The sequence below is a fragment of the Rhizobacter sp. genome (assembly GCF_031412075.1).
Lineage (GTDB): Bacteria > Pseudomonadota > Gammaproteobacteria > Burkholderiales > Burkholderiaceae_C > Rhizobacter.
The window spans coordinates 1-53,918 of sequence record NZ_JANOCG010000335.1; the positions used below are offsets into that span (position 1 = coordinate 1).

At 65.1% G+C, this 53,918-nt stretch carries 54 protein-coding genes and 3 pseudogenes; 27 read left to right on the top strand and 30 right to left on the bottom strand.

The window, feature by feature from the left end; translation table 11 throughout:
* The 5 genes from RMO40_RS12200 to RMO40_RS12220 all read right to left on the bottom strand — a co-directional run.
* Positions 1 to 1,758, bottom strand: a 1,758-nt coding sequence (locus tag RMO40_RS12200) for an efflux RND transporter permease subunit (protein WP_309721280.1), incomplete at its 3' end; no start/stop codon positions are given.
* Positions 1,759 to 1,768: 10 nt separating this feature from the next.
* Entirely contained in the window at positions 1,769 to 2,908 is a 1,140-nt protein-coding gene (locus RMO40_RS12205; protein WP_309721282.1) for a permuted SH3 domain-containing protein, read from the bottom strand.
* Entirely contained in the window at positions 2,905 to 3,450 is a 546-nt protein-coding gene (locus RMO40_RS12210; RefSeq protein WP_309721285.1) for a hypothetical protein, read from the bottom strand. Before RMO40_RS12210 ends, RMO40_RS12205 begins: the two co-directional genes overlap by 4 nt.
* A gap of 53 nt (positions 3,451 to 3,503) precedes the next feature.
* Positions 3,504 to 4,661, bottom strand: coding sequence for a TolC family protein (locus tag RMO40_RS12215; RefSeq protein WP_309721287.1), 1,158 nt, complete (start codon positions 4,659 to 4,661; stop codon positions 3,504 to 3,506).
* Between the two features lie 149 nt (positions 4,662 to 4,810).
* Entirely contained in the window at positions 4,811 to 5,176 is a 366-nt protein-coding gene (locus RMO40_RS12220) for a hypothetical protein (protein WP_309721290.1), read from the bottom strand.
* On the opposite strand from RMO40_RS12220, the gene RMO40_RS12225 reads away from it, so the two are divergent.
* Positions 5,175 to 5,645 (top strand): hypothetical protein, encoded by a 471-nt coding sequence (locus tag RMO40_RS12225; RefSeq protein WP_309721291.1) that lies wholly within the window; start codon positions 5,175 to 5,177, stop codon positions 5,643 to 5,645. The genes RMO40_RS12220 and RMO40_RS12225 overlap by 2 nt on opposite strands.
* 370 nt (positions 5,646 to 6,015) lie before the next feature.
* On the opposite strand, the gene RMO40_RS12230 is transcribed toward RMO40_RS12225, so the two are convergent.
* Both RMO40_RS12230 and nhaR read right to left on the bottom strand, forming a co-directional pair.
* Positions 6,016 to 6,378 (bottom strand): hypothetical protein, encoded by a 363-nt coding sequence (locus tag RMO40_RS12230; RefSeq protein ID WP_309721296.1) that lies wholly within the window; start codon positions 6,376 to 6,378, stop codon positions 6,016 to 6,018.
* Between the two features lie 334 nt (positions 6,379 to 6,712).
* On the bottom strand, positions 6,713 to 7,648 hold the full coding sequence (gene nhaR / locus RMO40_RS12235) for a transcriptional activator NhaR (RefSeq protein WP_309721300.1): 936 nt from the start codon (positions 7,646 to 7,648) through the stop codon (positions 6,713 to 6,715).
* A gap of 108 nt (positions 7,649 to 7,756) precedes the next feature.
* On the opposite strand from nhaR, the gene RMO40_RS12240 reads away from it, so the two are divergent.
* From RMO40_RS12240 to RMO40_RS12275, 8 genes are all read left to right on the top strand, one after another.
* The gene (locus RMO40_RS12240) at positions 7,757 to 8,215 is read left to right on the top strand and encodes an HPF/RaiA family ribosome-associated protein (protein ID WP_309721303.1); all 459 of its coding nucleotides are present in this window, start codon (positions 7,757 to 7,759) and stop codon (positions 8,213 to 8,215) included.
* A 182-nt stretch (positions 8,216 to 8,397) separates the two neighbouring features.
* Positions 8,398 to 8,676: a hypothetical protein gene (locus RMO40_RS12245; protein ID WP_309721307.1), complete on the top strand. Its 279-nt coding sequence runs from the start codon at positions 8,398 to 8,400 to the stop codon at positions 8,674 to 8,676.
* On the top strand, positions 8,669 to 8,821 hold the full coding sequence (locus RMO40_RS12250; RefSeq protein WP_309721310.1) for a hypothetical protein: 153 nt from the start codon (positions 8,669 to 8,671) through the stop codon (positions 8,819 to 8,821). Before RMO40_RS12245 ends, RMO40_RS12250 begins: the two co-directional genes overlap by 8 nt.
* A 117-nt stretch (positions 8,822 to 8,938) precedes the next feature.
* Entirely contained in the window at positions 8,939 to 9,430 is a 492-nt protein-coding gene (locus RMO40_RS12255; RefSeq protein ID WP_309721312.1) for a TerB family tellurite resistance protein, read from the top strand.
* Positions 9,431 to 9,516: 86 nt separating this feature from the next.
* On the top strand, positions 9,517 to 10,458 hold the full coding sequence (locus tag RMO40_RS12260; protein WP_309721430.1) for a TerC family protein: 942 nt from the start codon (positions 9,517 to 9,519) through the stop codon (positions 10,456 to 10,458).
* Positions 10,455 to 10,976, top strand: a complete 522-nt coding sequence (locus RMO40_RS12265) for a universal stress protein (protein ID WP_309721315.1) — start codon at positions 10,455 to 10,457, stop codon at positions 10,974 to 10,976. Before RMO40_RS12260 ends, RMO40_RS12265 begins: the two co-directional genes overlap by 4 nt.
* 25 nt (positions 10,977 to 11,001) lie before the next feature.
* On the top strand, positions 11,002 to 11,949 hold the full coding sequence (locus tag RMO40_RS12270) for a sodium-dependent bicarbonate transport family permease (RefSeq protein WP_309721319.1): 948 nt from the start codon (positions 11,002 to 11,004) through the stop codon (positions 11,947 to 11,949).
* Between the two features lie 4 nt (positions 11,950 to 11,953).
* Positions 11,954 to 12,256: a P-II family nitrogen regulator gene (locus RMO40_RS12275; protein ID WP_309721321.1), complete on the top strand. Its 303-nt coding sequence runs from the start codon at positions 11,954 to 11,956 to the stop codon at positions 12,254 to 12,256.
* Positions 12,257 to 12,416: 160 nt separating this feature from the next.
* Here RMO40_RS12275 and RMO40_RS12280 read toward each other — a convergent pair whose 3' ends face one another.
* Together RMO40_RS12280 and RMO40_RS25500 are read right to left on the bottom strand one after the other, a co-directional pair.
* Entirely contained in the window at positions 12,417 to 12,635 is a 219-nt protein-coding gene (locus RMO40_RS12280; protein ID WP_309721323.1) for a hypothetical protein, read from the bottom strand.
* Between the two features lie 14 nt (positions 12,636 to 12,649).
* Positions 12,650 to 12,700, bottom strand: a pseudogene (locus RMO40_RS25500) (hypothetical protein); the annotation flags it as partial.
* A 343-nt stretch (positions 12,701 to 13,043) separates the two neighbouring features.
* Here RMO40_RS25500 and arcD point away from each other — a divergent pair.
* The 4 genes from arcD (at position 13,044) to arcC (ending at position 17,729) form a co-directional block, all read left to right on the top strand.
* Positions 13,044 to 14,516: an arginine-ornithine antiporter gene (gene arcD, locus RMO40_RS12285; RefSeq protein ID WP_309721326.1), complete on the top strand. Its 1,473-nt coding sequence runs from the start codon at positions 13,044 to 13,046 to the stop codon at positions 14,514 to 14,516.
* A gap of 83 nt (positions 14,517 to 14,599) precedes the next feature.
* Positions 14,600 to 15,772, top strand: coding sequence for an arginine deiminase (locus RMO40_RS12290; RefSeq protein ID WP_489660153.1), 1,173 nt, complete (start codon positions 14,600 to 14,602; stop codon positions 15,770 to 15,772).
* A 24-nt stretch (positions 15,773 to 15,796) separates the two neighbouring features.
* A complete protein-coding gene (gene argF / locus RMO40_RS12295; RefSeq protein ID WP_309721331.1) occupies positions 15,797 to 16,795 on the top strand; it encodes an ornithine carbamoyltransferase in 999 nt (332 codons plus the stop codon).
* Positions 16,796 to 16,805: 10 nt separating this feature from the next.
* Positions 16,806 to 17,729, top strand: a complete 924-nt coding sequence (arcC, locus tag RMO40_RS12300) for a carbamate kinase (protein ID WP_309721333.1) — start codon at positions 16,806 to 16,808, stop codon at positions 17,727 to 17,729.
* Between the two features lie 77 nt (positions 17,730 to 17,806).
* Here arcC and RMO40_RS12305 read toward each other — a convergent pair whose 3' ends face one another.
* Entirely contained in the window at positions 17,807 to 18,142 is a 336-nt protein-coding gene (locus tag RMO40_RS12305; protein ID WP_309721336.1) for a hypothetical protein, read from the bottom strand.
* Here RMO40_RS12305 and RMO40_RS12310 point away from each other — a divergent pair.
* Both RMO40_RS12310 and RMO40_RS12315 read left to right on the top strand, forming a co-directional pair.
* Positions 18,026 to 18,350: pseudogene (locus RMO40_RS12310) on the top strand (hypothetical protein); the annotation flags it as partial. The gene RMO40_RS12305 and the pseudogene RMO40_RS12310 sit on opposite strands and share 117 nt — an antisense overlap.
* Before the next feature lie 63 nt (positions 18,351 to 18,413).
* Positions 18,414 to 19,850: pseudogene (locus RMO40_RS12315) on the top strand (aldehyde dehydrogenase family protein).
* A 13-nt stretch (positions 19,851 to 19,863) separates the two neighbouring features.
* On the opposite strand, the gene RMO40_RS12320 reads toward RMO40_RS12315, so the two are convergent.
* The 3 genes from RMO40_RS12320 to RMO40_RS12330 form a co-directional block, all read right to left on the bottom strand.
* Positions 19,864 to 20,928 (bottom strand): endonuclease/exonuclease/phosphatase family protein, encoded by a 1,065-nt coding sequence (locus tag RMO40_RS12320; RefSeq protein ID WP_309721339.1) that lies wholly within the window; start codon positions 20,926 to 20,928, stop codon positions 19,864 to 19,866.
* A complete protein-coding gene (locus RMO40_RS12325) occupies positions 20,921 to 21,112 on the bottom strand; it encodes a hypothetical protein (RefSeq protein WP_309721343.1) in 192 nt (63 codons plus the stop codon). Before RMO40_RS12325 ends, RMO40_RS12320 begins: the two co-directional genes overlap by 8 nt.
* A 155-nt stretch (positions 21,113 to 21,267) precedes the next feature.
* The gene (locus RMO40_RS12330) at positions 21,268 to 23,478 is read right to left on the bottom strand and encodes an ATP-binding protein (RefSeq protein ID WP_309721346.1); all 2,211 of its coding nucleotides are present in this window, start codon (positions 23,476 to 23,478) and stop codon (positions 21,268 to 21,270) included.
* A 309-nt stretch (positions 23,479 to 23,787) separates the two neighbouring features.
* On the opposite strand from RMO40_RS12330, the gene RMO40_RS12335 reads away from it, so the two are divergent.
* Genes RMO40_RS12335 through RMO40_RS12345 form a run of 3 tightly spaced genes read left to right on the top strand, consistent with a single transcriptional unit; the run spans position 23,788 to position 28,894 of the window.
* Complete coding sequence (locus RMO40_RS12335) at positions 23,788 to 24,777, top strand: ABC transporter substrate-binding protein (RefSeq protein WP_309721349.1); 990 nt, start codon at positions 23,788 to 23,790, stop codon at positions 24,775 to 24,777.
* A 5-nt stretch (positions 24,778 to 24,782) separates the two neighbouring features.
* Complete coding sequence (locus RMO40_RS12340; RefSeq protein ID WP_309721352.1) at positions 24,783 to 27,905, top strand: PAS domain-containing protein; 3,123 nt, start codon at positions 24,783 to 24,785, stop codon at positions 27,903 to 27,905.
* Positions 27,902 to 28,894: an ABC transporter substrate-binding protein gene (locus tag RMO40_RS12345; RefSeq protein ID WP_309721356.1), complete on the top strand. Its 993-nt coding sequence runs from the start codon at positions 27,902 to 27,904 to the stop codon at positions 28,892 to 28,894. The genes RMO40_RS12340 and RMO40_RS12345 overlap by 4 nt, the downstream gene beginning before the upstream one ends.
* On the opposite strand, the gene RMO40_RS12350 is transcribed toward RMO40_RS12345, so the two are convergent.
* Both RMO40_RS12350 and RMO40_RS12355 read right to left on the bottom strand, forming a co-directional pair.
* On the bottom strand, positions 28,895 to 29,059 hold the full coding sequence (locus tag RMO40_RS12350) for a hypothetical protein (RefSeq protein ID WP_309721359.1): 165 nt from the start codon (positions 29,057 to 29,059) through the stop codon (positions 28,895 to 28,897).
* A gap of 171 nt (positions 29,060 to 29,230) precedes the next feature.
* The gene (locus RMO40_RS12355) at positions 29,231 to 29,434 is read right to left on the bottom strand and encodes a hypothetical protein (protein WP_309721361.1); all 204 of its coding nucleotides are present in this window, start codon (positions 29,432 to 29,434) and stop codon (positions 29,231 to 29,233) included.
* 103 nt (positions 29,435 to 29,537) lie between these two features.
* On the opposite strand from RMO40_RS12355, the gene RMO40_RS12360 reads away from it, so the two are divergent.
* Positions 29,538 to 29,924 carry a hypothetical protein gene (locus tag RMO40_RS12360; RefSeq protein ID WP_309721364.1) on the top strand — a complete coding sequence of 129 codons (387 nt, stop codon included), beginning with the start codon at positions 29,538 to 29,540 and terminating at the stop codon, positions 29,922 to 29,924.
* An 81-nt stretch (positions 29,925 to 30,005) separates the two neighbouring features.
* On the opposite strand, the gene RMO40_RS12365 is transcribed toward RMO40_RS12360, so the two are convergent.
* From RMO40_RS12365 to RMO40_RS12385, 5 genes are all read right to left on the bottom strand, one after another.
* Positions 30,006 to 31,043, bottom strand: a complete 1,038-nt coding sequence (locus RMO40_RS12365; protein ID WP_309721366.1) for an endonuclease/exonuclease/phosphatase family protein — start codon at positions 31,041 to 31,043, stop codon at positions 30,006 to 30,008.
* 256 nt (positions 31,044 to 31,299) lie between these two features.
* Positions 31,300 to 31,632: a hypothetical protein gene (locus RMO40_RS12370; RefSeq protein ID WP_309721369.1), complete on the bottom strand. Its 333-nt coding sequence runs from the start codon at positions 31,630 to 31,632 to the stop codon at positions 31,300 to 31,302.
* Positions 31,633 to 31,841: 209 nt separating this feature from the next.
* A complete protein-coding gene (locus RMO40_RS12375) occupies positions 31,842 to 32,066 on the bottom strand; it encodes a helix-turn-helix domain-containing protein (protein WP_309721372.1) in 225 nt (74 codons plus the stop codon).
* A 134-nt stretch (positions 32,067 to 32,200) separates the two neighbouring features.
* Positions 32,201 to 33,244, bottom strand: coding sequence for a phosphate ABC transporter substrate-binding protein PstS (pstS, locus tag RMO40_RS12380; RefSeq protein ID WP_309721375.1), 1,044 nt, complete (start codon positions 33,242 to 33,244; stop codon positions 32,201 to 32,203).
* A gap of 132 nt (positions 33,245 to 33,376) precedes the next feature.
* Positions 33,377 to 33,796 (bottom strand): hypothetical protein, encoded by a 420-nt coding sequence (locus RMO40_RS12385; RefSeq protein ID WP_309721378.1) that lies wholly within the window; start codon positions 33,794 to 33,796, stop codon positions 33,377 to 33,379.
* A gap of 307 nt (positions 33,797 to 34,103) precedes the next feature.
* Between RMO40_RS12385 and RMO40_RS12390 the strand changes: the two genes are divergently transcribed.
* Together RMO40_RS12390 and pdeM are read left to right on the top strand one after the other, a co-directional pair.
* Positions 34,104 to 36,758 (top strand): ligase-associated DNA damage response DEXH box helicase, encoded by a 2,655-nt coding sequence (locus tag RMO40_RS12390; protein WP_489660152.1) that lies wholly within the window; start codon positions 34,104 to 34,106, stop codon positions 36,756 to 36,758.
* A gap of 11 nt (positions 36,759 to 36,769) precedes the next feature.
* Positions 36,770 to 37,450, top strand: a complete 681-nt coding sequence (pdeM, locus tag RMO40_RS12395; RefSeq protein WP_309721383.1) for a ligase-associated DNA damage response endonuclease PdeM — start codon at positions 36,770 to 36,772, stop codon at positions 37,448 to 37,450.
* Here pdeM and RMO40_RS12400 read toward each other — a convergent pair.
* Positions 37,434 to 37,640: a hypothetical protein gene (locus RMO40_RS12400; RefSeq protein ID WP_309721385.1), complete on the bottom strand. Its 207-nt coding sequence runs from the start codon at positions 37,638 to 37,640 to the stop codon at positions 37,434 to 37,436. The genes pdeM and RMO40_RS12400 overlap by 17 nt on opposite strands.
* Before the next feature lie 182 nt (positions 37,641 to 37,822).
* On the opposite strand from RMO40_RS12400, the gene RMO40_RS12405 reads away from it, so the two are divergent.
* The 5 genes from RMO40_RS12405 (at position 37,823) to RMO40_RS12425 (ending at position 42,841) form a co-directional block, all read left to right on the top strand.
* Positions 37,823 to 38,704 (top strand): ABC transporter permease subunit, encoded by an 882-nt coding sequence (locus RMO40_RS12405; protein WP_309721388.1) that lies wholly within the window; start codon positions 37,823 to 37,825, stop codon positions 38,702 to 38,704.
* A 4-nt stretch (positions 38,705 to 38,708) separates the two neighbouring features.
* Positions 38,709 to 39,722 (top strand): ABC transporter permease subunit, encoded by a 1,014-nt coding sequence (locus RMO40_RS12410; RefSeq protein ID WP_309721391.1) that lies wholly within the window; start codon positions 38,709 to 38,711, stop codon positions 39,720 to 39,722.
* Complete coding sequence (locus tag RMO40_RS12415) at positions 39,709 to 40,467, top strand: ATP-binding cassette domain-containing protein (RefSeq protein WP_309721393.1); 759 nt, start codon at positions 39,709 to 39,711, stop codon at positions 40,465 to 40,467. Before RMO40_RS12410 ends, RMO40_RS12415 begins: the two co-directional genes overlap by 14 nt.
* Positions 40,464 to 41,177 carry an ATP-binding cassette domain-containing protein gene (locus RMO40_RS12420; RefSeq protein WP_309721395.1) on the top strand — a complete coding sequence of 238 codons (714 nt, stop codon included), beginning with the start codon at positions 40,464 to 40,466 and terminating at the stop codon, positions 41,175 to 41,177. The genes RMO40_RS12415 and RMO40_RS12420 overlap by 4 nt, the downstream gene beginning before the upstream one ends.
* Before the next feature lie 83 nt (positions 41,178 to 41,260).
* Entirely contained in the window at positions 41,261 to 42,841 is a 1,581-nt protein-coding gene (locus RMO40_RS12425; protein WP_309721398.1) for a glycoside hydrolase domain-containing protein, read from the top strand.
* Here the strand turns inward: RMO40_RS12425 and RMO40_RS12430 are convergent.
* Both RMO40_RS12430 and RMO40_RS12435 read right to left on the bottom strand, forming a co-directional pair.
* A complete protein-coding gene (locus tag RMO40_RS12430; RefSeq protein WP_309721401.1) occupies positions 42,815 to 44,332 on the bottom strand; it encodes a carboxylesterase family protein in 1,518 nt (505 codons plus the stop codon). The two genes, RMO40_RS12425 and RMO40_RS12430, sit on opposite strands and share 27 nt — an antisense overlap.
* Positions 44,333 to 45,028: an SDR family NAD(P)-dependent oxidoreductase gene (locus tag RMO40_RS12435; protein WP_309721404.1), complete on the bottom strand. Its 696-nt coding sequence runs from the start codon at positions 45,026 to 45,028 to the stop codon at positions 44,333 to 44,335. It lies immediately after the preceding gene.
* Positions 45,029 to 45,107: 79 nt separating this feature from the next.
* Between RMO40_RS12435 and bktB the strand changes: the two genes are divergently transcribed.
* Positions 45,108 to 46,292 (top strand): beta-ketothiolase BktB, encoded by a 1,185-nt coding sequence (bktB, locus tag RMO40_RS12440; RefSeq protein ID WP_309721407.1) that lies wholly within the window; start codon positions 45,108 to 45,110, stop codon positions 46,290 to 46,292.
* Positions 46,293 to 46,405: 113 nt separating this feature from the next.
* Here bktB and RMO40_RS12445 read toward each other — a convergent pair whose 3' ends face one another.
* From RMO40_RS12445 to RMO40_RS12475, 7 genes are all read right to left on the bottom strand, one after another.
* On the bottom strand, positions 46,406 to 47,041 hold the full coding sequence (locus RMO40_RS12445; protein WP_309721410.1) for a CDP-alcohol phosphatidyltransferase family protein: 636 nt from the start codon (positions 47,039 to 47,041) through the stop codon (positions 46,406 to 46,408).
* Positions 47,042 to 47,128: 87 nt separating this feature from the next.
* Positions 47,129 to 47,416 carry a hypothetical protein gene (locus RMO40_RS12450; RefSeq protein WP_309721413.1) on the bottom strand — a complete coding sequence of 96 codons (288 nt, stop codon included), beginning with the start codon at positions 47,414 to 47,416 and terminating at the stop codon, positions 47,129 to 47,131.
* A 357-nt stretch (positions 47,417 to 47,773) separates the two neighbouring features.
* Positions 47,774 to 48,247 carry a hypothetical protein gene (locus RMO40_RS12455; protein ID WP_309721416.1) on the bottom strand — a complete coding sequence of 158 codons (474 nt, stop codon included), beginning with the start codon at positions 48,245 to 48,247 and terminating at the stop codon, positions 47,774 to 47,776.
* Positions 48,247 to 48,975 carry a putative type VI secretion system effector gene (locus tag RMO40_RS12460; protein ID WP_309721418.1) on the bottom strand — a complete coding sequence of 243 codons (729 nt, stop codon included), beginning with the start codon at positions 48,973 to 48,975 and terminating at the stop codon, positions 48,247 to 48,249. Before RMO40_RS12460 ends, RMO40_RS12455 begins: the two co-directional genes overlap by 1 nt.
* A complete protein-coding gene (locus RMO40_RS12465) occupies positions 48,972 to 51,797 on the bottom strand; it encodes a T6SS effector BTH_I2691 family protein (RefSeq protein ID WP_309721420.1) in 2,826 nt (941 codons plus the stop codon). The genes RMO40_RS12460 and RMO40_RS12465 overlap by 4 nt, the downstream gene beginning before the upstream one ends.
* A gap of 3 nt (positions 51,798 to 51,800) precedes the next feature.
* On the bottom strand, positions 51,801 to 52,793 hold the full coding sequence (locus RMO40_RS12470) for a DUF4123 domain-containing protein (RefSeq protein ID WP_309721424.1): 993 nt from the start codon (positions 52,791 to 52,793) through the stop codon (positions 51,801 to 51,803).
* An 8-nt stretch (positions 52,794 to 52,801) separates the two neighbouring features.
* On the bottom strand, positions 52,802 to 53,918 hold a 1,117-nt coding region (locus RMO40_RS12475; protein WP_309721427.1), incomplete at its 5' end, for a DUF2345 domain-containing protein.

Sequence of the window (53,918 nt, forward strand, 5' to 3'; positions counted from 1 at the left end):
GCCCATGCGGTTCGCTTCGGCGAGTGAGGTGCCCGGGTTGAACATCAGCGACAGCACCAGGGAGCCCTCGTTGAACGCGGGCAGGAAGGTGCGCGGGAAGAACGGAATGGTCGCAGCCGCGATCACCACGGCCACCCCACCGGTCGCGAGGATCACCTTCGCACGCGGGAGCGACCAACCCAGGAGCCGCGCGTCCTGGCGCTTGAGCCAGCCGACCAGCGGGCTGTCGCCGTGGTCCAGCCGCTTCATCTTGGGCAAAAGGTAAACGCACAACACCGGCGTCACCGTCACCGACACCACCATCGACGCAAGGATCGACACGATGTAGGCGATGCCGAGCGGTGTGAACAAGCGCCCTTCGATGCCGGGCAACGCGAACAGCGGCACAAACACCAGCACCACGATGGCAGTGGCGTAGAGGATGCCCGAGCGCACTTCGACGCTGGCTTTCCACACCACCTCGGAAACGCCCAGCGGTGCCTCGGCAGCCCGGTTCTGCCGCAGCCTTCGAACGATGTTCTCCACACCGACCACCGCGTCGTCGACCAGCTCGCCGATGGCGATGGCCAGGCCGCCCAGCGTCATCACATTGATCGATTGATCGAGCCAGCGAAACACCACGGCCGTCACCGCCAGCGACAGCGGGATCGCCACCAACGAGATGAAGGTGGTGCGGGCCGACAACAGAAACGCAAACAGCACGATCGCGACCATGATGGCGCCGTCTCGCAGCGCCCCGGTCACGTTGTCGAGAGAGGCCTTGATGAAATCGGCCTGCCGAAAGAGCACCTTGGGCGCGGCCATGCCCTTGGGCATGCCTTGCTTGAGCTCCTCGAGTGCGGCTTCGATGTCGCGCGAGAGCCGAACTGTGTCGGCGGCCGGTTGTTTTTGAACGCTGACCATCACCGCCGGTGCGCCGTTGTAGCCCGCATCACCGCGCTTCATGGCGGGTGCAAAGCGCGCGGTGGCGACTTGTTCCAGGCGCACGGGCCCGCCGTTCTTCCAGGCGACGGCCAGGCCCTGCAGGTCTTCGACGCGGTTGGTGCGCGCCAGGTGGCGGATCAGGTACTCCCGGCCGTGCTGATCGATGAAGCCGCCGCCGGCATTCGACGCAAAACCCCGCAGCGCCTGCTCGATCTGGCTCAACGTGATGCCGTGTTGCGCCATGCGCGCCGGATCGGGTTCGACGCGAAGTTGGCGCACGTCGCCGCCAATCGGAATCACCTGGGCCACGCCGGCGATGGACAAGAGACGGGGGCGCAACACGAAGTCGGCGTACTCGCGCGCTTGCATCGGTGACGCGGCCTGCTCACCGGTTTGCAGCGGCAGCGCAATGAGCATGATCTCGCCCATGATCGAAGACACCGGGCCCATGATCGGCGAGATGCCGTCCGGCAATTGCTCTCGGGTCAGGGCCAGTCGCTCCGAGACCAGCTGGCGATTGCGGTAGATGTCGGTGCCCCAGTCGAACTCGGCATAAGCAATCGACAAGCCCACTCCGGAGGTCGAGCGCACGCGCGTCACACCCGGCATGCCGTTGAGCGCGGTCTCGATGGGAAAGGTGATGAGCTGCTCCACCTCTTCCGGTGCCATGCCCCCTGCTTCCGTCAAGACCGTGATGACGGGCTTGTTGAGATCGGGGAACACATCGACCGGCGTGCGCCAGGCCGTGAATGCGCCATAGGCCAGCAGCAGCGCGGCGGCAGCCAGCACGAAGAGCCGGTTGTGCAGGCTGTAGCGAACGATCCAATTGAACATGGTCGCGCTTTCAGCGGATCTGGTTGAGCAAGGACGCGCCTTGAACCACAACCCGGTTGTCGGCCGCGAGGCCCTTGGTCACCAGCACCGTCTTGGCATCGAGCGGCTGCACGGTGACCGGCTGAGGCAGGTAGCGTTCGGCACTGAGTTTGATGTAGACCACGGTCTCATTGGCGCTGTTGCGCACCAGGGCCTCGGCGGGCAGCACCACGCCTTGCAACTGCTCCTGGGTCAGGGCGAGCACGGTGACCGATTGGCCGACCGCAAGGCCCAGGTTTTGGGCCCCTTTGGCCTGTGCACGAAAGGTGATCGGAATGCGCCCATCGCGCAGCGTGCGCGCGGCGCCCACCACACGCAGCGTCACGCCCTCCACGCCCGCCAGCGTGGCCGAAGCGATCTTCGCGGCCAGTGCCGCATCTGCCGTGGTGGCCTCGATCATCAGCCGTTGTGGATCGATGATGTCGAACAGCACGTCTTTGGCATCGACCACCTGGCCGTTGAGCGCATTCGCCTGGGCGATGACGCCCGAGACAGGTGAGACCAGGGTTTCGCGCGAGCGGATGCTCCCGCCGACCGTGGCCTCGCGCTGGCGCAAGCTCGCGAGCTCGGTGCGGGCGGCCTCGATGTCCTTGGTCGGCACGGTGCCTTCAAGCGATTCGAGGCGCTTCACGCGCTGCTCTGCGGTGATCCGGCTGGCACGCAGCTCGGAGGCCTCCGACTGCTGGTTGGCTTCTGCAAAAGGCTCTGATTGGTATCGCAGGTAGGCCAGAACCTGGCCTTTGCGCACCGCCTCGCCGGCCACCGGCAAGCCCTTCGGTCCGGGTTCGATTCGCCCCCCATACACCGCCTGCACCCGACCACCGGCGTTGGGGTCGATCATCACCTGCCCGGGCAGCTGCACGCTTGCCGAGGCGGCCGTCACGGGCGCCAGTTGGGTTCGTATGCCCATGCGGCGCTGCGCCAGCTTGGGTGCATTGACACTACCATCGGGCAAGCGCATCAACCCCGCTGCGCGGGACGTTCCGCTGGGCCCATCGAGGTGTTCGCCATTCGGGCCATGCGCGCCAGGCGCGGCTTGGGCAAAACTAGCGAGGAAACCGCTGACCCACAGCAGCGCCGCAGCAGTTCTCACGTGAGACAGGCGCGTCATGGCGACACCTCCAGCGTGGTCTGCCGCGCGCGGCGCCGTTGCCATAGAACGGCTCCGACGCCCAGCAGCGCCAAGCTGCCGGCAATCCACGCGGAGCGTGCCCAAACGCCGTTCCCCTGGGTGTGTCCGTGGTCGCCGTCGTCTGCTGTTGTGCTGACGTTGAGGGTGCCTTCCAGCAAATCGCTCTCCTTGCCGGCGATCAAGGTAATGAGCAGCGGGTGGGCCCCCGGCTGGCTCAAGGCTTTGAGCAGCGCCGGGTCGTCGACCGCATAGTCACCGTGGTCGGCGTGAAACTTTGCGATCGCCTTGAGCCCGCCGGACTCGAGTTCCAGCTTTGCGTCGAGCACGGGCTCGTTGGTCTGGTACCGATCGATCAGGATCGACAGCTCGCCCCCACTCAGCGTGGCCACCAGCTCGAAGTCTTCCGACTTGGCCTCCATCTTCGGCGCGGCATCGGTGCCGCCCGTCGCGGTGGCCGGCCCATCCAGGTGTTCGCCATTCGGGCCATGTGCACCCGGCGCAGAGAGGGCAGGCGTGGCCATGGCCATGAGGCAGAGCAACTTGATGATCGTGCGCGACGCACGTGCAATGAGATTCATGGTGTGACCCCGAGGGATTGTTGAAGCCGAGCGCGCGCGAGCCCGAGCGCGGCGCGTTGCCGGGCCAAGGCGCCGACGGCTTGTGAGCTGACGTCCAGCGCACGCAGCAAGTCGGGCAAGGCTGTCTCGCCGGCACGAAAAGATTTGTCCAGCAGCTGGGCTCGTTCTTGCAGAAGTTCGGACCGCGCCTGCGCACTGGCAAGCTGCTGCTCTGCCGACACGACAGCTTGCCGGGCCGTGCGCAACTCGAGCGCGTGACGCTGCGCCAGGCGCTCAGAGTGAATGCGCGCGGTTTCTACAGCGGCCAGCGCCACGGCCTCCTGGGGGCTGCGTTCGGCATCGGCACCGAAAGGAAGGCGCAGGGCAATGCCCACGCTGTCCTGGCGCGCCTGCTGGTCGCCAGGGCGTTCCTGCTTCCAGCTCACCGCCACCTCGGGTGAATCACGTCTTGATCGGCGCTGGCTTTCGAGCATGGCCTGTGCCCGCTCGGCTTCGCGCTCGGCCAGCGCCAGTTCGGGATGATCGGGGGCGGAGGTCATGCTCGCAGGCTCGTTCGGGTCACCCACCACAGCGAGGCCGGTCAACGACTCCCATTGCGCCCTTGCGCTGGCGATGCGTTGCTGCAGATCGTTCATGGCGGCCTCCACGTTGAGCGCCTCGGCGCGAGCGACGAGCGCATCGGCTCGCGCCAAGTCCCCCGCGCGCACGCGGCGGTCGACGTCCACGCTGAGCGATTGAAGGTGACGCAGTTGTTCTCGCGCAGCAGCAAGCTCGGCGTCGAGCGCCGTCAACGCCCAGGCCGCCTCGCGCACCTCACCGGAGACGCGCCAGCGAGCGGCGCGCTGCGCTGCGCGCGCCACCGCAAGGTCGGCGCTGGCAGCCGTTTGCAGTGCCGAGCGTTGGCCGGGCACCCACAGCGGCACGGAGATGCCAAGTTCGGTTTCGCTGGCACCGAACCGGCCGTTGCGCCGTGCCGCTTCTGCGCTAGGCGCCTTGGGCGTCCAGGCCGACGCGGCGGACTGCCTCGCCACCGCGATCTGCTCCTGGCCCCGCGCCTCTTGCGAAGCGACAGCGCGCTGCCACGCGGCCTCCACGGCCTGCGCCAAGGAAGGGCCCTGCGCAGCCACGGCAGGGGGCGAGTTACTTTGTGCCATGACGGAGGCACAGGCCGTTGCGCCGGCAAGAAGCCAAGGCGCAGCCCAACGATGAGTTTTCAAGTTCGAGTTCGCCGCACATGCAGCTGCGGGCAGCTGCGACCACACAGTTCCGGCGCGCTGCTGCGTGCGCCGGGCCGATCAGGGGATCAGCAAGACAACCTGGGAGGTCGTCGTGGTCCTTCGAGGAACGGGGGTGCGAGTGGTTGGCTCTGGTAGGTACCGGTATCGACGGCCTGAGCGGCCACGGCCACCCAATCGATGCTCAGCGGCAAGACCGCCACGGGGTTGAGGTGTGCATCAGTGTGGACAACGTGCTGGATGGATTCTTCCGAATCGTCCTGATGTATGTCGCCATCATGATCAGCATGGTGATGGTGAGCTTCGCCAGACCAGTGCGCCACCACGTGGCGTTCATCGGCGCCGCCGTCCCGGGTCAGAGAGGTCGAGCCCCAAGCCACGGCCTGCCAAGGGAGGAGGATCATCACGAGGAAAAGGGCAATCCAGCGGCGCATGGCGAGCATTCTAGTGATGCGCCTGCAGCGCCAAACGCAAAGGGCGATTCAGCAGCGAGCCTTAGCCCTTCAAGGAAAAATGGTGATGCAGGCGGTTTCGCTGGCTGACACGAGCTCGCCCGCTCGGTCGAACAATGGGTGGTGGCGGCGGCGGCGCCACGACCACGACCACGACATCGACATCGACTTCGCCGCCACCGCCACAACCGGCAACACCATCGACCACGGCAAGACAAAGGGCAGCGGCGAAGTGACGCCCACCGCGAAGCTGGCGCTGGTCGCCAGCTACAGGTCGCCAACACATTGCGCATGCCATCAACGCGGTGACGCTTCTGGCGGTTTCCGCGCACCGGGCTGCGCCGAAAGCCGCCGCACGAACCAAAGTGCCATGGGCGGGACGACCACCCACTGCAGCAAGGGTGAGAGGCCGATCTCGATTCCCGGGAGCACCGGCATCTCGGCCGAGTAAGCCCAGGTTTGGGCCCAGTGCCCTCGCGTGGCCAGCCACTCGATCACTGTTGTCATCGCAACGCCCACCGCGATGAACCCGGCCCATTCGCAGCGTGACGGCACGAGCAACCAGCGCCGCCGCCGCGTGACGGACGCGACGCTTGCATGAGCAAACAACATGATCGCAGCGTCCCCCAACGTGGCTTGCAAACAGGCGCCGACGACGGCGGAATGAGGCGCAGTGGCCATGCCTTCAAACAAGGGTGCCTGCAAGACCTCCCAAGGAAAGTTGAGAAGCAACGCGAACACCACCAGATCGATTTCCGGCGCTGCACTCAGCACCGACTCAAGACGTGTCGCTGGGTGCCGGGGGCGCTCATCACATCGACTCATCGGCGTGAACCCGCTGGCTGGTGGGGCTGTGGGGGGGGAGGCGGCCACACCGGTAGACCCTCCACCTTGGCATCGATCCCGCGGTCAGTAACGATCTCCACGGCCCGATCTGCCATCAGCAGGCAGATCAGCACCGCTTTCGCCTGCGTGCGCGCTGGGATCATCACATGACCGGCATGGCCGACATGTTCGGTTCGAACAAGCACCTTCGGCCCCTTGTCCCCCGGGTCACAGACATGCGCCGGAACCAGTTCGCCGCGGCAGTGGTAGCCACCACTCGCCACGCGTTGCCGAATTTTTTCCAGCGTGGTCTTCGCTTCGTGGTGGTGCACGGTCGCGCTGCCGGCAACGTAATTCACGTCGGCGTGTGCTCATCGTCGGGTGCGGCCCGGGCGGTTGCACCAACGGTGATGAGGGCGAGCGCGAGTGGGTGAATGAGTTTCATGGGTAACTCCTGGTCAAGGGGATATGAACGGATGTGCATCGGGGTAGTGCCCCGGCATGGCGCCGCTTCCTGCGGGATAGCGTCGGTGCGTCTGACTCCAGCACGACAGAGGCGAGCGCCGAATCGCGGAGCGCGATGCTCCGTATCAGCGCATCAGGCATGTTGAGTTCGGATGACCTGAATCTCATACTACGAGGGCATCACGGCGAACCCTTGATCCACATCAAATTGGCGCCCCGTGCGGCGCGTCACCGTGGCGCAGTACGACGGGCGCGTGTTGCTTTGGAGGGCATTGCGAACAACTCGTTTCGCGCCGTCTGGGTGATTGCGACAACGCAGGGATGCGTGATGCGTCGTTCGACCGAGATGGCGAAGAACTCGTCCATCACCTCGGTTGCGACGCCCAAGGCCTTCACGTTGAATTGCTTCGCGATCTCGCGCGACAGCACCGCGGGACCGACGAAGATGCCCGCGCCGTGACGACCGAATTCCTTGGCCAGCGCACTGTCGTCGAACTCTCCGACCACTCGCGGGTGCAGCGAGCGTGACTGAAACCACGCCCGCAGACGCTTCCCAACCGCCGAGTGCTCACTCGGCATCAGCATCGGGGCACCGTCGAGACAGCTTGGAAAAGTCCCTTTGTGGGCCTTGAGCAAGGCGGGCGTAGCGAAGAAGCTCACCGCCGACGCCCCGAGCTGATGGCTGAAGGCGCGCACACTGACTGTGGACGGAATCGGAGCGTCCGAGATCACCAGGTCGAGCCGGTGCAACGCAAGTTCGGCGAGCAGGCTGTCGAGCTTCCACTCCCGGCACACGATTCGAACCGGCTCCGGCAGTTCGGTTGCTGGCTCGATCAGCCGGTAGGCAATCGACTTCGGAACCGCGTCAGCCACCCCCACCCTGAACTCCAGCATGCGCCCCTTGTTCGGGTGTTCGCGCACCGCCTCCTCGAGCTCGGCACCCATCGAGAAGATCTCTTCGGCATAGCCCAGCGCCAAGCGTCCTGCTTCCGTGAGCACCAAGCCTCGCCCGCTTTTGGCAAACAGCGCACTGCCCAGCGCTTCTTCGAGCGTTTGAATCTGTCCACTGATGGTCTGAGGTGCCACGTGCAACTGCTCGCTCGCGAGCGTCACGCTGCCCGACGTCGCCACCTGCATGAAGTAGTGGAGGTGCTTGTAGTTCATCGATTGATCCTCAGTTTTTTTCGAATGGTATGCGTATATCTTTCGAATTTACACACATGGCGTGCGCCCCTAGATTAGGGATGTCGCCACACCAGGCGGCCCAAAAGGATGCAAATGAACGTCAGTATCCAGAGCCAGGATTTCCCGCTCACGCGTGCACTGTCCGACCACGCTAAACGCCGGTTGCAATTTGTGTTGACGCGCCGCAGCGACCGCATCCAGCGCGTCGTCGTGCGTCTGGGCGACAAGAATGGCCCACGCGGCGGCGTCGACAAGTTCTGCCGCATTCAGGTCTATCTGCTCGATGCGCCCATGGCCGTCATCGAAGACATCGGGCTCGATATGTACGGCGTGATTGCTCGCGCGGCGGATCGGGTCGGCCGGGTGGTTGTCAAGCATCTCGACCGATCACGCGTCGGCAGGCGGCATGGTCGTGGCGACGCCACCTCGTCGCTGCCCGATGAGTTCAGCGTTGCCGCCGGCCTCACGCCCTTCGAGTCTGCAGGTGTCGATCGACCACCTGTTCAGCTGCCTGCTGGCGCTGATCGGCTTCGGCCGGCCGCATGAATCAATGTTCTTAAGGAGAAAACCATGAAGTGCCCGACCTGCCCTGCAGCCTCACGAGCGCAGCCCGACTTCGTGGATTCGGACTACCGCGGCGGCCGCGTCCATCACGGCGGCCGCCGGAAATCGTGGCTGAGCGACATCTTCGACTGATCACCTCGACGCCTACAACAGAAGTACACCCCATGCGTACCTACCCGAACAACAGTCCGCAGGCAGCCGCCTGCATCGTCGCAATGGCCGCGTGCCACATCGACCCTCGACCGCTGGCCGAACTGATGGCCGAGATCGACGACTCCGAGCTGCGTCTCAAGGTGCTGGGTCTCTGCGCTGCCGTCATCGAAGCAGACGGTCATGTTGTCGAGGGCGAGGCAATCGTGCTCAGGGTGGCGGTCGAGCAGTGGGGTTTGCAGCCCTGGATGCTGCCACCGGAACTCTCGAAAGGCAGAGTCAAGCATGTCTGACTATGTACCGATGGCCGCGCTGGCGGCAGTGATTTTGCTGGGTGCCCTGCGAGAGTACGTCAGCCACAACCGGCGTGACGCCAAGCTGATGGCCGCGTTCGGCGTAGCCGGAATGATGGCCAGCACCGCAGTTTGGCTTGGCTGACATGGCAGGCGGTCGAACACCGCCCCGCACGCTCCCGAGGAGCCTTCGTCACCGGACATCGATCCTCCAGCCCATCAATCAACCGGGCCCTCATCCGGCCACTTTCAAGGATTCATCATGAACAAACATTCGTCTTCCACCCGTCGCTATGCCCGCAACAGCCCGCACGCTGCGGCCCGCATCGTCGCGTTGGCACTCATTTCGAGCGGCGAGGTCAAGCCCTCCGAGGTTGCAGTTCTCGAAGCGATGCGGGCTCACGAACAACTGGGCCTCACGCAGCAGGAATGGCATGACGTTGTCCACGGCTTGTGCGCCGACTTGCTGGCGTCGGCAACGCAGGGCGCGGACTGCCTCATCGACTCTCGAATGATCAAGCGGCTGCTCGGCGATGTAGACAACGTGACGCTGCAACGTCTGGTGCTACGCCTTTGTGCAGCTGCGGTCAACGCAGACGGACACATCGACGACGGCGAATCCTTCGTCATGCTCGCCGCCATTGACCATTGGGGCCTTGACCCCGATGAGCAGGCACTCCTTGAACCCCTGCTGTACGGCCTCGATTTCCAGGTGGCTCCCCGCGGCACACGGTGGATCCAGCCAGCTCGATGATCGCCGCGCTGCGCTGAACCGCTGACAACAACGCCCCAGTTGATGAGAGACTGTTTGTGAATATCGAATCCTTCGCCACCGGCCCGATGTGGGCCGGCTTCATCATCTTCGTGCTGGCCATGCTGGCCCTGGACTTGTTCGTGCTCGGCGGGCGCAAGGCCCACCGCGTGTCGGTCAAGGAAGCCGCGAGCTGGGTCCTGGCCTGGGTGGCCATGGCCCTCACGTTCGGTGCCTTGTTGTGGTGGTACCTGGACGGCACCGCGGGCCGCGAGATCGCCAACACCAAGGCGCTGGAGTTTCTCGCTGGCTACCTGATCGAACAGTCTTTGTCGGTGGACAACATGTTCGTGTTCGTGATGATCTTCACCTACTTCGCAGTGCCGCCGGAGTTGCAGCGCCGCGTGCTGTTGTACGGTGTGTTGGGCGCGATCATCATGCGCGCAGGGATGATCCTGGCCGGCGTGTGGCTGGTGTCGGAGTTCGCCTGGATTCTGTATGTGTTCGGCCTGTTCCTGGTGGTGACCGGCATCAAGATGCTGGTCTTCGCTGAACACCAGCCCGACCTGGAAAAGAACCCCTTGCTGCGCTGGCTGCGCGGCCACATGCGCATCACCCCGGGCTTTCACGGTGAGGCTTTCTTCGTGCGCATCAACGGGCTGCGTTACGCCACGCCGATGTTCCTGGTGTTGATCCTGATCGAGGCCAGCGACCTGGTGTTCGCGGTCGACAGCATTCCAGCGATCTTCGCGGTGACGACCGATCCGTTCATCGTCTTCACCTCCAACATCTTCGCCATCATGGGGCTGCGCGCGATGTACTTCCTGCTCGCCGACATGGCCGATCGATTCCACCTGCTGAAGTACGGCCTGGCTTTGGTGCTGGTGTTCATCGGCGGAAAGATGCTGGCCATGCCGTGGTTCCACATGCCGATCCAGTGGTCGCTGGGCATCGTGGGCTCGATCATCCTGATCTCGGTGGTCCTCAGCCTGAAGCTGTCGAGCCGCAAACCTTCAGTGAGTGCTGCATGACCCTGCCTGAAACGCAAAACGCCGCTCCACCGCCGACCCTCGAACGACGCGACGACATCGGGCGGCTTGTGGCTGTCACCTGGCGCAGCGCCGGGGCCGGTGCCTGGGACAACCCCGCCGGCGGGCGCTGGCTGGTGGCGATTGACGGCTCCGAGTGCTCGTTGCGTACCCTCGCGAAGGTGGCCGACCTGGTGGCGCTGGGGCGCGACAACGAAGTCGACCTCGTGCACGTGCAGCCCTGGCTCGTGAAAGAAGCCGCAGAGACCGAGTTGCCACGACGCGGCTGGGCAGCCACGGCCCGGGCGCGCGGCTTGCTCGACGCGGCATCGATCCGCTGGCGCCTGCACGCGATCCTGGGCGAGGCGGCGCCAGAGATTGCAGGCATGGCCGATGCGCTGGGCAGCCGCGGCATCGCCATCGGTTCGCACGGGTTGACCGCCGCCGAATCCCTGTTGCTGGGCTCGGTGGCCTCCAAGGTCTTGCACCTGGCTGCGCGGCCCGTGCTGATCGTGCGTTGATGGCTGAGCGCGCCCATCGTCGGCGATGAGCTTCTTCGAACCCGTCATCCTGTTCTTTCTGCTCGGCGCGATCGCCGGCTTCGTTCGCTCGGACCTCAAGATCCCCGGCGTCCTCTATGAGTCCTTGAGCATCTTTCTGCTGCTCGCCATCGGCATGAAGGGCGGCGTCGAGTTGGCGCGCTATCCGCTGCTCGATGTCGCCATGCCCGCGCTTGTGGTGGTGGTGGTGGGCGCCTTGATCCCGTTGGTCGCGTTCCCGATCCTGCGCCACATCGGCAAGCTGTCGCCCGCCGATTCAGGATCGATCGCTGCACACTACGGGTCGGTCAGTGTGGTCACCTTTGCGGTTGGCTCCGCCTACCTGGCGCGGCTCGGCGAGGCGGCAGAGGGCTTCATGACGGTGTTCCTGGTGCTGCTCGAGTTTCCCGCGCTGGTGATCGGCGTGATGCTGGCTCGGCGCGGTGAGCAAGGCACGCCCTGGACAAAGGTGCTGCACGAGGTCTTCGCGGGCAAGAGCATCGTGCTGTTGCTGGGCGGGCTGGCCATCGGATGGTTCGCCGGCCCCAACGGCATCGCGCCGCTCGACCGCCTGTTCTTCGACCTGTTCAAAGGGCTGCTCGCGATCTTCTTGCTGGAGATGGGGCTGGTGGCCGCTGGCCGCATCGGCGACCTGCGCCGCGCGGGCTGGTTCCTGGTCGTGTTTGCCACCCTGATGCCGCTGGCAGCCGCGGGGCTGGGGCTCATCACCGGCCTGCTGCTGGGGCTGTCGGTGGGGGGCATCACCTTGCTGGCCACGCTGTACGCAAGCGCCTCCTACATCGCGGCACCGGCGGCGATGCGCATCGCTGTGCCACAGGCCAACCCGGCGCTGTCGATCGGCGCGGCGCTCGGCATCACCTTTCCATTCAACCTCATCGTGGGCATTCCGCTGTACCACCGGTGCGCACAATACCTCCACCACGCCGGAGTCTGACCACATGGAACTGACCGCTCGCAAGCTGCTGACGATCGTGACCGAAGCGGCCCTGGAGGACACGCTGGTCAGCGACATCGAGACCCTTGGCGCCCGCGGCTACACGATCACCGACGCACGCGGCAAGGGCAGCCACGGCAGGCGCGACGCCGCCTGGGTGCCACACGCCAACATTCGCATCGAAGTGCTTTGTGACGCCGACACGGCCCTTGTCATCTGCAAGGCACTTCGCGAGCGCTACTACGACAACTACTCCATGGTGATGTACGTCGGCGACGTCGAGGTATTGCGCCCGGGGAAGTTCTGACCCTGGAAACCTGCGCGAACGTCAAAATTGCTGCGCATCAAGGCACCGAGGAGATCAGACACCATCACCACGTCGGCCTCCACACCGGGCTCGAGATTGAATCGCGACCGGGCCCGTCCGCACAACAAGCCAGCGTCATTGCGGGGGTGCCGGCGCGAGGTCAGATGCGCGCCACGCACAAGGCGGCGGCGCTCGAGAAGGCGGCGGTGCTCAGGGTGTGCCCGCTGGAGAAGCTGGAACCCCAGCACCACTGCGCCTCCCACAAGGCAGGTCGGGCCCGGCCAACGATGGCTTTCATGCCCCAGACGACGAGCGTCGCGGAGATCGACGATTCAGCCAGCAGCACGGCTTCGCGGCCACGGCCGCGCACAGCGGCCACCGCTCCAAGTTCAGCGGCACCGTGCCGAAGGCGAGGTTGAGAAAGCCCAGATGCACGACCGCCATCTGCCACACCACCGACGGCGCGATGGCGGCCCACAGCCAGGGGTTTCGAGCGCTTTCGCGACCTCGTTTCTGTTCACGACCGAAGGGTCGGCCAGCATCACTGTGCGACCGCCGCGCGGGTGGGGTAGGCGATCTGGAATAGCTTCGACCTCGTCAGCTCCAGGCCACCGTTTGCAACAGCGTATCCATCTGGTCCAGCGCGATCGTCCTGGCAAGCATCGGGCAAGTCAGGGCCGCAATGCTTGAGGGGTGTCAATCGGCGCTTTGATGAAGATCAACACCCGCCGAGAGTCGCGCTCCTAGCATGCACTGCGCCCCGCCTTCACTCACGGAGTTCACGCTCATGGCCCTCACCAGAACCTTTCCCACTGCAGTGGCGCCGCCAGCCGCACCGGTGCGGGGCAGAGTGGCGTCCAGCCGGCTGCCACTCAGCCTGCTGGTCGCCCTGGTCGTGGGCTCCATCCTCGGCAGCGGCATTTTCGGCTTGCCGCAGAACATGGCGGCGGGTGCGGGCACCGGGGCGATTCTGATCGGCTGGCTGATCACCGGGGTGGGCATGCTGGCGCTCGCCTTGGTGTATCAGTCCCTCGCCATGCGCAAGCCCGACCTGAACAACGGCGTCTACGCTTATGCGCAGGCTGCGGCCGGCGAGTACGTCGGCTTCAACGCCGCGTGGGGCTACTGGGTCAGCGCCTGGATTGGCAACGTCGGCTACCTGGTTGCGGCATTCGGCGCACTCGGCTATTTCTTCCCCGCCTTCGGCGACGGCAACACGGCAGTGGCCATCGCGGGCGCTTCGGTGGCGCTGTGGGCAGTTCACCTGTTGGTGCTGAGGGGCATCCGCGGTGCGGCGCTGCTCAATGCGGTCGCCACCTTGGCCAAGGTGTTGCCGCTGCTTCTGTTCATCGCGGTGGTCGCGCTGGCATTTCAGACCAAGACCTTCGCTTTCGATTTCTGGGGCGCGCCCAAGCTCGGGCCCATGCTGGATCAGGTGCGCAGCACCATGCTGGTCACGGTGTGGGTCTTCATCGGCATCGAAGGCGCGAGCGTCTACTCGGCGAGAGCACGCCGCCGCGAAGACGTGGGTCGCGCCACCATCGTTGGCTTTGTCATCACCTTGCTGCTGTTGATGGGTGTGTCGCTGCTCTCACTGGGCGTGCTGCAGCAACCGCAGCTTGCGCAACTGAAGAACCCGTCGATGGCAGGGGTGCTGGAAAGCATCGTCGGCACCTGGGGTGCGGTGCTGATCTATGTGGGGCTGATCGTCTCTGTCGGCGGTGGCTTCCTGGCCTGGATGCTGCTCGCTGCCGAGTCGCTCTTCACGCCGGCAGGGGGCGGCGTGATGCCCAAATGGCTTGCGCGCCAGAACCCACAAGGCGTGCCCGCCAACGCGCTGTGGCTCACCAACGGCATGGTTCAATTGTTCTTGCTGGTGACCTTGTTCTCCAAGGCTTCGTATCTGGCGCTCATCTCCTTGTCCACGGCGATGATCCTGCTGCCCTACCTCTTCAGCGCCGTCTACGGGCTCGTGATCTCATGGCGTGGCGAAGGCGCAGCAGGTACCCAGCGCCGAGCTGATCTGCCGATTGCGGGCTTGGCGACTGTCTACTGCATGTGGCTGCTGTATGCCGCGGGCCTCAAGTACCTGCTGCTCGCATCTGTGCTCTATGCACCGGGCGCGATGGTGTACCTGTGGGCGCGCAAGCAACGTGCACAGCGCGCGTTCAAGGGCTACGAGATGGCAATCCTCGCAGCGCTGCTGCTGATGGCACTGGCTGCCGCCTACCTGCTCGCCACCGGTGGTCTCACCCTGTGAACGCGGCACCCGTCAGCCGCAAGTCAATCAACATCGACACCGCATTCGGCGTTCATTCGGAAGTCGGCCGCCTGCGCAAGGTGATGGTGTGCCGGCCCGGTTTGGCGCAGATGCGGCTCACGCCTGCCAACTGCCGTGACCTTTTGTTCGACGACGTGATGTGGGTCACGCAGGCCAAGAACGACCACTATGCGTTCGTCAATGCGATGGTCGAGCGCGGTGTGGAGGTGCTCGACATGCACGAGCTGCTGGCCACCGTGGTGGCTGATGCCACCGCGCGCAGCTGGGTGCTGGATCGCAAGCTCGGCATCGGCTTCATCGACGCCGAAGACGCCGTCGCGCTGCGAAGCTGGCTCGAGTCATTGCCGCCAGCCAGGCTGGCTGAACACCTGATCGGTGGCGTTGTGCGGGGCGAGCTTCCGTTCGAGCCCGTAGGCCTGGTGGCGCGGTGCGCCGCACCCCCCGAATTCCTGATGCCGCCCCTGCCCAACACCCTCTTCACCCGCGACACCAGCTGCTGGATCGGTGACGGCGCGGTGTTGAGCCCGATGTTCTGGCCCGCCCGCCGCCAGGAGACTTTGCTCGCCACCGCCATCTACCGCTTTCATCCGGCCTTCGCGGGCCGCGTCACCGAGTGGTGGGGCGACCCGGATGGGGATCACGGCCAGGCTTCACTTGAAGGCGGTGACGTGATGCCGCTCGGCCGGGGGGTGGTGCTCATCGGCATGGGCGAGCGCACGTCGCCACAAGCGGTGAGCCAGCTGGCCCGTGCGTTGTTTGCGCGCGGTGCGGCCAGCCGCGTCATTGCCGCCCAGATGCCGAAGTCTCGTGGGGCCATGCACCTCGACACCGTGTTCACCTTTTGCGACAGCGACCTCGTCACCATCTTTCCAGACGTGGTCAACACGATACGCAGCTTCAGCCTGCGCCCCGGGCCCCGCGATGGCATGCTCGATGTGCACGAAGAAGCCCTGCCCTTCGTCGAGGTGGTGGCACAAGCGCTTGGCCTGCCCCGCCTGCGCACCGTGCTGACCGGCGGCGATGCCTACGCAGCCGAACGCGAGCAATGGGATGACGGCAACAACCTGTTGGCCCTGGCGCCAGGCCTGGTGATGGCCTACAACCGAAACACCTACACCAACACGCTGCTGCGCAAACAGGGCATCGAGGTGATCACCATCCCGAGCGGCGAGCTGGGTCGCGGGCGCGGCGGCAGCCACTGCATGTCGTGCCCGATCGCGCGAGACCCTCTCTGATCTGTCCCCCCGGGAACCTGCACCATGAGCTTCAATCTTCGCAACCGCAGCCTGCTCGACCTGAAAGACTTCGCGCCACGCGACATTCGCTTCCTCATCGACCTGGCCGCGGAACTGAAGCGCTCCAAGTACGCGGGCAACGAGCTGCCGCGCCTGCAAGGCAAGAACATCGCGCTGGTCTTCGAGAAAGCCTCCACGCGCACACGTTGCGCCTTCGAGGTGGCCGTGCATGACCAGGGCGGCCACGTGACCTACATCGACCCCGTGGGCTCGCAACTCGGCCACAAAGAATCGCTCAAGGACACGGCGCGCGTGCTAGGACGCTTGTACGACGGCATCGAGTACCGCGGTTTCCACCAGAGCGTGGTCGAAGAGCTGGCCCGTTTCTCGCACGTGCCGGTATGGAACGGGCTCACCGATGAAGCGCACCCCACGCAGATCCTGGCCGACCTTTTGACGATGGAAGAGTTCGGCGAAAAGCCGCTGCACGACATGTCGTTCTGCTACCTGGGCGACGCCCGCTTCAACATGGGCTGTTCGCTGCTGATCGGTGGCACCCAGATGGGCATGGATGTGCGCATCGCCGCACCGGTGAGCCTGCAACCTCCAGCGGAGCTGGTTGCCCAGATGCGCGAACTCGCCATCACCACCGGTGCGCGCATCACGCTCGAGGCCGACCCGCTCAAGGCCGTGGCCGGCGCCGACTTCCTGTACACCGACGTGTGGGTCTCCATGGGCGAGCCCGACAGTGTGTGGAAGCAGCGTATCGACCAGCTGCTCCCCTTCCAGGTGACAGCCGCCTTGATGCGCGCCACTGGCAAGCCGCGCACGCGCTTCATGCATTGCCTGCCTGCGCTTCACAACCTCGAAACCGAAGTCGGGCGGCAGGTGCATGAACGCTACGGTCTCACCGAGGTCGAGGTCACCGACGAAGTGTTCGAGTCGGAGGCCTCCATCGTCTTCAGCCAGGCCGAAAACCGCATGCACACCATCAAGGCCGTGCTGGTGGCCACGCTGGCATGAGGGCGCTGCCATGAGGCTGGTGGTGGCGTTGGGTGGCAATGCACTGCTGCGCAGGGGCGAGGCGCTGAGCGCCGACAACCAGCTTCACAACGTGCGCATCGCCGCCGCCCAGTTGGCGCGCGTGGCCCTCAAGCACGAGCTCGTGCTGACACATGGCAATGGCCCACAGGTCGGCTTGCTGTCGCTCCAATCAGCGGCCTACACCGCCGTGGAGGCCTATCCCTTGGACGTGTTGGGCGCGCAGACCGACGGCATGATCGGCTATCTGCTCGAACAAGAGCTGAGCAACCTGCTGCCGCATGGGAAAGCGGTCGTCACCCTGCTGACGCGTGTGGAGGTCAATCTTGATGACCCGGCCTTTGCCACACCCAGCAAACCCATCGGCCCGGTTTACTCACGTGAAGAAGCCGACCGCGCAGCGGCCGAGAAGCACTGGGCCATTGCCGCCGACGGGACCGGTTTCCGCCGTGTCGTTGCCTCGCCCATGCCGCAGCGGGTGCTCGGCATCGACCCGATCCGCTGGCTGCTTGCACACCAGGCGTTGGTGATCGCCGCCGGCGGCGGGGGCATCCCGGTCGCGGTTGCCGCCGATGGCCACCGCCACGGCGTCGAGGCGGTGATCGACAAGGACCTCTGCAGCGGCTTGCTCGCTCGCGAGCTCAACGCCGACTGCCTGGTCATCGCAACTGACGTCGACGCCGTCTATCTCGACTGGGGGCTGCCGGGCCAGCGTGCCATCCGGCATGTATCGCCGGCCGAACTGTCACGCCACCGGTTTGCGGCGGGATCGATGGGCCCGAAGGTCGAAGCGGCATGCCGGTTCGCGGAGGCGACCGGCCAGCGGGCGCTGATCGGTTCGCTCGAACACATCGAAGCGATGCTCGAAGGGCAGGCCGGCACGGAGATCCGGCGGGGCCGTCAAGAGTCGCCGTGAGCCGGATGCAGTGATCTTCAATTTTTCAATCCTCCTCTCCGCCAACCGATCGTCCCGAGACGTTCGACAAAGTCACATCAACTTCCCGGCGTCGACGACAGGCCGCCCAACGCCGTTGCCACGGCCTGCAACGCACGCCCGCAATCGTCACGCGTGAGACCGCCGCCCAGACACAGACGCAGGCCCTCGGGTGGAAGGCGGTCGGTGCAGAACGCGCTGGCGGCCACGGCCGCCACTCCCACCTCTCGGAGCTCACCGGCAATCTGTGTGGCCACCGAGGCAATGCCGCTGTCGGCGAGGAGCGCGAGTCGCTGTCGCTGCGTTGTGCGGGCATCACGAGCGTGGTGTGGTGCATTGGCTTCGCGCCAGATTTGCGCTGGCTGGACGCGCCGGTGTTCAACGGTCGCGGACATCCGGTTCACGAACGCGGCGTGACGCGTGTCCCCCGGGCTCTACTTCATCGGCCTTCCGTGGCTACACACCTGGGGGTCGGGGCGCTTCTGCGGCATCGCCCGCGATGCGGCCTTCGTCGTGCAGCGTCTGGTGGAGCGCCTGTTGCTCCTGTTTGGCGCACTCCACGGCACATACCCTGCCGGCTCCAGGGTTTGCGTGTATCAATGAATGGCGGGCTGTGCTCGAATACTACGAGCTGTCATTTGACGCCGTTTTCTGGAGCAACCCGCCATGCGCAACTACCTGCAGTTCTACATCGACGGCCGCTGGGTCGACCCCGCCGTGCCGAAGAGCATCGACGTCATCAACCCGGCCACCGAAGTGTCCGCCGGCCGCATCTCCATGGGCTCGGCCGCCGATGTCGACCGCGCCGTCAACGCGGCGCGCAAGGCCTTCGCGAGCTACTCGCAAACCAGCGTCGCCGAGCGCGTGGCGCTGCTCGAACGGATCATTGGCGAATACAAGAAGCGCTACGCCGACGTGGCCGCCGCCATCACCGAAGAGATGGGCGCACCGGTGAAGCTGTCGAATGATGCGCAAGCCGCGATGGGCATCGCCCACCTGCAAACCGCGCTCGGTGTGCTGAAGGAATACAGCTTCACCAAGGCCCGTGGCAGCACCCTGCTCGTGCAAGAGCCGATCGGCGTGTGCGCCTTCATCACGCCCTGGAACTGGCCGATGAACCAGATTGCCTGCAAGGTGGCGCCGGCCTTGGCGGTCGGTTGCACCATGGTGCTCAAGCCCTCGGAGATCGCGCCATTCTCCGCCCATGTGTGGGCCGAGATCCTGCACGCGGCCGGTGTGCCCGCGGGCGTTTTCAACCTGGTCAACGGCGACGGTCCGACCGTGGGCGCAGCGCTCTCCCGCCACCCGTAAGTCGACATGGTGTCGTTCACCGGCTCCACGCGCGCCGGCATCGAGGTGGCGCGCAACGCCGCACCCACGGTCAAGCGTGTGCACCAGGAACTGGGCGGCAAGTCACCCAACATCATTCTGGAAGACGCCGACCTGAAGACGGCGGTGACGGCGGGTGTGCGTGGCGTGATGGGCAACTCGGGCCAATCGTGCAACGCACCCACGCGCATGCTGGTGCCCAAGGCGCGCATGGCAGAGGCGCTGGCCATTGCCAAATCCGCCGCCGAAGCCACCACGGTGGGCGCTCCCGACAGCGGAGCGGCACTCGGCCCGGTGATCTCGGCCGCTCAGTGGGACAAGATCCAGACGCTGATCCACAAGGGCATCGAAGAAGGCGCCACGCTGGTGGCCGGCGGCCCCGGCAAGCCGCAGGGCCTGGAGACCGGCTACTACGTCAAGCCGACGATTCTCGGCAACGTGAACAACCAGATGACGGTGGCACGCGAAGAGATCTTCGGCCCGGTGCTGACCATCCTCGGTTACAACACGGTCGATGAAGCCGTGGCCATTGCCAACGACACACCTTATGGCCTGGCCGCCTATGTCTCTGGCGCCGACCCCGAGGCCACACGCAAGGTGGCTGCGCGCTTGCGTGCGGGCCAGGTCAACATCAACAGCGCGGCCATCGACCTGATGGCGCCTTTCGGTGGCTTCAAACAATCGGGCAACGGCCGCGAATGGGGCGACCATGCCTTCAGCGAGTTCCTGGAAGTGAAAGCCATGCTGGGCTACGCACCGGACAAGGCAGGCTGAAGGAGCTGCGCGGTCACACCTCGGCAATCTTCTCTTCGGCTTCCTCGCGCTCTTTTGCATCGGCTTTGAGATGCGGTTGTTCAGCGGCCGCTTCCGGCTCGTAGCTCAGGCAAACGAAGACGGGGAAATGATCCGACCCACAGGCCGGCAAGCGACGAAAGTCGACCAGCCGGAAGTGCGGCGAGTGAAAACAATGATCGAGTGGAAATCGGATCAGAGGCCACTTCGCGTTGAAGGTGTGGAAGAAGCCCCGCCCCACCCGCGGGTCGAGGAGCCCGCTGATTTTCTTGAAGAGGTCGTTGGTATGCGACCAGGCCACGTCATTCAAGTCGCCCAGCACCACCACCGGCGCCTGGCGCGCCTTGATCTCCTTCCCCACGATCAATAGCTCGGCATCACGCTCGGTGGAGCGATCGTTCTCTGCGGGTGCGGGAGGTCTCGGGTGCAGACAGCGCAGGTCGATGGATTGGCCGTTGCGCAGCTGCACGCAGGCATGGATCGACGGAATGTCATCCTGCACCAGGAACTTCACCTCGGTGTGGCGCAGCGGCAACTTGGAGTACAGCAGCATCCCATAGGTGTTCTCCTGCGCTTGCTGCACGGTGTGGGGGTGGGTTTGCTCCAGATCGCGCAGTTCGTTTTGCCACCATGCATCTGTTTCAACCGTGAGCACGATGTCAGGGTTGGCGTCTTCGACGAGCCTGCGCAGGCGCGCGGCTTCGCGATTGTCCATCTGCACGTTGGAGCACAGCAGACTCACGCGCCTGTCCGCCGAGCCCTCGAGGCTCGGCAGCACCTGCACTCGTGCGAGCCGCGTGTACGGCCACATGCGATAGCACTGGTAGGCCAGTGCGATTCCCAGCAGGCTGAGAAAGCCAGCGTCGACGAAACTTGGCCCGCTCCCCTCGTGGGCCAAGAGCAGGCCAGCCAACACCACACCGATCAGCGCCGCTATCTGAAGTCGAGGAAAGTCGAATACACGAATCCACCAGGCTTCATTTCGCACAAGGGGGAGTGCGGTTGCCACGAGCAACAGGCAACCCAGACCGTAGAGTGGCCATGCGAGCCACTCACTCATTCCACGCGCGGGTGGGGTTGGCTGCGGGTGTGGCGGGCGACGCACCAGCGCGTTGCGCCTGCGGCGACCCAGGTGGCCGCGTTGTAATCGGCCTTGAAGACGCCCTGGTCGAGCGGTAGTGGTCGTAGGCCTTCTTGGCCAGCCCGGATGTGATGGCGAAGACGATGAGTTTGCGCAGCAGCATGAGAGTCTCCAGTGAATGAGGTGTCTTGAAATTACAAGACCTCACACCCCGGTTCAATCAGGATTCGGCGTATCGGTCGGTAGGTGCAGGCCTACGACAGTCCGTCGCACGCAGGCGCGTGATCGTTTGGGTTTTCCATCCCGCGCACTGCACGGTCACGATCCAACGTGGCCTCTCGTGCGTTCGTCGATGATTCGCATGAGGGTGTCTTGATCGACCGGCTTGGTGACGTGATCGTCAAAGCCCGCCGCCAGCGCGCGGGCTCGATCCGATTGCTGCCCGAACCCCGTCAAGGCCACCATGGGAACAGACTTCATTTGTTGCATTTGCCGCAGCTCACTCGCGATCTGGCAGCCGTCTTTTCCGGGCAACCCAATGTCCATCACCACGATATCGACAGACTCCGACGCAAGCGCCAGACGAACCTCGGCATGGTTGCGGGCGGGTATCACGCTATGGCCCATCAGTCGCAGCAACTCGCTTGTGGTTTCCATCGCATCAAGATCGTCTTCCACCAGGAGCACACGGCGTGGGGCCGCAGCGTCTTGATTTGGCCCGGCGGGCATCGAGGCGCTCTGGGAGACTTTCGGGAGCGTGACACGGAAGGTGGTGCCGGTGCCACGGCCCCGACTTTCGGCGCTCACCTCGCCGCCATGAAGTTCAACCAGCTGCTTCACCAGCGCAAGACCGATGCCCAAGCCGCTTGCCATGAAGCCCTCTCTGGCCGGCCCCTGCACAAAAGGTTCGAAGATGTGCGGCATCAGCGCCGCATCGATGCCCATGCCGGTGTCCACCACCTCAAGGAGGGCCTGCTCCCCCACGGCGCGGACGTTGACCCGGATCTCGGTATCCGGAGCCGAGTATTTGAGCGAGTTGGACACGAGGTTGTTGACGATCTGTTCCAGGCGCACCGCGTCGCCATTCACCCAGACGTCTTCCGACTCAATCGAGATGACGCGGCCAGAAGCCCGATCCGAGGCTCGCAAGGCCTCGACACAACGTCGAACGCAGTCGGCCAGATTGATCCGCGTGGGTTCCAGCACGATCTTCCCGGACACCAGGCGACTCACATCCAGCAAGTCATCCACGATGTGAGCCAAATGCCGGTTCTGGCGCTGGATGATGGCGAGAAACTTGGCCTTCGCCTCCGGCGTGGTGCGGGGGTGCCCCAGAACAGCGGTGGCACCGGTGATCGCGGCCAGCGGGTTGCGCAGTTCGTGCCCTAACAGGGCCAGAAAATGATCCTTGGCCGTGTTCTGCATCTGGGCTGCTTCGCGAAGGGCGGTTTCGCGGGCCAGGAGCAGGTTGCGCTCCTTTTCAGCGGCCTCCCTGGATCGCCTTTCGGATGCAATCGACTCGCCGGCCTCCGCGATAGAACCGTAGAGGTCGTTCACTTCGTGGAGCGGGCTTTTCGTGATGACGGGGGTGACGCCTTTGCCGACGAATTCGGCAGCCCGCGAAGCGACCTCGATCACATGAATGAAGGTACGACCCAGGAACGTCGCCGCGATGATCGCCGCAGTCAACGCGATCACTCCAGCAACCCCCAGCCAGATCACGGAGCGGGTGGCGGATGAATCGATCTGCGCCACCGGCGCAGCCACTGCCACGGTCCAGCCGGTCAACTCCGAGTGTGTGAAGGCATCGTAAGAGTCGACTCCCTCCAGCGTCTGATGCCGGATGAGCCCCTCGCTGGATGCCGCGGCGGCGGCCACGAGTTCGGGGCGCGCCTGCTTTCCAAGAAGTTCATCGGAATTCTTGTTTCGCGAGATGAACTTGCCGTTTCTGTCGATGACCGCGATCGTGATGTCAGAGCTGCTCTTGAGGGTCAGTGCGGTGGCTTTCCAGTGCTCGACCGAGAACGCCTGCGCAATGACGTACCGCTTTCCGTTCCACGCCTTGGTGGGCAGATACAGGGTGGTAACAAGCTTGCCCGTCGCTGGCCCGATGATCAGGTCGGTGACAAGAATGCGGTTGCTGGCCAGGACTTTTGCAACTCGATCTTGCGCCCCGGCAGGTGGAGGCGGTGTTCCAAAGGGAACCGCCGTATTCACAACCTGCACCCCGGATTCATCGAGCAACAGCGTCCAGATGTGAGGCTGGTTGATGGCCAGTGCCTGCTCGTAGAAGGCTTTGAAGTTGCCAGTTCTCAAATGATCCGACTGGGCCATCCCCGTCATGGCGCCAATCGATCGCTGCACTTCGCGGTCGACCAGGAGCGCCGAGGCCCGCACCGTTTCACGCAGGCCGCGCAGCGCGGCTTCTCGCTCCCCATCTCGCACCTGTTCGACCGCGACGATGGCGGCAAGAAAGCCTGGAACGAACACAACCGCAGCAACGATGAGAAGCAAGGTTCGTATGCGCATGTCGGGTTCTGGGTAGGGGCAGGTTCGGTGTGGTGCTGGCGCACTCGGTCAGCTGCGGGAAGTGCCATCGAATGCGATCGTGATGATCCGCGAAAAATCGCCATTTAGTTGAAGGAATGCTGCTGGAATCTTTGTAGGAATCTGAAGACGCCGTGCAGCCAAGCCTGAATGAAAGCCTCTTTTGGCACCGCTTATCGGGCGGTCACCCGTTTGCGCTGCGAGCACCATCCTGATGACTCTGTGCTCGCTGCGACCAGCGGTTGAAGGTCTTCTTGCGCCCGTTCTTTCAGCCAACCTGCAGGTGCCCACATGCTCCACCGCCCTCTCCTGCGCCGCTTGATTCTGGTGCTCCCGCTGGTGCTTCTGTCGCTCGGCGCCCCCTCGGTGGCCGTCGCTCAGCCGCTGCGCATTGCCGTGTCCCGCTCGCCCTTGTCTCTGCCGCTCTATGTGGCTCAGCAAAAGGGCTACTTGGCCGACCAGGGCCTGCAGGTGACCCTGCTGCCCTGCATGGGCGGATACCGCTGCATGCGCGAGCTGCTCGATGGCAAGGCAGACATTGCCACCGTCGGCGAGCTGCCCATCGTCTTCAACAGCTTCGAGCGCAGCGACTACGCCATCATCGGCACCATCGTCTCGACCACGGAAGACGTCAAGCTGCTGGCGCATGCCCGCTCCGGCATCGCCAAGCCACTGCACCTGGCCGGCAAGCGCATCGGTGCGGTCATGGGCTCGGCCAGCCAATACTTTCTCGAGCTCTACCTGCTGACGGTGGGTGTCGACCCTCAAGGCGTCACCATCGTGCCCCTGGCACCCGAACAGATGCTGGATGCACTTCAGTCCGGGAAGATCGACGCGGCAGCCCTTTGGGAGCCCCACGCCTACCTGGCCATCAAGGCCCTGGGAAGCAGCGCCCTGCTGATGCCCAACAGCAGCGCCTACCTGCTGACCTTCAATCTGGTCGTCCAGCGCCGCCACGTGGGCGTGCGCGATGCCGAGCTGACGCAGCTGCTGCGAGCGGTCGAGCGTGCCGAACGTTTCATCCAGGAGCGGCCCAACGAAGCACAGGCGATTCTCATGAGTACCCTGAACCTCGACCAGGCCTTCGTCGACTGGGTCTGGCCCGGCATGGGCTACCGCCTGGGCCTGGACCAGGTTCTGATCAGCACGATGGAGGGCCAGGCCCGCTGGGCGCGCCGTGAGGGGCATGTGAAGAGCGGTGCCAGCCCCAACTTTCTCGGGCTGCTGCACACATCCCCGCTGAAGGCGGTCAAGCCTTCGGCGGTGGGCGTCGGGCGCTGAACACCGTGCGCATTCGCAGCCAGCTCATTGCCGCGGTGGCAGCCTGTGTCGGGCTGAGCATCGCCGCGGCCCTGCTGATCAGCCGAGCTGCTCATGTGGAGGCCGAAGCCAGCGAGGTCCAGTACCGCGCCCACTCGGCATCGCACGACGTGTCGGGCCTGCTGGTGCTGACGCAAGAGTACGCCCGCCACTTCGAGGACCGGGCGGCACAGCAGTGGTACCAGCGGCACTCGTCCATCGCGGCCACCCTGCAGTCAGACGAAGCCCGCCAAGGCGGCACCGCCCTCAAGGAGCTCCGCTCGGTGACACAGGCGCTTCCGCCACTCTTCCAGCGGCTGGAAGAGCTGTCGCAAGGGCGCGATGCCTTCACCCAGCGGCGACGCGAGGTGCTGATCGACCAGATGCTCACCAACACTCAGGCGATGAGCGACTTCGCCTACCAGTGGTACCAGGAGGCGGCCCAGGTTCGCCACGATGCCGAGGAGACCTTTCGCACCTTCGCCATCGCCTTGCCGCTGCTCATGCTGGCGATGATGGCGGCGCTGGCACTGGCGGTGCGCCAGCGCGTGCTGCTGCCGCTGCTCTCCCTCGACCGGGCCACCGCCCGAGTCACGCAAGGCGACCTGAGTGTGCGGGCCGGCACTTCGCGGCAAGACGAATTTGGTGACCTGTCACGGCGCTTCGACGAGATGACCGGGGCCCTGGCGCGCAGCAACGAAGAGATGCAACGCACCCAGCGCCAGCTGAAGGCGGTGACCGACAGCTTGCCGGCCTTCGTCGCCTATGTCGACAAGGACTTGATCTACCGCTACACCAACGCCTACTACGGCACGGTGCTCGGCATCGACCCGGCCAGCCTCATCGGCACCCGGCTCGCCGACCGGGTGGGTGCCGAGGCCTTCGCCGAGCTGCGCGACGAGCTGGCCGGCGTGATGCGCGGCGAGCACCGCAGGTTCGAGCGCCGGCGCACGCAACGCGGCGCCGAGGTGTACCACCTCGTGGACTACACGCCCGACGTGGCGGCCGATGGCACGGTGGTGGGCTTCTACGTGATGGCCAACGACATCACCGCGCGCAAGCACGCAGAGCTGGCGCAGGCCCGCAGCGAGCACATGCTGCGCCTGATCGCCGACAACCTGCCGACTCTGATTGCCTACATTGACCTGAAAGAGCGCTTTGTGTTTGCAAACGCGCAATACGAGCGGCTCCTTGGCGTGGCCGCCGAGGCGGTGATCGGAAGAACGGTTCGAGAAATCCTGGGTGAACAGACGTATGCGCTGGTGTCACCACACCTGCAGATCGCCTTCGGCGGGCAGCGCACACAGTTCGAACGTGTGGCTCGGCTGCACGAACAAACCCGGCATCTGCTGACGGACTACATCCCCGAATTCGACGAGTCCGGCGCGGTGACCGGCTTGTTCGCGATGGCGGTCGACGTCACCGCGCTGAAGAACCTGCAACTCGCCCATGCCCACGATGAAGAGCGGGTGCGCAGCATCCTCACCCACGCACCCGACGCCTTCATCAGCATCGACTCCGACAGCCGCATCCAGGAATGGAACCGCCAGGCCGAACTCACCTTCGGATGGACGCGAGACGAGGTGCTTGGCAAGTCGCTGGGCGACACGATCATTCCCCCGGAACATCGCGAGGCGCACCGCCACGACATGCGCCATTTTGCGAAAACGGGTGAAAGCCCGGTCGTCAACCAGCGCATCGAAATCACGGCCTTGCACAAGGCTGGGCGGAGCCTTCCGATCGAGTTGTCGCTGGCCGCGGTCAGAGAGGGCCACGGCTTTGCCGCAAACGCTTTCCTGCGCGACATCTCCGAACGCAAGCTCGCCGAGACCCAGCTGCGAGACAGTGAACGCCGGCTGCGTGACATCACCGACCACATCCCGGCCATGATCGGCTACTTCGACAACGAAGAGCGCTGCATCTTCGCCAACAGCACGGTGTTGCGGCTCAATGGCCTGTCGCGTGACGACATGCACCGCCACACCCTGCGCTCTGGCATCGGCGAAGAAGCGTACGCACAGCACGCGCCCCACATCCAGCGCGTGCTGGGCGGTCAACTCGCCTCGTTCGAGGGCCACGTCAAGCGCAAAGGCAAGGACGCCTATTTCCAGGCCCATCTCGTGCCCGATCGGCCGGCGGACGGCCCGGTGCGCGGCTTCTACGTGATGACATTCGACGTGACCCCGGTGCGCCAGGCCGAGCTGGATCGGGCGCGCAGCGAACAGCGGCTGCGGGCCATCACCGACAACCTGCCCGTGCTGATCTCCTACATCGACAAGGACCAGAAGGTGCGGTTCGCCAACGAAACCTACCGCACCTGGCTCGGAGCCGATCCCGCCAAACTGGTGGGCCAGCATGTGCAAGACGTGGTCGGCGACTCGCTCTACGAGCCACGCCGCCCCTTTCTCGAGCGCGCACTGGCCGGCGAGCGAGTCGAGTTCGAGAACGAGGCGCTGGCACTGAACGTGTTGCGCACCACCCAGACCACCTACATCCCTGACATCGATGAACAGGGCGAAGTGCGCGGCCTCTACACGCTCAGCTCCGATGTGACGGCGCTCAAGAACGTCGAGCGGCAGTTGCAGGCCTTGGCGCGCTTCGACACCCTGACGGGCCTGCCCAACCGGCTTCAGGTGAACGAACGGCTGCCGGAGGCGCTGGCCCGCGCGGAACGCTCGCGCGATTCGCTGGCGGTGATGTTCCTCGACATCGACCGCTTCAAGTCGATCAACGACAGCCTGGGGCACGCCACAGGCGACGATGTGCTCAAGGAGTTTGCTCAGCGGTTGCAAAGCAGCGTGCGCACCACCGACACGGTGGCCCGTCTCGCAGGCGACGAGTTTGTGATCATCCTCGAAGGGCTCCACACCGAAGACGAGGCGCTGGCCGTGGCGGCCAAGATCATTGCGTCGGTCAACCTGCCGATGCATGCCGGCGGCGCACGCATCGACGTCTCGACCAGCATCGGCGTCGCTTTCCACCGGCCCGCCGGCGCGCTGCCTTCGGCGAAAGAGCTGCTGATGACCGCCGACACGGCGCTCTACTCGGCCAAGGATGCCGGGCGCAACACCTTCCGCATGGCCCACCTCTCCACCGAGGTCGTGAGATGACACGCGCGAGCGCGCGGTGGGTTCAGCGGCTGCTGCTGGCGTGGGCTGCCGCAGCGTGGCTGGCCGCGCCCGCACGCGCGAGCGACCTGGACATCGCCGTCTCCAAGGGCCCGGTCTCGCTGGTCATCTACGTGGCCCAGGCGATGGGGCACTTCGAGCGCGAAGGCCTGAAGCCACGGTTTCATGACTGCACCAGCGGGCGCGACTGCTACAAGCTGCTCGCCTCGGGGCAGGTTCAGGTGGCCACCGCCGCCGATGTGGTGGCCACGCTGAACAGCTTCTCACGCGATGACCTGGCCTTCATCGCGTCGATCAGCACGTCGTCGCATCAGATCAAGCTCATCGCCCGCAAGTCGGCGGGAATCACCAGCCCCGACAGCCTTCAAGGCAAACGAATCGGGACCGTGACCGCCAGCTCGGCCCAGTATTTTTTGAGCAGCTGGCTGTTGTTTCACAACATCGATCCCGAGCGGGTGCGTGTGGTGTCGCTGCTGCCCGACCAGATCACCCCGGCGTTTCAGCGCGGGGAGATCGATGCGGTGTCGATCTGGGAGCCGGCCGCCGCCTCGGCGCTGCAAGCGCTCGGCGACGACGGAATGGCGATGCCCAACCCCCGCGTCTACACACAGCATTTCGGCTTGATCACGACCCGTGCGATCGCAGCGGCCAAAGAGGCCCATTTGCTGCAGCTGCTGCGGGCCTTGATTCGCGCTGAAGCGGTCATTGCCCAGAACCCGGACAAGGCGCGCGAGATCTTGATGGAGAAACTGGGGGTCACGCGTGAACAGGCGCAACTGCACTTGAAAGAACACGACTACCGAATCCGCCTGGACCAGTCGCTGGTGTCCACCATGAGCAGCCAACGGCGCTGGGCGAGCCAGGAAAAGTTGGTTCCGCCGGCCGCAGCCGCGGGCACGCCACCTCGTTTGACGGCGGAGCCCAGACTGTTGCGCCGTGTCGCGCCTGCGGCCGTGACCCTCGCGCAGTAGTCAGTGGCCGATCACGACGGCCACTGCGGCCGCCGCAAAAGCCAGCACCGCGGCCACCAGCGCCACCCCGCGCGACAAGCCGGCCCCGCCGTGTGAACGGGGCCGCGCGTCGACCAGGCGCTGCAAGTCGTCATGGGCCATCGAGATCAAGCTCAACGAAATCATTGCTCACTCCAGAGCGGCAAGTGGCCGCGGAAGCCTTGATGGTGGGCGTGGCATGTCACGCCACGATGTCACGCACGTGCCGATTCGTTTCATTTGTTCAAACGCAGGGCCAGCCCGAACGGGCCATGCCAGGGGCGCGGAGCTGAAACGGCCGAGCCACGCCAAATTGCTTCAGAGATGCAGGCGCTGCAGGCAAGCGCCCATGGCTGAATGCAGGGCCGCACGCCAACGAGGCGTGGGTTCCGACAGCACCGGCTTTGTGTGCAAACCATGCGGCGAATCAGCATCGTGAACCGCTTGTCGCAGGAAACCCGGATCCATCAACGCTCCCACCGACGACGGGGTGTAGTGGAGGTGATCGTGGTCAGTGCCCATGGTTGTCTCCTTGGCGTCTGTTGGCTAACGCACCGCGCTTGCAAAGAGCGTATCAGGAATCCATGTAAACTGTTTATACCGTATACGCCATTGATGGATTCACATGACCAGTACAACGCAAACCCGCAAGACTCCTGCTCCCGCCAAAACCGCCAAAGCGCCCGCGACCAAGCGGCCGCCGGTGAGCGCCAAGAAGACCGCGCCTGCCAAGAAGACCCCCTCCACCCAGGGTGGGCCTGTTGCACCGCACAAGAGCAAACCGAAGCTCGTGCGCGACAGCTTCACCATCCCCAAGCCCGAATACCTGGTGCTTGAAGTGCTGAAGGCGCGCGCCGTCAAGCTGACGCGACCCGCGAAGAAGAGCGAGCTTTTGCGCGCGGGCATCCAGGCGCTGCATCAGATGACGGACAAGGCATTTCTGGCCGCGCTGGACAGCGTTCCCAGCCTCAAGACCGGCCGACCGAAAGGCGTGAAGTTGAACAAGGACTGAACGCGACCACGCCGCAGAGTCAAGTGATCGTGGCGATTGCTCGCGCCTGGCCGGCGACGAGTCAACGCTGCGTCGACCTCGCTACTCCAGTACCTTGATCGGCTTGTGTTTGAACACCGCCCGGATCACACCATGGTCGTTGGTGCCGTCGGCCTTGTGGTTGTCGAAGTTGAGGTGGTCGTTGTTCACCGCCATGCCGTCGAACAGCCACAGCCGCTTTTTACCGTTGTCGTAGAACTGTTCGCTGACGAGGATGTGATCCAGCGATTCGCGAATGTCCTGGTGCACATGGGTGTAGTACACATCGCGTGTGTCTCGGTACTCCTGCAGCGTTTGCGCGGTGTACAGCGCCGCGTCCCCGCCGCCGACGGAGTCACCCACCAGGTACCGGGGCTGCTCGGTCAGGATGTTGGCGGTGTTGCTGTGCTGGCCGTCGTTGATGTCACCGAGCACGATCACCGGCGTGTCGTTGCCCTTCATCTGCTCGGTCAGAAGAAAGCGCAGCGCAGCGGCCTCGGCCGTGCGGCGGATCGTCGACAGGGCGGCACCCAGCGCCGTGGCGTGTTTCGAATAGGTGGGCTTGTCGGCGCGGAACCAGGGCTCGTTGAACACCTTGGTGGGCGCCTTCGACTTGAAGTGGCAAACGTAGACATGCACCTCCGGCTCGTCCTCGCGCGGCCGGATCGTGAAGTGCGCCACGGGGCGGGAAAAGCCGCGAATGCTCACGTCGATCAGCGGTGTCTGAGGATCGTCGCCGCTTGACTGGAGCCGAAACTTCTCGGGGAACTCGCTGATCCAGTTGGGCGCTCCGGTCAGCAGCCCTTTGCGCACGATGGCCGCGCAGACGATTCTGCTGCCGTCTGCGTCGGGCGGCACCAGCATGTCGTATTCCTCGCTCGAACCGGCCGCGTCCAGCGCCCTGGTCAGCGACGACGCGTGCCACAGCTCCTGAAAGCCGAACACATCCGACTTCAGGATGTTCAACTGGCGCGCCGTCCAGGCAATCTTCAAGTCGTACTCGGCCTGGCTCCAGCCGTCGCGGTCGGTGTAGAGCGCGACGCCGGGTTCGTTCAGGTTGTACAGGTTGAAGGTGGCGATGCTGAGTTGCTTCAGTTTCATCTTCGGTGCTCCCGTATGAGTACGTCGTGACCACGAAGGTAGCGGCGGTTCATGACAGCCATGCAACCGGGCGCGAGGCCGTGCGATCTGGAGCATACGTCCCGGGTCGCCCAGCGGGCGTGCCTGCCGAGCCAGCGCTCAAGAGAGTTGCCGACCCTCGCGAGGCCGGCGCCCCCTATCTCCACCCTGCAGGTGTTCGATCGCATGATGGCGCGCGCAGCCTCGAGACAAGGTGTGCTCTGCAGCGCCTGCGCGGCTACGAGGTCGTGGCGCGCTGCGCTGCGGCAATGGCTTCATGGGCAGCCTCGGTCAACTGTGGTTTCGTGACCCCCAAAGCGGCGAACGCACGGGCCGCGATCGTGTGCTCCTCCTGGGCGCTTGCCAGCAAGACATCTGCGCCCATGAGACATCGCGTGGCACGCGAATGGCGGGTCGCAGCGATTCGCTGCATCAGCGCCTGGCCCGAAGGTTCTGCCTCGTACAGAGCGGGTGCGGGCGCCACGTCGACCGACGAGGTGGTGCCGGCTTGTGCAGACCGTGTGACGACCACCCCCACCGCAGCGAGTGCGTCTGCGAACTGGGTGGCCATGGCCTTGCTGAAGCCTGGGCATCGATGCCCAGGCTTCCGAACGCATGGCGGGCGCTGTCGTCCGGCAGTTCGAGTGCGGCCAGAACAAAGTGTTCCGAGCCGGGTTTGACCCTGCCTTCGGCGCGAGCGCTCTGCTCTGCTTCGCTGCAAAGAAGGGCGATGGTGCGGGCATCGTGAAATCGGGTTTTGATCGAAGCAAACATGCGTTTCTAGCCTTGGCGGCTCCCATGGGGTTGCAAAAACGACAGCCTGCGATGTGCGGCTTGTTTGGACACACCGAGAACCTCGGCGATCTGGGACCACGACCAGCCATCCTGGAGCGCAAGTGCCACGGATCGTTGCTCCAGTTCATCTGCGAGACGACGCAGGGCCACGACCGCCGTCAGCGCGTTGGCGGTGTCTTTCGGGTCTGGAAGAGATTTCGGAAATGCCATGCCGTCAATGTTAGTTGACGATCCATGCAACCGTCAACATCTGCTGACGAGCTGGGGCGCACCCTGAAACCGGATGGGCGCAGCACGGAGGGCGTCGCGCACGACTACGCCCAGCGGGCGCCCCGCGAGCCGGCTCAGAACTTCATGTAATGCAAGGTTTGCCCATCCTGGGCCTTGACGCTGGCAAAACGGGCGGCCACGCGCGATTGCACGATGACCGGCAGCGGAGCGAAGCCGGTGCCGCGGGTCAGTTCGTCGCCATGCAAGAAGCACCAGTACAGGAACCGCAGCGCCGGTGCTGCCGAGTCGGCTTGTTTCGGGTTGGCGTCGACCAGCGCAAACGTCGCCGTGGTGATGGGCCAGGAATCCGCGCCGGGTCGATCCATCAGGCTTGCGAGATCGTTGCCCAGTCGGCCCAGCTCACTGTCTTGAATGGCAGCCCGAAAACCTGCTTCAGACGCCTTGACGAACCGTCCTGAAGCGTTTCGAAGCTTCAGATCGGTCAAACCATCCCGCGCCACCCGATCGAAGCTGACATAGGCGATCGTCCCCGTCGTCGCGCGCAGCGCGTTGACCATGCCGTCATTGCCCTCTGCAGTGGTCACGTCGCCCGGCCACTTGGGCAGCTGGGACTCGCCCACTTGGGTCTTGAAGTCGACGGACACCAGGGAGAGGTAGCGGCTGAAGCCCTCGGAGGTGCCTGACTTGTCGGCCCGCACGATGCGTTTGATGGGCGTGGCCGGCAGGCGGGTTCCTTTGTTGAGCTCGGCGATGCGCGGGTCGTCCCAGCGCTGAATGGTGCCAAGCATGATGGCGGCCAGTGTGGCGCCATCCAGTTGCAACGATCGTTCGCCCACGGCGGGTAGGTTGACCACCGGCACGATCCCGCCCACGACCATCGGAAATTGCACGAGCTGCCGCTTGGTGAGCTCGGCCTGCGAGAGGGGCGTGTCAGACCCGGCAAACCCCACCTTGCGCTCGGTGATTTGTTTGACGCCGTCGCCCGAGCCCGTGGGCTTGTAGACGACGGTTTCCCCGGCCTGTTTCTTGTACTGCTCGGACCACTTGGAGTAGACCTTGGACGGGAAAGACGCTCCCGTGCCCTGAACGTCAGCGTATGCGCAGGGAACCCAGGCCACCAGCGCCAACACCACCGTTCCGACCATCAACCGTTTCATCTCTCTGCTCCTGGAAAAGGGCGAGAGGATACAGGTAAACCCTTAGGTCGCTCGTGCACTACGCCACGGGTGAGTGGGTGTGGGGGACACCGTCTAACCGCTCCGCAGACGAGATCCAGGTTGGCCCGGAGGTCAAGGCTCGACGTGGGGCCCGTAGGCAAGCAGCCGGTAGAGCAGGCGGTGTGCACCGCGCACCGCCACCGCATAGTCCTGCGCCGCTTCCGGCGAAAGCTCGGCCGACGAGGTTCCCGTGGCGTCGACCCAGAAGGCGAACATGTCGCGCAACAAGGCATAGGCGTGGAAGTCGAGCAACTTGCGGCGCTCCAATGTGTCGAGCAGGCTCAAGGTACTGCTCTTGAGCTTGATGCCTCGTTGCTCCGAGAGCTGACGCAGCAGCGACTCGACCTCATTCCAGCCTTCGAGCACGGCTTCGCGCGGCGAGGCCTGGGCGACCTCTTTCAGTCTCACGTACGCCACCTGGTCCGACAACGCAGAAGCGCCTTGAGCGGACACCGCCTTGTCCAGGTCGACCGCCATCCTGCGCAGATCCATGGCTCGGATACCGAGCGGCTGGGTGACCGGTCGATTGACCCAGCCTTCTTGCGCAAGAGAAAAGAGATGACGCAGGTTCATCGCAGAGGCCCCCGGCGCGGACCGCGTTGATTCTGAATCTCCATCGGCGATTGATGTTCCATGTGGCGCGCAGGCTGGCTTCATTGACGAAGACAAGATCGAGCCATGTTAGGCGCGAAGTTTGACAGCGCTGTTTCCATCGAGATGGGAACGTGGCGAGCAGGGTGAAACGGATCGGATGCCCGAGCCCGGCCTGCAAGGTCAGTTTCGCGGGCATCATCTGCCCATGACAGGCAAAAGATCGCCGCGACGAACACCTGAATTCCCTCTCCCAACGGACGCGGCAGAAGCCGTCGAGCGAAAGCTGCTCGCGTGGATGGTTTCTCGCGGGTGGCAAGCCTTCGCTTTCCAGCGCGAGGTGTGGGCGGCCATGGCCGCCGGCGAGTCGGGCCTGCTGCACGCGACAACCGGGGCCGGTAAAACTTATGCGGTGTGGCTCGGCGCCCTGATCGCCTTTTTGCGAACCGCTGGCGGCCAGGCGGTCAGCAAGCCTGCGCCGATGACCGTGTTGTGGATCACCCCCATGCGGGCGCTCGCCGCCGACACCTTGCGCGCCCTGCAAGGCCCTCTTGCCGAGTTGCAACCGGCAGAAGGTGCAGCGCCGGCGTTCGACAGCTGGAGCACCGGCGCACGCAGCGGCGACACCGCTCCCGGCGAACGCAGTGCGCAAGACAAGCGCCTTCCCACCACCCTCGTGACCACGCCGGAAAGTCTGTCGCTGATGCTCTCGCGCGCCGATGCGCAGGCATCGCTCGGCAGCGTGCGCCTGGTGGTGGTCGACGAGTGGCACGAGATGCTGGGCAACAAGCGTGGCGTGCAGGTGCAGCTGGCCTTGGCACGGCTGCGGCGCTGGTGCCCCGGGCTGTGTGTGTGGGGCATGTCGGCCACGCTGGGCAACCTGGCGCAGGCGCAGCACGCGCTGCTGGGTGACACGCCGGGCCGCCTGGTGCAAGGCGAGGTGCCCAAGACGCTGGTGGTCGATTCGCTGTTGCCGCCGGTTGCGGAGCGCTTCCCGTGGGCGGGGCACCTGGGGCTCACCATGCTGCCGCAGGTGATCGCCGAGATCGAATCCAGCAGTACCACGCTGGTGTTCACCAACACACGCTCGCAGTCGGAGATCTGGTACCAGGCGCTGCTGGAAGCGCGCCCCGAATGGGCCGGCGAGATCGCGCTGCACCACGGCTCGCTCGATCGTGCGGTGCGCGAATGGGTGGAGCTCGGGCTGAAAAACGGCGAGCTGCGCGCGGTGGTCTGCACCTCGAGCCTCGACCTCGGGGTGGACTTCCTGCCGGTCGAACGGGTGCTGCAAATCGGCTCGCCGAAAGGCGTGGCGCGCTTGCTGCAGCGTGCCGGGCGCTCGGGCCATGCGCCGGGGCGGCCGTCGCGCATCACGCTGGTGCCGACACACAGCATCGAGATGGTCGAAGGCGCTGCCGCGCGCGCCGCCATTGCGGCCGGGCAGATCGAAGCCAGGCCGTCACCGCAGCAGCCGCTCGACGTGCTGGTGCAGCACCTGGTCACGGTGGCGCTGGGGGGCGGCTTCGAGCCCGAGGCCTTGTACGACGAAGTGCGCAGCACCGCCGCCTATGCGGGCCTCTCGCGCGAGAGCTGGGAGTGGTGCCTGGCCTTCGTGCGCCAGGGCGGCCCCTCGCTCGCCGCCTACCCCGACTACCAACGCGCCGTGCCGGGCGACGACGGCGTCTGGCGCGTGCCCGATGCCCGCCTCGCGCGGCGCCACCGCATGAACATCGGCACCATCGTCAGCGACGCGAGCATGCCGGTGCAGTACGTCGGCGGTGCGCGCCTGGGCAGCGTCGAAGAGAGTTTTGCCGCGCGCCTGAAACCGGGCGAATGTTTCATGTTCGGCGGGCGGCTGCTGGAGCTGGTGCGGATCCACGACATGACGGCCTGGGTGCGGCGCGCCACCGGCCGGCGTGCAGCCGTGCCGCGCTGGAATGGCGGGCGCATGTCGCTCTCGAGCACGCTGGCCGATGCGGTGGTGCAGCAGCTCGCGCTCGCCGATGCCGGCCAGTACGACAGCCCCGAGCTGCAGAGCCTGAAGCCCTTGTTCGACATCCAGCGGCAATGGTCGGCCCTGCCCACACCTCAGACCCTGCTGGTCGAGACGCTCAAGACGCGCGAGGGCTGGCACCTGTTTCTCTACCCGTTTGCGGGCCGCCACGTTCACCTGGGCCTGGCGAGCCTGGTGGCGTGGCGCCTGGCGCGCGACACGCCGCGCACGTTTTCAATGTCAGTCAACGACTATGGCTTCGAGCTGCTCAGCGCGACCGAGGTCGACTGGCAGACCCTGTTGCCGAAGGCTCTGGCCGTCGGCGATGACGCCACGCTGTTGCTCGAGGTGCTCGACAGCCTCAACGCCAGCGAACTCGCACAGCGGCGCTTTCGCGAGATCGCACGCGTGGCGGGGCTCATCTACCAGGGCTTTCCGGGCGAGAAGCGCAGCAACAAGCAGCTGCAGGCGTCGTCGTCGTTGTTCTGGGAGGTATTCCGCAAGTACGACCCGGCCAACCAGTTGCTCAAACAAGCCGAGCAGGAACTGCTCGCACACGAGCTCGAGATCAGCCGCCTGCGCGCGAGCCTGCAGCGGATGGCCACGCAACAGCTGGTGTGGAAGCCACTGGCGCGGCCCACACCGTTTTCTTTCCCGTTGATGGTGGAGCTGTTTCGCGAACAGCTGTCGAACGAGAAGGTGGCCGACCGCATCGCGCGCATGGTGGCGCAGCTCGAAGCGGCGGCCGGTGGGCACACGCCCGCTTTCAGCATGGAGGCAGTGCGGAGCACGCTCGCCTTCGGCGGCGCGGGTCCCTCCGCACCCTCGCCTGCTGCGGCCAAGACCGATGGCCGCAGGCGCCGCAGATGAGCCTGCCTGAGATGAACCTGCCCCCTGGCCTGGCCGTTCGCTGCGCCGGTGAAACCCTTTACCTGCTGCCACAGCGCGCCCTGTGGTGGCCGGCACAACGCCACTTGTTCATCGCCGACCTGCACCTCGGCAAGGCCGCATCGTACCGGGCCCTCGGCCAGCCGGTGCCCAGCGGCACCACGCAGGCCAACCTTGCCCGGCTCAGCGAATTGCTGCGCGCGTACGACCCGCTCACGCTGGTGTTCCTGGGCGATTTCCTGCACGCCGCCGAAGCCCGCACGGCGTCGGTGCTCGGTGAGCTGACTGTCTGGCGCGCGGCCTTCAGCTCGGTGCGCTGCGTGCTGGTGCGCGGCAACCACGATCGCCGCGCCGGCGACCCACCGGCTGCCCTGGGTGTCGAGGTGGTGGAAGAGCCTTGGCATCTCGGGCCTTTCGCTGCTTGCCACCACCCACAGACCCAGCCGGGCCGCGTGGTGCTGGCCGGGCATGTGCACCCCACGGTGGTGCTTCGCGGCCGCGGGCGAGAACGCCTGCGCGTGCCCTGCTTCGCGCTCGACGCGCATCAACTGCTGTTGCCGGCCTTCGGCGAGTTCACTGGCGGTTGGACCCTGTCACCGGCTCCCGGCACGGATCTTTTTGCCGTGGCCGCCGAAGGCGTGTGGCGGCTTCCGTCGCTCAGTCCTCCGCGCTGAGCAACGGTGCTTGGGACACCTCGGCGTCGAAATCCATCAGCACGCTGGCCAAGGCCAGGCTTCGCCACAGGGAAGAGGGCATCGCCATGATGGCCTCGGGCGTGCGAGCCTGCGAGATCCAGGCTCCGATCTCGGCATGCTGGTCCGTCGTGAGGAGATTCCGATTCAGCATGTCATCGAGTGTTTGCATGGGCGGTTCCTTGGTTCAACGGTTCCAGTTGGGGCTGCGCATGCAAGATTCAATCCGCCGGATGGCTGGAGTGCTTGGCCGATCGAAGATCCGCGCGTCAATGCGCTCAGCTTTTCTGTGCCAAACCATACCGGAGACAATATTCGCCCATGACCTGCAAGACATTTCTCCCGACCTGACGCGTGGACCTCGCCACCTTTCTCATCCAGTGCCTGAACTCGCTGCAGTACGGGCTGCTGCTGTTTCTGGTGGCCTCGGGCCTGACGCTCATCTTCGGGATCATGGGCGTGATCAACCTCGCCCACGGCAGCTTCTACATGATCGGTGCCTACATGGCTTACGCCCTTGCGGCGCCGATCGCGGCCACCTTGGGCGGTGGCTTCTTCGCCACGCTGGCAGTGGGCACGGTGCTCGCCGTGCTGCTGGGCTACGTGCTCGAGTGGGCCTTCTTCAGCTTTCTCTACGAACGCGAGCACCTGCAGCAGGTGCTGATGACCTACGGGCTGATCCTGGTGTTCGAGGAGCTGCGCAGCATCGTCGTGGGTGACGACGTGTACGGCGTGGCGGTGCCGCCTCTGCTGGCCGGCAGCTTCGCGCTGGGTGAGGTGATGAGCTACCCGGTCTACCGGCTCTTCATCTCGGCGGTGTGCCTGGCGCTGGCGCTGGGCATGTACCTGGTGTTCACGCGCACACGGCTGGGCATGATGATCCGCGCCGGCAGCAGCAACCGCGAGATGGTGCAGTCGCTGGGGGTCGACATCAAGTTCCTCTACCGGGTGGTGTTCGCCGCCGGTGTGGCGCTGGCCGTGCTGGCCGGCATGGTGGCCTCGCCGGTGTCGTCGGCCTACCCGGGCATGGGCAACCAGGTGCTGATCCTCTGCTTCGTGGTGGTGGTGATCGGTGGCATCGGCTCCATTCGCGGCGCCCTGCTGGCGGCGCTGCTGATCGGCGCGGTCGACACCTTCGGCAAGGTGGTGTTCCCGCAGGCCGCCGGCGTGCTGGTGTATGTGTTGATGGCCTTGATCCTGCTGTGGAAGCCGGATGGTCTTTTCAAGGCAGGGTGAACGCGTGCAACAGCGTGCCGATCTGAAAAAAATCATTCCCGTGCTCGCCGCCGGCGTGCTGCTGGCGCTGTACCCCGCGGTGTCGGGCAGCTTCGGCATCGACCTGGTCACCAAGATCATGGTGTTCGCCATCTATGCGCTGAGCCTTGAGCTGCTGGTGGGCAGCACGGGCCTGGTGTGCTTCGGCCACGCCGCGTTTTTCGGGCTCGGCGGTTACGCCACGGTGCTGCTGGCGCCTCAGGGCGCCGCACCTTCGCTGTGGTGCTTGCTGCCGGCCGCCATGGGTTCGGCGGCGCTGTATGCGCTCTTCATGGGCGCGTTGTCGCTGCGCACCAAGGGCGTCTACTTCATCATGGTCACGCTGGCGTTTGCGCAGATGGCCTATTACGTGGTGCACGACACGCCGCTCGGCGGCGGCAGCGACGGCATCTACCTGAACGACGGCAAGCCGGTGGCGATGATCGGCAGCCTGGTGCTCGTCGACCTGAACGGCCCGCTCTCGCTGTATTACTTCGTGCTCGGCAGCCTGGGATCAAGCTTCGTTTTTCTGGCGGTGCTGCTGCGCTCCACCTTCGGGCGCGCGCTGGCGGGCATCAAGGCCAACGAGCAGCGCATGCGTGCCACCGGGTTTTCGACCTACCCGTACAAGCTGGTGGCCTTCGTGCTCTCGGGCGCGCTGGCCGGCCTGGCTGGCTTTCTCTTTGCCGTGAAAGATGCGTACGTGAACCCCGAGCTGCTGAGCTGGCACCAGTCGGGCGCGGTGCTGATCATGATCATCCTCGGTGGCCTGGGCCATTTGCGCGGCGCGGTGCTGGGGGCGTTTGCGTTTGCACTGCTGCAGGAGCTGTTTCGCTCCGAGGCGATCTTCGGCGCCTTTGCCAAACACTGGCACCTGGGGCTCGGGCTGACCATCATCGCCAGTGTGGCGGTGCTGCCGCGCGGCTTGATCGGCTTGTCGAGCCTCTTCCGGCGACGGTTGGCCGGTGCACCCGAGGAGTCGGCCCATGCCCGGGGCTGAAGTCTTGCTGCGCGGGCACGAAATCACCCAGCGCTGGGGTGGGCTGGTGGCGCTGGACCGGGTGTCGATCGAACTCTCGCGCGGCGCCATCCACGCCGTGATCGGCACCAACGGTGCCGGCAAGTCCACGCTGATCAACGTCCTCGCGGGCGAGTTCAAGCCCACACAAGGCCAGGTCTCGCTGTTGGGTGAAGACGTGACCGCCTGGCCGCAACCGCGCCGTGCGCGCGCGGGCCTGGGCCGCAGCTACCAGCGCACCACCCTCTACCCCGGCTTCAGCGTGTTCGAGAACTGCCGGCTCGCCGCGCAAGCCACGCGCCAACGCGCCTGGGCCTGGTGGGCCGACGCCGCACACGACCCGGTGACCCACCAACACGCCATGCAAGCCGCCCGGCGGGCCGGCCTCACCGAGCTGCTCGGGCGCGAGGCCGGCCTGCTCTCGCACGGGCAGAAGCGCCAGCTCGAAGTGGCGATGTGTCTGGCCACACGCCCGCAGGTGCTGCTGCTCGACGAGCCCCTGGCCGGCATGGGCGCCGAAGAGACCGACCGCATGCTGGCCTTGCTGGCCGAGCTGCGCCCCGACCACGCGATCCTGCTGGTCGAGCACGACATGGACGCCGTGTTCCGCGTGGCCGACCGCATCACGGTGATGGTCAACGGTGTGGTGATCGCGTCCGACGAACCGAACGCCGTGCGCCACAACCCCGAGGTGCGCGCGGCCTACCTTGGCGAGGTGGCTGCATGAGCGCCGACCTGATCGTCGACGCGCAAGGCGTGCACGCCTGGTACGGCTCCAGCCACGTGCTGCAGGGCATCGACCTGCAGATCGCGCGTGGCGAAAGCGTGGGCCTGCTTGGGCGCAACGGCATGGGCAAGTCGACACTCATTCGCACCCTGCTCGGCCATGTGAAGCAGCGCGAGGGGCGCATCGTCATCGCGGGGCATGACGCTTCGCGCGCCCAGCCGCACGAGGTGGCGCGCCTGGGTGTGGCCTATGTGCCCGAAGGCCGTGGCGTGTTTCCCAATCTCACGGTGCGCGAGAACCTGGTGATGTCTGCACGACGCGGGCGTGATGGCCGCATGGAATGGAGCTTCGATCACGTGATGGAAACCTTCCCGCGGCTGAAGGAGCGCCTCACCCACCTGGGCGCGCAACTTTCGGGTGGCGAGCAGCAGATGCTTTCCATCGGCCGCGCGCTGATGACGCACCCCGATCTCATCCTCCTCGACGAAGCCACCGAGGGCCTGGCGCCGCTCGTCGTGGCCGAGATATGGAACGTGATCCGCCGCATCCGCGAGACCGGCATCGCCGCCCTGGTGGTCGACCGCGACCACCGGAAAGTCATCGCGCAGACCGACCGCGTGGTGGTGCTGCAAAAAGGCCGGGTGGTGCTGGCCGGCCCGTCGGCTGAGTTTGCCGACGGGCAGCAGATCGGGGCCTACCTGGGCGTGTGAGCGCAAAGCATCCATAAGCCTGGGGATTCGCCACGCGGCGGCGCGCTGCACCATCGGTTCTCTTTGCAGCCGGGAGAGCCACGATGCACGAAGGACTTTCAACCAACCGGCATTGCCACGGTTTTGCCGACTGCCTGGTTCGCGAGGGCAAGGCGTTTGTCTTTCGCTACCACTCGCGCACGACCTCGCAGCCCGAAAAGCGCATCTCGCCCAAGGAGGCGGCCGATCTCGCACGCGCTGGTGTACAGGTTGCCACCGTCTACCAAGACAACGCACGCAAGCTGAGCGACTTCGGTTTCGAGCGCGGCCGGCTCGACGGCGCATCGGCCCAGACCTTCGCCAGCCAGATCGGCCAGCCGCCGGGCAGCGCGGTGTACTTTGCGGTCGACACCGACTTCAGCACGGCCGAGATCCAGCAGGTGGTGCTGCCCTACTTCCGCGGTGTGAAGGCCGGCATGGACGAGGCCGCGGGTGGCACGAGCCCCTTGAAGATCGGCGTCTACGGCTCGGGCCTCACCGGCCGCCTGGTGCGCGACACCCACGCGCTGGCCCGCTTTGCCTGGCTGGCCGAGGCCACCGGCTGGCGCGAGTCGTCCAGCTACACCCTGTGGGACGTGCGCCAACACGTGAACCACGGCCAGGCGCTGTGCGGCCTGGGCGCTGCGTGGGAGCGCTGTGAGGCACGCGACAACTTCGGCCAGTTCCGCCCGATCGGCTTTGACGTGCTCGCCGGCCAGGGCGAGCTGCGGCGTGTGACGGCCACCGAGCTCAACCTGCGACACGGCCCATCAGCGGCCAGCAACCCGCCCATCACCACCCTGCCCGAAGGCCAGCTCGTGCGTGTGCTGGGTGAGGCCGCGCCACCGTGGGTGCGGGTGCGTGTGACGCTGAGTGGCGGTGACGTGGTGGGGTATGTGAGCGGCAAACACCTGGCTGCGGTCATGGCGCCGCCCGTCGTTGTGCCACCCGTTGTGCCACCAGCACCGCCTGTGCCTGCGGTGCACTACCGCGAGAACGATCCCGCGTCACGTCGCGCCTCAGCCAGCAAACGTGCGCAGCCGCTGGGCGAGCCGGGCCGGCCGTCACGCGACGCAACAGCAAGCCCCACCGCGCGTGCCACCCAGCTGATCCACATCGTCAACTGGCTCGCGGCCGACACCAGCACGCGCTACCAGCGCGACCCCAGCGCCACCTATTGCAACGTCTACGCCACCGACTATTGCTACCTCGGCGGCGCCTACCTGCCTCGCACCTGGTGGAACGAATCGGCGCTGATGCAAATCGCACGCGGCGAGCAGGTGGCACCCGCCTACGGCAGCACGCTGCGTGAGATGCGGGCCGACGACCTGCACAACTGGTTGATCGAGTTTGGCGAATCGTTCGGCTGGCGCCGTGTGATCGACCTCAGCGCCTTGCAGAACGCCGCCAACCACGGCGGCCTCGGCCTCATCTGCGCCGACCGCGAAGAAAACGGCAAGCCTGGCCACATCACCGCTGTGGTGCCCGAGAGCGCGGCACTCAAGGCCAAGCGCGATGCCGACGGCAACGTCACGCTGCCGCTGCAAAGCCAGGCCGGTGCGGTGAACTTTCGCTTCTCGACGCTCGGCAAGGCCTGGTGGGACAGCACGCTCTTCAAGTCACACGTGTTCTTCGTGCACGACTGAAGCTTGGGCCCTCACAGCCGCGCTGGTGATCGTCATGCCCGGCGCGCTGTCTTTCCCGGCCCACACCAGGCGGTGCTCGCGTTGCGGGTCGTCTTGCACCTGGTCGCGGCGGTTGAACACCAGGGTCGTGCGGCGGCTGGCCTCGAAGGCGGGCCAGCCTTCACCGGGGCGGCCGTCGCGCACGAACGCGACCCAGTGGGCACGCATGCGCTGCGCCAGCGCGCGGCGAGCGCCCCACAGCGGGCCGCCGCGCAGCATCGCAGGCAACGGGCCTTCCATCTCCCACAAATAGAAGAGTTCCAGCGCGTGGGCCGCACCCAGCAGCGGGTTGCTGCAGTCGAAGCGGTAGAACCAGGCGGGGTGCTGCGCGGCGTGGCGCTCGGCGAAGTGCATGGTGGGCATGCCAAAGCTCATGTGCGTGCCGAGCTGGCGCTTGCCTTGTTTGGTGTCGGGGTAAGCGGCCAGCACACGCTCGGCATGGGCCGCGCCGAACTGCTGGCGAAGCAGCTCGCCCATGCGCCCGCGCGACAAGAACAACTCGGCCACACCGCGCCACAGCTCGAAGAAGCGGATCTCGTCGCGGTTGAACCCCGCCAGCAGCGGGATGGGGGGTGTGGGCGCAGCGCGCGCCGCAGCGAGCGAGGCGGGCAAGAGCGTGCCATCGAACCACGGCGCGGCGGGCACGGTCTGAGGCACCAGCTTGTGCACCCGGGCCTGGGCGGCGAGCAACTTGTCTGCGGGGATGGCCTGCAAGGCTTCGAGCGTGCGCACGCCCAACACGTCGAGGTAGTGGCGCGCCACCTTCAGGCTCATCTCGCGGTCGTGCACCAGGCTGAGCGCGCCGCTTTGCATGATGGCGCCGCGAAACAATCCCTGCGCCTCGCTTGAGTGCATCAGCAGCGACACCGACATCGAGCCCGCCGACTCGCCCGCGACCGTCACCCTCTCGGGGTCACCACCGAACGCGGTGATGTTGTCGCGCACCCAGCGCAAGGCCGCCACCTGGTCACGCAGGCCGGGGTTGGTGGCGGCACGTTCGTCGCCCAAGGCCTCGGCAAAGTTCACGAAGCCGAGCGCACCGAGCCGGTAGTTGATGGCCACCACCACGATGTCGCCCAGCTCGGCCAGGTGCGCGCCGGTGTAGACACGCGCGCTGCCGAGCAGGAACGCGCCACCGTGGATCCACACCATCACCGGGCGCTTGGCGCCGTCGGCGGCGGGGCTCCAGATGTTGAGCGTGAGGCAGTCTTCGTCGAGCGAGGGGCCGAGTGACTTGATGCTGCCCATGGGCTTTTGAATGCAGGCCGCGCCAAAGGTGGTGGCCACGCGCACGCCCTGCCAAGCCTGCACCGGCTGCGGCGCCGCAAAGCGCAGCGCGCCCACCGGTGGCTGCGCATAGGGCACACCGAGCCAGGCGCTGACAGCGCCATCGGCTGTGCCTTGCAGGTCACCCAGGGGGGTGTGAGCGATGGGGTTCTGGGTCTGCGGCATTCATGGGCTCCCGAGTTGAATGTGTTGGCCGTGCACGGCGGCGCCTTGCGGCGTGGCGAGAAAGGCGATGGTCTGTGCGGCCACCTCGAGCGGCACCCAGGCCGAGCGGTCGGCGTCTGGCATGGCGTTGCGATTGGCGGGCGTGTCGAGCGTGGTGGGGGCCACGCTGTTGACATGGATGCCGTCGGCACGCACCTCGTGCGAGAGCGACTCCACCAACCGCTGCAACGCGCTCTTGGCGGCGCAGTAGGCACCCTTCAGCGCCTGCCCTTCGCGCGCGGCATTGGCCGACACCGCCACCACCTGGCCACTGCGCTGGGCTTGCATCAGCGGGATCACCGCCTGCGTCACGTTGACGAAGGACCAGGCGTTCAAGTCCATCAAACGATCCCACGACGCACGGCTGATCTGGTGCACCGGTTCGCCCATCTCGAAGCCGCCGGCAATGTGCACCAGCGCATCCACATGGTTGAAGGTCTGCGTGACACGTGTGATGGCCGCCGCCACGCTGGGCGCCGAGGTCACATCGGCCGCCAGCAGCAGCGCGTTGGCGGGTGTGCCGAACACGCTGCGCAGGCGGTCCACGACCAGCTCGAGCCAGGCCACATGGTTGCCAGCGGCGAGGAAGTGCCGCGCCACGGCCTGCCCGAGCGCGCCTGCCGCGCCGGTGATCACGAGGGTGAAAGTGGGTTTCATGGTCGTTCGATCCGTTGAACAGCGGCTGCCATTGTCGATGTGTTCACAATCAGGGTTTTCAACACGTCGCGAGGCCATCATGAAGAGAGAAGTGGTTGTAGTCAGCGGTGCGCGCACCGCCATCGGAACCTTTGGCGGCGCGCTCAAGGAGGTGCCCCCGACCCAGCTCGGCGCCATCGCCACCCGCGAAGCGCTGGCCCGCGCCCAGGTTGACGGCAAAGACGTCGGCCACGTGGTCTTCGGCCATGTGATCAACACCGAGCCGCGCGACATGTACCTCGCCCGCGTGGCGGCCGTCGAGGGCGGTGTCGCACAAGAAACACCGGCCCTCACCGTGAACCGTTTGTGCGGTTCGGGCCTGCAGGCTGTCATCAGCGCGGCGCAGAGCATCTTGCTCGGTGACGCCGAGATCGCAGTCGCCGGTGGCGCCGAAAGCATGAGCCGCGGACCCTACTCGCTGCCGCAAGCCCGCTGGGGCGCGCGCATGGGCAACGCGACCATGGTCGACATGATGCTGGGCGCACTGCACGACCCGTTTCACACCGTGCACATGGGCATCACCGCCGAAAACGTGGCCGCCAAGTGGAACATCAGCCGCGCGCAACAAGACGAAGCTGCACTCGAGAGCCACCACCGCGCGCAACGCGCCATCGAGGCCGGCCACTTCAAGGAGCAGATCGTGCCCGTGGCGCTGGAGAGCCGAAAAGGCACGGTGATGTTCGACACCGACGAACACGTGCGCATGAACGCCAAGCTCGAAGACATGGCCAAGCTCAAGCCGGCGTTCAAGAAAGACGGCGGCACGGTGACAGCCGGCAATGCGTCAGGGTTGAACGATGGCGCCGCGGCGCTGGTGCTGATGGAGCGGGCTGAAGCCGAGCGCCGTGGCTTGAAGCCGCTGGCACGGCTGGTGTCGTACGGCCACGCGGGCGTCGACCCGCTCTACATGGGCATCGGCCCGGTGCCGGCCACGCGCAAGGCGCTGGAGAAGGCGGGGCTGAAGGTGTCAGACCTCGACGTGATCGAAGCCAACGAAGCCTTCGCCGCGCAAGCCTGTGCGGTTGTCAAGGACCTGGGCTTCGACCCCGCCAAGGTCAACCCCAACGGCTCGGGCATCTCGCTCGGCCACCCGGTGGGTGCCACCGGCGCCATCATCACGGTGAAGGCGCTGTACGAATTGCAGCGCATCAAAGGGCGTTATGCGCTGGTGACGATGTGCATCGGCGGTGGGCAAGGCATCGCGGCGGTGTTCGAGCGCATGTGAGCCCGAGTCCGTTCGCCCTGAGCCTCAGCCCGTTCGCCCTGAGCCTGTCGAAGGGTGCGCACAGCACGGTGCTGGCTTCGACTGGCTCAGCCCAAGCGGGAGTGCAGGAACATTCAGAGCTTCGGAATGCGCAGGGTCTTGCTGATCATCAGCGTGCCCGAGAGCACGAACATCAGCGACAGCGGGTGCAGCACCCACGGGCCGATCTGCCACGCCCCGCCCCACAACGCGTCGCCCAGCGCGCCTTGCCAGGCCGCGAGCGCCAGCACGCCGGTGAGCAGCACGCTGGTGGGAATGGGCGTGCCCTCGAAGTACGCCACCTTGTCGGCCCCGGCCGACAGCGATTCGGCCGTGACGTTGTAGCGTGCCAGGCGCGACACACCGCAGCAGATGAAGTAGATGAGGGCGGCCGCGTCCCAGCCACCGGCCAGGCCCGCTGCGTAGCCCAGCGCGGCGGGTGCCACGCCGAACGAGATGATGTCGGCCAGCGAATCGAGCTCGCGGCCCAGCGACGAATGCGTCTGGCGCCAGCGCGCCACCCGGCCATCGAGCACGTCGAACAGGAAAGCGGCCGGCGCCATGGCCGCCGCCGCGTAGAAGTGAGTCAGCGACTGACTGCCCATGTAGGCCATGGCGAAGATCACCGCGCCCATGCCACACGCGGCGTTGCCGAGCGTGAGGAAATCGGCGAGATGAAAACCCCGGATCATCGAGAAGTGGCGGCGCGGTGCCTGCGGGGAATGATCCATGTTGCGAAGCTCGCTGGTCAGGAAACGAAGACACAGCGTAGCGCGGCCGGGGCCAGCGACCTGTAGGAAAAGGCCGCCTTCGCGCGATCAACCGCCGCCCATGGCCTCGCGGATCGATTCGGTGGTGTTGACCGCATGCGCAGCGATCTGCTCATGGTTCATCGCGATGACCGTCAGCGGATAGGTGCCGGACACGTAGCCGCCATAAGCCACCTCGACCGCCACGATCTCGGGCGAGAGACCCTCAACCGCGGCCACCAGGCAGTGCATCACCGAGCTGAAACCGCTGTCGTCGAACAGGGGCTCGGATTCGTGGGTGACGCGGTAGTCGAAGGTGTCGGGGGTGGGTTGGTCGATGTCGATGCGGGGGATCATGAGGCGGTCTCGGTACGGGCAGGCCCAACGGGTAACCAGTATGGACGGTTCTGCGCCTACTTCCTCGCCGGCTGCTTTGCGGCAAGCGTGACACCAGGGGCCGACAACCAGGCCCGGGTGAAAACACGGACGCCCCCACGCCGCCATGCGGGGTTGCGATCAGGCAATACGCTTGGCATGGCCCGACAGTGCACGTTCATAGTCAAAGGCCGACAGGTTCCGATACTCGTTGTCAGGCGCTCGGCGGGTGGTCAGGTACGGCAGCAGGTTCAACCTCGCAGGCTCGGGGCAACCCAGGACGCGCAGGATCGCCGAAGCCTGCTCTCCGGTGGACCGCAAAGACCGGAACGTCCAGTACTACATTCCGAAAGTCAGGAGCATCGGGCCGACGATGCTTGCGGTGGCGATCAGCATCCACTCCTGGGTGCTGGCCTCGGAACTGGAATACTTGCCGAAGAAGAACAGCCAGAAGATCCCGAGGACGACCCACCCCCAGCAACACATGTTCCATGCATGCTTCATGCATTGCCCAAGCAGTGCACGTTCGCCTGCGTGGCAACCTGCGGGCATGAACAGCATCTTGTCGTTGTCTCGGATGACGGCAAGTGCCAGCAGCGCATCTCCCTGTTTGGAGACGACCACCTTGACACGATCTCCACTGTTGAACGCATTGGCGCTCTCGAATGTCCCACAGAGGATCTTGTCGCCGAGCAAGGCGGCAAAGTTGTACATGTCCTCGCCGCCGTACTGATTGACCTTGGTTCTGGTGTGTTGCGCTTCTCGGAGAACACCCTCGACCAGGAACAGGCCGGTTTCAGACCCGACCTGCATCAGTAGCGGAAATAGAAAGTCGCGTACTCGCCTGGATCATCAGGCTTGCGTTGAACTTTGGAGGACCTGACGAGATCGACATCGCTGGGGCTGGGCATGCCGAGGATGGTGAAGACCTTCTCAGCCAGGCGAACAAACGGCATCCACTTGCGTGCCAGGCTGATCGTCATCACCCCAAAGAAGACGTAGAAGCCAATGAAAACGGGCAAGACGATCACGTGCAGGGTCGTCAAGAAGTCACGGACACCGAACGTCGGCACCGCCACGACCAAACCGACCAGATTCAAGATGGTGACGCCGATGAACCACCATTTGATGGCGGTCTTGATGTGCCTGGCCCGACCGCGTGAGCAATGCGGATACAGCGCAATCGTGCGATCGAGAGGGCGTGCGATACCACCCACCTCGTAGTGATCCTTTTGCCACTCGGCGGCCACCTCCACCTCGTCACCTTCCTTGAAGGGGCTGCGCCACACCCAGCCCTTCACCGGTTCCCCATCCAGATCAAACTCGACGTAGTCTGCGTCTTCTTCGGTACTGGTCGCGTTGGCGGCTGTGGACACGGCTTGCCCGCTCATACCCGCCATGCCGGCCGCGATGGCAATCACGCCCAACTTGGTTCGATCGGCATCGGTGAACACGAAACTGGCACTGGCGTGCGTGCATCGGTAGTTCTTGATCGTCCCTGTCAGCTTCACCACGCCCTCAGGCGGTTTCTCGATGCTCATTGAAGGCCCATTTCATTCAGCGCGGCGCCCAGTTTCTCATCCTGCTCCTTGCTGGAACGGTACCCGTCGTTGTTCCTCTCCTTTCCGAACGCCGAATGATCGATCCATTCTTCCAGCGCATTGGGAGTGACCTGCCAGATGATGACCTGAACGCCGAAGATCCCCAGTGTGATCCAGCCTCCTGCGGCCATGCCCAGAATGCGCAGCCCGATGAAGGTGGCGGCCCTGGTTCCGACAGCGCGCACGGCGGTGCTCAAGGCCGCATTGCCAGTAAGACGACCAACAAGCGGGGCGGAGTAGGTGAAAGCAACTGCAAGAGTCAAACCGCCAGACGCGAGACCCAACAGCCCTTTCGAGAAATACAAACCCGCCAGCAGGAAATAGCCTTTGTCTTTGTTTTTTCCCCCATCCACAAAATCAAGGTACGACGCGATCAACGACGCACCCCCACTCAGCACGCCTCCCCACAGCTTGAGCTTCTGGTAGGTCCAGGTCTCAGCGCCCATCTGCGGCAGGTTCTTGATGGGCACGGTGGCGATGTCGAACATCGCGCTGGTGATCGACATGCCCGAAGCCAGGAGGCTCAGCGCCGTCTTCATGTCACCCTTGGTTTTGCATTCAACCAGCAGCTTGCTGAAGTTCACGCCCTCGATCAGCGCCACCACAACGGCGAGCCGTGCATCCTTGATGGCCGCAGGTGCCCTGGCGTCATGGGCCTTGAAGTCGGCCCAGGCCGCTTGCAGACTCTCCGCTTGCGCGCTTCTGATCTGCGGCGTGTCGGCCGCCATGAACGTGCGTGCGGAACTCACACGGCGCAGCGTCTGTTGGCGCAACAGGTTTTCTGAAGCGGACTGCTGGATGATGAGGTTGACCGAGTCGGCCGGATTGACCAACCCACGAATGCTGAAGATGTGTTGAATGATCTTCTCGCTGGCATAGTCGGCCAGGCCGCTGACGCGAAAGTGCTTGAAGACGATGTCGCCCACACTGATGGCAAACTTGTCCACGCCTCGCATGTTGACGGGTTTGAGTCGTGCGCCGAACGCCTTCGAGCCCGCCGCCGCTGACGCCTTGGCATTGGCATCGGAGACACCCTGCAGCTTCTTGTAGCAGTCAGCGAACGCCTTCAGGGTCTTCACGGTGTAATTGGTCCAGGCCAGCGCTGAGGCCAGTGTGCGTTGGCCCTTGTGCTGCTCCGCTTCGGCCAGGGCGGCGTCAAGCTCCATCCTGGCAGCGTTCTGGTTGAGGGCCACCACGCGCCACAACAGATTGCTCTTGAATGTGGCCTTGGCTTCCTTGACCCATTGCTCAATCTTCTTCTTGCCCGAGTCGCTTGAAGCCATGCCGAACAGCGCTTCGCTGACGCCTTCGGCGAACAACACCCCGTCTTCGACGTTCTCGCCATGGAAGTCATGGAGACTGTCCAGAAAGAGAGGCGCTTCCAGCCATGCGATGAGAACCTTGGTGCGCGCTTCGATGACGGGATTCAGGCGATCCTGGAATTCGTCCCACTTGCCGACAAACTTCGTGTACGCGGCTTGATCCATGCGATCCCGGTACTTGGGCCAGGCTTGGGCGATCGCACCTTTCTTGAGTGCAGCTTCACTTGCTTCGCGCCGAGGCGTTGATTCACGGCGCTCCCGGTCGAGTACCGCGAAGTCCGCTTGCGCTGATGCCTGGTTGTTGGCTGGCACGTATTGCGTGACAAGCGCCGTTCTGCGAGCCTCGTAGCTCGCTTCGCTGATCAGCCCCTGTTCAAGTTGCTTGTCGAGTTTGGCGACTTCGGGGCCCGATGTCTCAGGCTGGTTGAAGTAGTTGCGCACGACAGAAGAGCGGCGCGCGGCATTCGTCGCGTTGACGTTGCCCATGTTGCCTGCGATCTGTCGGTCTGCCTCTTTGCCAGCCCGACTTTCCAGGGCTGTCTTGATGCCGTCGAACGCGCCGACCGCGGAAAGCTGCAGGTCCCGCTCATCGCTGTACTGCTTGAGCCAACCCGCCGCGTCGTTGCGATAGCCGTTGAGCTCATGCGTCATGCCCATCGCGTCCCACAGCGCCAGCACATGGGGTGTGCTGTTCGTGCCGTCGTCTTTGAGGGAGCGCTGCTGCATGTGCTTGGCCGACTCGGCCGCACCGCCTTGGCGCTGGTGCCAGGGATAGCGCGTGCTGACACGGCTGAGGCGGGCGCCTTCATAGCTTCCATCTTCCTTCGTGAAGGGACCGCTGTTGGCAGCATGCGGCAGGTTGGACGTGCTGAAGTCGGTGGCGTACTCGATGACTTCTTCGAGCACCGATGCCAGGGCCGGGGTGCTGTGCTCGTTCTTCGCACCACCAGCCATCGCCGCTGGGTCAATGGTTTGCATGCGCGCGCTGCGCAGCTGGCTGTTGCTGGTGTATTCCTTGACGGTTTCGTCGCTCCATTTGTGCTCACTGAAAGCGATCCAGGTGGGGCCGCATTTCTCAGGCTTCTCGATCACAAGGTGGTGCAGCCGGGCATTGCTGTGGCCTTGCGTCGCGCATCGCACCGTCGGTCCTGCCTCCGAGGCCATGCTGGGGTTCGGCTGCTTCATCAGGCAACCATCCTCGGTAACGCTGTAGCACTCCCATTGATTGGAGCCGCGAGCGTTCTTCTCGAAAAAGAGATAGACGTATCCCGAGCGAAGCGTGCGCAGTGCATAGTGGTATTCACTACCCAAAGCGACGTTTTTGATCCGAGCGCCGCTCGCCCAGCCTGGCAGAGTTTGTTTGACGCTGTTGGGGACCGGCACGTATCTCACGGGCAGCAAGGGTAATCCGGAGACGATGCAATTGGAGCAAAGAGGCATGGTTCAGTCTCGGTTGTGTATCGGGAAGCCCGACGCTCTGCTTCCAGCAAGCTTGCTCATCTCGGCAGCGATCAAGCGCCACTCGTCTTCGGAGACGTCATCGACAAGTTGGGTGAAATACTGGCCGGCCTCTCGACGGCTAAGCGATCCGGCAATGCGCGGGTGTTCGTCGAACCTGGGGTGAGTGAGCAATGCATGGTTGCAGAAGGCTGACAGATCACGTTCATCGGAAAGGCCGTGCTGCCGTGCTCTGCGTATGGCGGCGAACGCAGACTGCCGCCAGTGCAGTGCTTGCTCTGAACTCACCGCAGCGGAATCACCATGCGCGGCGAGCCTCTGCCGCAGAGCGCTGTTCACGGCATGGATGCCATCGACCAGCGGAAACTGCTCGGGTGCCAGAACCAAAGGCTCACTCGACGCGCACTGAACTCTCAATACTTGCAGGTGGCCCGCAGGGTCGTGCAGCCACCATGCCATCAACGGACCCAGGAGACAGGCCTGCTGGCGAACACTGAGCAGAGGCCACAGGGCCCACAGCACCGCGGGATCATGCAACCGGACCCACACCAAAGTTCCCTCCGGCCGACGTTGCAGCATGCTGCGACCGAGGTGCCCAAAGGCAGCGTCAGGTTCAGTGGTCTGTACCCAGCCACCGATACGTCGCCCAATTCCTCGTTGCAAGCTCTGCACTTGAAGTTCACGCAGCGACACCGCCAAAGAGCTGGCGAGAATACCGCTGCCTTGGCTTTGCGACGTGATCAGAGGTCGGTAGAGCGGCAAAACTTCTCTATCCAGTTTTGCACCTGCAATGTTGATGGATCGCGCAGGCTGATTCTCAAGGAGCCAGGATACGGTGTCTTCATCGGAACCAAGAGGGATCAGAGCGGGGTCGTAGACAAGATGACATATCCCCGACGATGATTGGGCGAGCTCCCGATGGAGTTCGTCACCGTGCGCGGCCGCTCGCTGGTTCAGCCAGTCGCCCAAAGCAGTCATGAGCGGTGTCAGAGATTGACAGTGGCAGACTGCAGCTGTGCAGCTTGCTGCGCTTGCTGAGCGCAACCCTTCAAGGGCACAGTGGCAGGCAAGCTCAGCGAGGCACTCGCACTCCCCGCCCCCGTCAACTCCTTAATCGCCGCCTTGAAGCTAGCCGGCCCGCTGGTCGTGAGCGTGATGGCCCCGCTCGTGATCCGCAGAGACGCCCCACCTGCCGTCAACAACACATGCTTGGGCGAGCCCATCGTGATGGCGTTGGTGACGCTGGCCACGGTGATCGTTTTGTCGGCCGTCAGGTTCAGCGTGTTGGCCTGCGCCTGCACGCTCACGTTGCCGCTGGCGGCGTGCAGTTGCATGCCGGTCTCGGTGTTGGGTTTGCTGCCGTTCTGCGCCTTGCCGTAGGTGAAGAGGCTCACGCCAGCTTTGACGGCGATGGCGGTGTGGCGCTGGCTGGTCCAGTTGATGTCTTGGCCTGCTGCCAGGTTCGCGGTGCGGCCCGCGCTCATCACGCTGTGTGCAGGGGTGGCGCTGCCTACGCCGCCTGGGGCACTGATGAGCAGCTCGGGGCGGCTCCACGCACTGATGCTGCCCGCGCCGCCCTGGATGGCAAGCATCTCTTCGTCGCCTGCGGCTTCGGTGGCACCCCGGCTGTCGGTGGCGCCCAGGCTGTCAACGCTGGCTTGCTGGCCTTTGCGCACCGGCATGTCTTTGGGTTGCACTTCGGCGCTGAGTTTGGCGTTGTGCTTTTGCGCGGTCTCGCTCAGCGTCTGGGTCAGCTCGGCGGCTTGTTCGAGTTGGCTCACGCCGGCTCGGGCTTCCACCGTTTGTGCGCTGGCCTGGGTGCCTTGGGCTCTTGTGTAGGCGCTCAGGTGCAGGCCCGAGCCTGCTCGCACGGCGCCGTGGGCGGTGGTGGCGAGGTCGAGGCCGTGGCCTCGTTTGGCCAGGCGCTGGTTGTCGTTTTGTTGCAGCAGGTGGCCGAGTTGCAGCCAGCTGGCGGCGGTGGTGCTGCCCAATGTCATGCGAGCCTGGGCCGGGCTGTCGTCGAGCACGAGTTGGTTGTAGCCGCCCGCGCCGCTCTGGCTGGTGTCCAGGCTTTGACTCTTGAAGCCGGCCAGCACCTGTGGG

Bases quoted from the DNA above. Each gene is read 5' to 3' on its own strand.
- pdeM (WP_309721383.1), top strand. From the start codon at position 36,770: ATGAACCTGCCCCCTGGCCTGGCCGTTCGCTGCGCCGGTGAAACCCTT.
- arcD (WP_309721326.1), top strand. From the start codon at position 13,044: ATGGCCCTCACCAGAACCTTTCCCACTGCAGTGGCGCCGCCAGCCGCA.
- RMO40_RS12370 (WP_309721369.1), bottom strand. From the start codon at position 31,632: ATGGCCACCCAGTTCGCAGACGCACTCGCTGCGGTGGGGGTGGTCGTC.
- RMO40_RS12265 (WP_309721315.1), top strand. From the start codon at position 10,455: ATGACCCTGCCTGAAACGCAAAACGCCGCTCCACCGCCGACCCTCGAA.
- RMO40_RS12350 (WP_309721359.1), bottom strand. From the start codon at position 29,059: ATGATTTCGTTGAGCTTGATCTCGATGGCCCATGACGACTTGCAGCGC.
- RMO40_RS12430 (WP_309721401.1), bottom strand. From the start codon at position 44,332: ATGCCGCAGACCCAGAACCCCATCGCTCACACCCCCCTGGGTGACCTG.
- RMO40_RS12375 (WP_309721372.1), bottom strand. From the start codon at position 32,066: ATGGCATTTCCGAAATCTCTTCCAGACCCGAAAGACACCGCCAACGCG.
- RMO40_RS12250 (WP_309721310.1), top strand. From the start codon at position 8,669: ATGTCTGACTATGTACCGATGGCCGCGCTGGCGGCAGTGATTTTGCTG.
- RMO40_RS12415 (WP_309721393.1), top strand. From the start codon at position 39,709: ATGCCCGGGGCTGAAGTCTTGCTGCGCGGGCACGAAATCACCCAGCGC.
- RMO40_RS12270 (WP_309721319.1), top strand. From the start codon at position 11,002: ATGAGCTTCTTCGAACCCGTCATCCTGTTCTTTCTGCTCGGCGCGATC.
- RMO40_RS12255 (WP_309721312.1), top strand. From the start codon at position 8,939: ATGAACAAACATTCGTCTTCCACCCGTCGCTATGCCCGCAACAGCCCG.
- RMO40_RS12305 (WP_309721336.1), bottom strand. From the start codon at position 18,142: ATGTCCGCGACCGTTGAACACCGGCGCGTCCAGCCAGCGCAAATCTGG.
- RMO40_RS12275 (WP_309721321.1), top strand. From the start codon at position 11,954: ATGGAACTGACCGCTCGCAAGCTGCTGACGATCGTGACCGAAGCGGCC.
- RMO40_RS12225 (WP_309721291.1), top strand. From the start codon at position 5,175: ATGGCGAGCATTCTAGTGATGCGCCTGCAGCGCCAAACGCAAAGGGCG.
- RMO40_RS12220 (WP_309721290.1), bottom strand. From the start codon at position 5,176: ATGCGCCGCTGGATTGCCCTTTTCCTCGTGATGATCCTCCTCCCTTGG.
- RMO40_RS12420 (WP_309721395.1), top strand. From the start codon at position 40,464: ATGAGCGCCGACCTGATCGTCGACGCGCAAGGCGTGCACGCCTGGTAC.
- RMO40_RS12290 (WP_489660153.1), top strand. From the start codon at position 14,600: ATGGTGTGCCGGCCCGGTTTGGCGCAGATGCGGCTCACGCCTGCCAAC.
- RMO40_RS12320 (WP_309721339.1), bottom strand. From the start codon at position 20,928: ATGAGTGAGTGGCTCGCATGGCCACTCTACGGTCTGGGTTGCCTGTTG.
- RMO40_RS12215 (WP_309721287.1), bottom strand. From the start codon at position 4,661: ATGGCACAAAGTAACTCGCCCCCTGCCGTGGCTGCGCAGGGCCCTTCC.
- RMO40_RS12205 (WP_309721282.1), bottom strand. From the start codon at position 2,908: ATGACGCGCCTGTCTCACGTGAGAACTGCTGCGGCGCTGCTGTGGGTC.
- RMO40_RS12390 (WP_489660152.1), top strand. From the start codon at position 34,104: ATGACAGGCAAAAGATCGCCGCGACGAACACCTGAATTCCCTCTCCCA.
- bktB (WP_309721407.1), top strand. From the start codon at position 45,108: ATGAAGAGAGAAGTGGTTGTAGTCAGCGGTGCGCGCACCGCCATCGGA.
- RMO40_RS12455 (WP_309721416.1), bottom strand. From the start codon at position 48,247: ATGCAGGTCGGGTCTGAAACCGGCCTGTTCCTGGTCGAGGGTGTTCTC.
- RMO40_RS12345 (WP_309721356.1), top strand. From the start codon at position 27,902: ATGACACGCGCGAGCGCGCGGTGGGTTCAGCGGCTGCTGCTGGCGTGG.
- RMO40_RS12365 (WP_309721366.1), bottom strand. From the start codon at position 31,043: ATGAAACTGAAGCAACTCAGCATCGCCACCTTCAACCTGTACAACCTG.
- arcC (WP_309721333.1), top strand. From the start codon at position 16,806: ATGAGGCTGGTGGTGGCGTTGGGTGGCAATGCACTGCTGCGCAGGGGC.
- RMO40_RS12460 (WP_309721418.1), bottom strand. From the start codon at position 48,975: ATGAGCATCGAGAAACCGCCTGAGGGCGTGGTGAAGCTGACAGGGACG.
- RMO40_RS12210 (WP_309721285.1), bottom strand. From the start codon at position 3,450: ATGGCCACGCCTGCCCTCTCTGCGCCGGGTGCACATGGCCCGAATGGC.
- RMO40_RS12240 (WP_309721303.1), top strand. From the start codon at position 7,757: ATGCAAATGAACGTCAGTATCCAGAGCCAGGATTTCCCGCTCACGCGT.
- argF (WP_309721331.1), top strand. From the start codon at position 15,797: ATGAGCTTCAATCTTCGCAACCGCAGCCTGCTCGACCTGAAAGACTTC.
- RMO40_RS12355 (WP_309721361.1), bottom strand. From the start codon at position 29,434: ATGGGCACTGACCACGATCACCTCCACTACACCCCGTCGTCGGTGGGA.
- RMO40_RS12435 (WP_309721404.1), bottom strand. From the start codon at position 45,028: ATGAAACCCACTTTCACCCTCGTGATCACCGGCGCGGCAGGCGCGCTC.
- RMO40_RS12465 (WP_309721420.1), bottom strand. From the start codon at position 51,797: ATGCCTCTTTGCTCCAATTGCATCGTCTCCGGATTACCCTTGCTGCCC.
- nhaR (WP_309721300.1), bottom strand. From the start codon at position 7,648: ATGAACTACAAGCACCTCCACTACTTCATGCAGGTGGCGACGTCGGGC.
- RMO40_RS12385 (WP_309721378.1), bottom strand. From the start codon at position 33,796: ATGGATCTGCGCAGGATGGCGGTCGACCTGGACAAGGCGGTGTCCGCT.
- pstS (WP_309721375.1), bottom strand. From the start codon at position 33,244: ATGAAACGGTTGATGGTCGGAACGGTGGTGTTGGCGCTGGTGGCCTGG.
- RMO40_RS12445 (WP_309721410.1), bottom strand. From the start codon at position 47,041: ATGGATCATTCCCCGCAGGCACCGCGCCGCCACTTCTCGATGATCCGG.
- RMO40_RS12245 (WP_309721307.1), top strand. From the start codon at position 8,398: ATGCGTACCTACCCGAACAACAGTCCGCAGGCAGCCGCCTGCATCGTC.
- RMO40_RS12335 (WP_309721349.1), top strand. From the start codon at position 23,788: ATGCTCCACCGCCCTCTCCTGCGCCGCTTGATTCTGGTGCTCCCGCTG.
- RMO40_RS12400 (WP_309721385.1), bottom strand. From the start codon at position 37,640: ATGCAAACACTCGATGACATGCTGAATCGGAATCTCCTCACGACGGAC.
- RMO40_RS12260 (WP_309721430.1), top strand. From the start codon at position 9,517: ATGTGGGCCGGCTTCATCATCTTCGTGCTGGCCATGCTGGCCCTGGAC.
- RMO40_RS12330 (WP_309721346.1), bottom strand. From the start codon at position 23,478: ATGCGCATACGAACCTTGCTTCTCATCGTTGCTGCGGTTGTGTTCGTT.
- RMO40_RS12470 (WP_309721424.1), bottom strand. From the start codon at position 52,793: ATGACTGCTTTGGGCGACTGGCTGAACCAGCGAGCGGCCGCGCACGGT.
- RMO40_RS12325 (WP_309721343.1), bottom strand. From the start codon at position 21,112: ATGCTGCTGCGCAAACTCATCGTCTTCGCCATCACATCCGGGCTGGCC.
- RMO40_RS12450 (WP_309721413.1), bottom strand. From the start codon at position 47,416: ATGATCCCCCGCATCGACATCGACCAACCCACCCCCGACACCTTCGAC.
- RMO40_RS12360 (WP_309721364.1), top strand. From the start codon at position 29,538: ATGACCAGTACAACGCAAACCCGCAAGACTCCTGCTCCCGCCAAAACC.
- RMO40_RS12425 (WP_309721398.1), top strand. From the start codon at position 41,261: ATGCACGAAGGACTTTCAACCAACCGGCATTGCCACGGTTTTGCCGAC.